This is a genomic window from Streptomyces sp. GESEQ-35, assembly GCF_017948485.1.
In the GTDB taxonomy this organism is placed as follows: Bacteria; Actinomycetota; Actinomycetes; order Streptomycetales; family Streptomycetaceae; genus Streptomyces.
This window is the reverse complement of record NZ_JAFFSX010000001.1, coordinates 510,489-568,159: the sequence shown is the minus strand read 5'-3', so window position 1 is coordinate 568,159 and position 57,671 is coordinate 510,489. Positions and strand designations below refer to the sequence as shown.

The following is a 57,671-nucleotide window of genomic DNA, read 5'->3' as shown; positions in this document are numbered from 1 at the left end:
TGAGTTCGCCGGGCCGGTGGCGTTCGTGGCGGCGGATGACCTGGCCGGTGGGCCGGTCCAGGAAGGCCGGGCGGTTCAGGCCGTGGCGAGTGAGTATGCGGTGCACAGTCGACGCGGGCAGACCGAGGATGGGCCCGAGGCGTGCGGGCCCGAGCTTGCGGCTCTGCCGCAGCCGGCAGACACGGGCTTCGGTTGCGGCAGTGGTTCGGTGTGGTGTCGTGCGTGGGCGGCTGGAGCGGTCGTGGAGTCCGCTTTCGCCCTCGGCCCGCCGGCGTCGGATCCACTTGTGGGCTGTGGGGCGGGAGATGCCCATCTCCGCAGCGACATGCCTGACTATGCCGCTGCGCGACTCGGGCACCGCCCGGTTACGTCATCCGGTGGAAGGTGCCGACGACCAGGGCCTGCGGGCCGTGGTCGCCAGATATGTGCTGCCTGATGCATCGTTAGATCGCGGTGAAACCGCCGTCAGCGGCGACCACGGCTCCCGTGACGAAACTGGAGCGGGGCGAGACGAGGAAGCACAGGACCTCGGCGATCTCCTCGGGCTGCGCCACACGTCCCAGTGGCTGCGCGGCGGCGAAGGACGCCAGGTAGGCGCGGCTGTCGGGGCGGATCGTGTCGAGGAAGTCCGTCTCGATGACGCCCGCGGCCACGAGGTTGGCGCGGATGCCCAGCGGGCCGCCCTCGACGGCGAGCACCTTGGTCAGTTGGGCCAGAGCGCCCTTCGACGCACTGTAGGCGACGCCTTCGGGCAGGGCGACGGTGGAGGCGTACGAGCCGGTGCTGACGATGGCGCCGCCGGCGCGGCTCTTCATGGCCCGGAATGCCTCGCGGGCGCAGAAGAAGGAGCCGCGGGCGTTGACCGCCATCACGGTGTCCCAGTCCTCGGCCGTGGTTTCGGTGACGGGCTTGTTCTGGGTGCGCCCGGCATTGTTCACGAGGATGTCCAGCCCGCCGAAGGCGTCCAGGGCCCTTGCCACCGCGCGGTGGGCGGTCTCCTCCTGGGTGATGTCACCGTTTGTCGCGACGACGCCGGGAAACTCCTCCGCCAGGTTCGTGACGTCGGGGCGGAGATCGAGGGCGACGACCCGGGCGCCGCGGGCGTGGAGGAGCGCCACGGCCTCCCGGCCCACCCCTCGCGCGGCTCCAGTGACGAGGGCGATCTTCCCAGCGAACTCGGTGGATTCGGATGTTGCGGCGGATGCGGTTGCAGGTGTCATGGTGCGGTCCCTGGAGGAGGTGACTGTGAGTGCAGGCGCCGGTGCAGGACACCTGAAGTGCTGTGCAGCGCCGGTGAACGGGCCAGCACGGCCGGGCTGTTCAGTGCGCGGTGAGCCCGCCGTCGACCACCAGCTCCGCGCCGGTGACGAACGAGGAGTCGTCGCAGGCCAGGAAAAGGATCGCGGGGGCGACCTCGTCGGCGCGGCCGGCTCGGCGCATGGGGGTGCGTTGGATGTCCGGCTGCTGGTCGCCCTGGTCGTCCAGGAGGTCCTGGATCATCGGCGTGGCGATCACCCCGGGATGCACCGAGTTGATCCGTACTCCCTGCCGGGCGTACTCGACCGCGGCGGTCTTGCTCAACAGGCGCACGGCACCCTTGGACGCCTGGTAGGCCGCAGCCGCACCGCTTCCCACCAGGCCGAGTACTGACGACGTATTGATCACCGACGCGTTGCCGCTCGCACGCAGGAGCGGCATCGCCGCCTTCATGCCGAGCCAGGTGCCTTTCTGGTTCACGTCGATGACGCGGTCCCACGCCTCTTCCCGCGTGTCCTCGATACCTGGCCAGTCCAGGATGCCGGCGACGTTCACGAGCACGTCCAGCGTTCCGAACCGGTCGCGTACGACGGTGATCACTTCGTCCCACTCCCGCGCGGAGGAGACATCGAGGCGGGCAGCGACGACCTCCGCACCGCGTGCCTCGATCCGCTGGGACAGCTCCCGCAGGGGGCCTTCGGCGACATCGGTGATCACCAGCCGGGCGCCTTCGCCGGCGAAGAGCTCGGCGGTGGCTGTGCCGAGGCCGCCAGTCGCGCCTGTGATCAGCGCGACCTTGCCGTCAAGTCGTTGTCCTGTCATGGATGTGGTCCTTGGTTCTCGTTGATGTTGACTGACTGTTGTGTCGGGACTTCCTGGCCTGCCGACGGCGGAGTCGCTCCCCGCTATCAGGGCCGTCACGGGCCCGGCCTTCTCTACGACTGCTTCTGCTCCCGGTAGAGCACGAGGTGCTCGTGACAGAGCACTCCGTCCCGGATGTCGCCCGTGGCGGACTCCTCTCCTCGCGATGTGGTCCTTCCCGCTCCACCGAGTCTGGGCAGGCCACCGGCCATCAACCAGGACGCGTGCTGCCTGGGCATGGCACACCCAGGCAGCACACCGAGCCCTCGCCTAGCCTGAACACATGGACGACAACCACCTGGGAGACTTCCTGCGCGCACGCCGCGCCGACCTGCGGCCGGAGGCCGTCGGCATGGCGAGTTACGGGCCCCGCAGAGTCGCCGGACTGCGCCGCGAGGAGGTCGCCGTCCTGGCCGGAGTCAACGCCGACTACTACACCCGCCTGGAACAAGGCCGCGAGCGCAACCCCTCACCCCAGGTGATCGACGCACTCAGCCGCGCACTGCACCTCGACACGGAGGCCCGCGTGCACTTGTACCGGCTGGCCGGGGCCACGCCGAACGACCGGCCCTCCGCCCATGCCACCGAGCAGGTGAGCCCGGCGCTGCGACAGCTGATGGACGGCTACCCGAACACTCCAGCGTTCGTCATGAACCGGACCCTGGACCTCCTCGCCGCCAACGCCCTGGCCGATGCCCTCTACGCCCCGTTCGATCCGGCGGACAACTTGGCCCGCATGACCTTCCTCGACCCCGCAGGCCGCACCTTCTACATGGACTGGGACCCGGCAGCACAGGCCACCGTCGCCAACCTCCGCGAGGCAACCGGATTCGACCCGGACAACCCACGGCTGCGCGAACTCGTCCGCACCCTCACCGAGGACCACGCGGACTTCAACCGTCTCTGGAACGCCCACACCGTGCGTGGCAAGACCCAGGACGCCAAACACTTCCTCCACCCGGACGTCGGCCCCCTCACCCTCACCTACCAGGCATTCGACGTACGCGACGCCCCCGGCCAGCAGCTCGTCATCTACCACGCCGAACCAGGCAGCCCCAGTGCCCAGTCCCTCAATCTGCTCGGTTCCATCCACGCCACCCGCCGTCGGCCCGCCCCTCGGTCCCACCGCTGATCAGCCGACGGAACATGGAGATCGGTCGGCAATAGCGCCCGGTCGATTTCGCCTCCGCCTGTTTCATAGGTGGTCACTCGTGAAACACCCCGCCGCCCGGCGGTCCACCTGCGCCGCCCCGGCGGGCTCGCCCTGCCGCACCGGTAAGAGCCTGCGGGACATCGCCGTGCCCATCGGCCACCCTGTTCGCCGCCGCTTCCAACGGCGGCCAAAATCAGGGAAGTTGAGAGGGGAGTCGCATCTGCGGACGCGGAGTCTTGTCGCTGGTCGGGGCGTCTGCTTGACTCCGCCCCCCCCAGAACGCCCGTTCGGCTACGGAGGACGTCATGGAGATGACCCGCAGACGCCTGTTGTCCGCTCTGTCGGCCGCCGGTCTTCTGGCGGTGATTCCCTCCCGGCCGGCCGGCGCCGCCGAGGTCGCCGCGGGCAGCGCACGGGTTCTGGCCAACACCGTGGCGGTCTTCGCCGGGACCGCCGAGTCCAATGCCCGGCCCGAGACGGCCGCGAAGGTGGCGGCCGTCCACAAGGCCGCGCGGGCGAACCTGGAGTCGATGGACGACGCCGACGCGGGCGAACTGTTCGCCGGTCTGGTGCTCGGCACCGACCCGGCCCAGCTCAACACCGCGTTCCGGCGGCTGTACGAGATCGCGCTCGCCACCCGTACACCCGGCGGTGCTCCCTCGGACCTGTACGACAACATCGCCGTGCAGCGTCGGGTGATCGACGGTCTCGTGTGGCTCCATGAGCGCTACTACGGCGACCAGTCCACGGGCTACTACGGCAATTGGTTCCACTGGGAGATAGGCCTTTCTCAGCACATCAGCAAAACGCTCGTGCTCCTCGCCGACCAGGTGCACGCCTACCGCCCGGACCTCCTGCGCACGTACGTCGCCACGATGGACGCCTATCTCCGCAACGGCATCGACGGGGACGTGAACCTCGACTCGCGCTTCCACACCGGCGCCAACCTCGCCGACATCACCACGAACCGGATCCTCCAGGGCGCGCTCCTCGGCGACGACGCCCGCATCCGCAAGGCCCTCACCGACCAGTTGACGGTCTTCGTCACAGTCGACCCGTACCACCTCAACCACGGTGTCACCGACGGCCACTACGCCGACGGATCCTTCATCCAGCACGCCTCCGTCGCCTACACCGGCTCGTACGGCAAAGGCCTGCTGACCCGTGTCGTCCAGGCCCTGAAGATCCTCGACGGCACAGGCTTCGCGCACGGCGAGGACCTGGTGCCGACCATTAAGGGCTGGGTGAGGAACGGCTTCGCCCCGCTCATCTTCGAGGGCTGGATGATGGAGATCGTCAAGGGGAGGGCGGTCTCGCGGACGGACACCGGGTACACCGACGTCGCGGTGGTCGTCGAGGCGGTCGTCGACCTGTCGTCGCTCGCGAACGGCGCCGATGCCAACGCCCTGAAGAGCTACGTCAAGTACATCCGGTCCACGTCGCGCGCAGCTCCCGACCCCTCCGGTTTCGTCTCCCCGATCAGCATCGTGCGGTACGCCGACATCATCGGCGACGCCACCGTCCCGCCCGCCGACCTCAACCCCGCCTCGCGCAGCCTTGCCTTCAACGCGATGGACAGGACCGTGCACCGCAGACCCGGATACGCCTTCGCGCTCGCCCGCAGTTCCGACCGGATCAGCAAGTACGAGTACATGAACGGCGAGAACCTCATGCCTTGGTTCCAGGGCGACGGGGCGTACTACCTCTACCTCTCCGGACAGGACCAGACCCAGGCATACGGCATCGACTACTTCACCACGGTCTCGCCGTACGGCCTCGCCGGAGTCACCACACCGGTCGAGCGGCGGCGCACGATCCCCGAGCTGTACGGGAAGCCGTACTACGACAACCCCGGTCACCCGCTGAACTTCACCTCGTCCTCCGAGTCGCAGAACATGTACGTCTACTTCCCGCGCGGCACCAACCGGCACTCCGGCGGCGCCGTCCTCGGGACGTACGGGGCGGCCGGGATGGTGCAGTCCGACGATGTCGCCCACCGTGACAAGGCGGCAGGTCTGCTGCCGGAGGACTTCGTCGTCTACCGCAATGCGAACGCGACGAAGTCGTGGTTCCTCCTGGACGAGGAGATCGTGGTACTCGCGGCGGGGGTCGGGGACGGCGCCGGTCGGGCCGTGACCACGACCATCGACGCCCGTACCGGCGCGCCGGACGACCAGGTGTCCCTCACGGGGATGCTCCGCGACGGCCGGCCCTGGACCGGCACGGGCACCGGTGACCTGCACTGGCTGCGCTACGTCAATGCCACGCAGCGGACCGCCGTCGGCTATGTCTTCCTCGACACTCCGCCGGTGGTGGTTGCCCTGGACAGGGTCACCCGCAGCCGTCGCGTGGTCCGCACCTCGAACCCGGACACCGCCGTGACCCGCAGCGTGTTCGGTGTGACGGTCGACCAGGTCCCAGGAGCGGAACCCGCCTGTCTGGCCTACGCGTTGGTGCCGAACGCGGGGGAGCCCCGGCTGCGCACATACCGGCACGGATCACTGAAGGTCCTGGCCAACACCGCACGCCTACAGGCCGTCAGCCACACCCGCCTCGGCCTGACAGCCGCCAACAGCTTCACGCCCGGCCACCACGAAACCGCCGGGGTATGCATCGACGGACCGGCGTCGGTGATCGTGCGGCGCGAGCGAGGCGGCGGACCGACCACCGTCGCTGTGTCCGACCCGACCATGGACCGGGACACGGTCGGTGTCCTTCTACGCGGCCGGCCGCTGCGGGAGGTCACGTCCGACGACGGGGTTCGCGTGAGCCAGGTCCGGGGCGGAACCAAGCTGGAGTTCGACACCCGGTTCGCGTACGGCCGGAGCTTCACAGTCGTATTGCGTGGCTAGGTGTGGTCTCAATGGAGGGGAGCCGAGGACCTGGCCAAAGGGGGGTAGGGCATGCGGCGCAGGAAGTCCACGGGCTTGGGGGAGCTGTCAGCGGCCGACGTATGGACGAGTCCGGAGGCGTGGGCTGCCAATGCCGTCGGTGAGGTGACCGCCGTGCAGTGGGCGTTGATCGCCGGACGGAAGGTGCGGCCGCCGTTTCTGGCGTGGGCCATCCTGCTGTTGTGGGGAGCCCTTGTGATCGGCTTCGGGGTGGTCGCGGGCACTGCCTCCGACCGGACCGGCGATCTGCCGGAAGGTCAGGTGCCGGCGATGCTCGCGGCGATGGGCCTGATGGTCGTGGTCACGGTCTGGTACCCGGTGCCGTTGGCATTGATGGCCGGATGGTCCCGCTGGCGCGCTCGCCGACTGCGCCGGGGCCGGATCGCCGCCCTGAGATCCTGCCGAATCGCCGACGCCCTGGGGGAGATCAGCGACGTGGCGCGGGTGGGCCAGTCATCCATCCACGTGCCGGAGGGCGCCCCGCAACTGCCGCCGCCGGGGGCGTACCGGCTGTACTGGCTGGAGCCGACGCGACGCGGCGGAACGCCGCTGCTGTTGTCGGCGGAGCCGGTCGACGTACAGGAAGCCGCCGGCAGCATGTACCCCACGTGCGCGCAACTGGCGTGGATGGGCCGGGTGTTGGCCGGTGAGCTGGGCGTGACCCCGCAGCAGCTGACCGCCAACCGGGCTGGACGCCTGACACGCCGGCAGCGCCGGGCGCTCATCCGCCGGGTGCGGCTGCGGCTGCTGCTCCCCGGCGTGCTCATCTACGCCGTGGTGTTCGCCGCCGTTGGCTTCCTCGCATTCTGGTGCGTGCTGTCCCTGGCGCGCACGGAGTGGAAGGCGGCGGTCGGCGCCCTGTTCGCGCTCGGTGTCCACGGCATCGCCTTCGCCCCACCGTTCCTCATCGGAGCGTGGGAGCTGACGGCCACCAGTGGTCTTCCTGCCGCGATCCGCGCTCTCCGTTCTCCGGCCCCGGTCGAACGGGTGGAGGGTGAGGTGGCCGTACGGCTGCACGACAGGAAATGCGAGATCTCCGCGGGACCGGTGCGGCTACCGGTGAGCCCCATGCTGGGGAGTTGTCTCCTGGCCCCCGGTCGGTATGCGCTGTACTACCTGCCGCGGCTGAACCTGCTGCTGTCGGCCGAACACACGAAGGTGGTCGGCGACACCGCGCCGGCATCACCGGCTGCCGACGCCAAGGAATGAGGCGTGGCGACTCCCGCGACCGGGGTGGCGTGTCTGCTGCGTGCGTCGGAAAACCAGATGCGTGCGCTCGCGACCGTCACCTACCGTGCCGGGCATGCGCGTGATGTTCACCAAGGGTCCCGGTACGAGTTACGACATCGCGGTGCACCGCGAGACCGGTGCCGCGCTGGCCCCGCGCAACGGCCCCGGCGGGCACCCGTATCTCCCGCACGACCTGGTGCACTTCCTCGTCGAGGCGGAGACGGGCATCAAGCTCGGGGTCTATGGACGGCTGGCCGCCGGTGACAACGGCATGTTCTGGCCCGCCGACCCCGCGGAGCGAGCCAGGGCCGCGCGGCGCCGCAAGACGAAGCCGGTGAAGCCGTCCCCTCAGGCGAAGGCCGACATGGCCAGGTCGGAGGAGCTCGCGGGTATCGCCGTACCCGTGTGGGAGGTGCGGCACGGGCACGCGCGGGAGCTGCCGGCGTATGTGACGGTCGGGGAGATCCCTCCAGAGGTAGAGCGGATCGTGTCCCGCTTCGACGACTACGCCGACCGCTGGCACACGCTGCCCGTCGGAGGTTCGCTGACCCTGGTGTGGTGACGCCGAGCAACACGCTGCGGGTGCTGCGCCACGCGATCACGAATGTCAGCGTGTCGTGCGTAGATTTTGGAGTTTTTCATATTAATGTCCGGTGACTGTACGGAGTCGATCACTCACGGATCGCACCCACCTCACCCCATCGGAGAAGACATGCACAAGCTTCGCAAGGCTGCCGTCCTCACCGTCGCCCTCGGCAGCGTCGGGCTCCTGAGTGCCGGCACCGCCAGCGCCAACGGCGACGGCGGCAAGAGCGTCATGCAGAGCTCCCACTGCAAGTCGCACGACCTGAACGTCGACGTCCTCGGCCAGGTCGGCGTCCTCAACGGCGTGCTGGGCAACGCGCTCAACGGCGAGGGCAACGCCGGTGGCCAGGACACCCACATCGGCTCGTCCATGGGCTGCGACAACAGCGCCTTCTAGGCCGTGTCGTAGGCCGAGGTTTCTCGCCACGTCTCATGCCGTGATGACCTCGGTACGGGGCGTGATCCTCCCGGATGGGCAGTGGGCAATCCGTCGGCGGGTGCGTACCGGTGCCCCATGGCGAGACCAACCGGTGGAGTACGGGCCGTGACACACGGTCTGTAGGTTGTTCCGCTGATGGCAGCGCATCGGTGCCTGGCGAGCCGCGCTGACCGGGCTGCCCGTCAATGTCGCCGGGTTGATCATGTGAGACACCTCGGAAACCAGTCAGGGGCCTGATCCGATTTCCCGGATCAGGTCCCTGATCTGGTGTTTCTCTCAGGGTGTTCACGGGCTGCCTGATCAGGCGGACGGAACTGAGGGCGCCGGCCGGAGTGAGAGCCGAGACCGCCCTCACCTTGCTCACGCCGTACGCCTGCCGCAAGCTGGTCGTATGGGTGCGGACGACGGCCCTACTCTGATCACTTCCGTCCAGCGGGCCTTGCGCCTGCTTGAGGCAGTGAGCGCGCACGAGAACGGCGCGCCCGCGAAGCAGCTGGCACGGGAGACGGGCCTGCCCCTGGCGACCTCCTATCACCTGCTGCGGACACTCGTTCACGACGGATACGTGCGGAAGCTGGGCGACGGCGGGTTCGTCCTCGGTGACAAGTTGCAGACGCTACAGACCACGGGCCGTGCGCAGGCGCTGCTCAGCCGCGTCCGTCCCACGCTCGCCGCGCTGCGGGACGAGCTCGCGACCGCTGCCTACCTCACCTTCTACGAGGAGGGCGAAATCCGAGTCGCGGAGATCGTCGATGGGCCCCGGGCGCCCCGCGTCGACCTGTGGGTGGGATTCGAGGATGCGGGGCATGCCACCGCGCTGGGCAAGTCCGTGCTGCGAGAACTGGACGAGGCCGCCCGCATGGATTACCTCTCCCGACACCACCTCGCCGACCTCACACCCCGAACGATCACCAGCCGGCCGGAACTGCTCCGGCGACTGGACTCCTCACCGGTGGCTCCAGCCGTCACCGACCTGGAGGAGTACGCCCTCGGCACGGTCTGCGTCGCCGTCCCGGTCTACAGCGGCGACACCCTCGGCTCGCTCGGAGTCTCGCTGCCGGCGGACCGGCTCTCCCGGTTGCCCGAGATTCGGGCACGTCTGATCCCGACCGCGAGTCGCGTCACCAGGGGCCTTTCGCTCACTATCTGAAAATCCTCTTCTTGTGGGCGCCCCCAGCGACCCCTTTATCTGGATGAAACAGGCATTTCAGGAATGTGCCCCGCGCACAGGTGAGGACTGCGGACAAACATGAGTCAGGCCCGAGACCATGGTGTCGACGACCACTGGCCGAAACGGCCGTTCCGAAACCGAGTGGCCTGCCGGCGCGCCGTCGCGCAATTGGCCGCTGGTACACCTGTCCTCCCCGTCCTGATCGTCTCCGCCATCGTGCTCGCCGATCTCGCCGCCGGAGCGGGGATGATCTGGCTGCCCCTGCTCGCTGCGGGCCCCGCCCTGGCCGCCACCACCAACGGGCCGCGCGGCGTGCTCTGTGTCGGATTCCTCGCGCTGGTGCTCGGCGCGACGCTGGGAACCCGGGACAGTGTTCCGGCCCGTGAACTGGCCGCCGTACTGACCGCCCTGGTTGCTGTCACCCTTGCGAGCGGCCTGGCCAGCGCGCTGCGCGGACGCCGTGAGCGGGTACTCGCGGCCGTCCGCTCGGTCGCGGAGACCGCCCAGCATGCGCTGCTGGCGCCCGTGCCGGCGACCGTCGGCCCCTTTCAGGTGGCCGTCCGCTACAGCGCCGCGGCGGCCGAGGCCCGTATCGGCGGGGATCTCTACGCACTGATACCCACACCGTACGGAGTGCGGCTGATCGTCGGCGATGTGCGCGGCAAGGGGCTGCCGGCCGTGGGGACCGTCGCGCTGGTGCTCGGTGTCTTCCGCGAGGCCGCCTACGACGAGCCCGATCTCCTCGCCGTGGTCGACAGGATCGAGCGGAGTCTGGCGCGCAACCTCGGTCATGACGACTTCGTCACCGCCGTGGTCGCCGGATTCCCGGAAGCAGGGCAGCTGGAGGTGGTGAACTGTGGACACACACCTCCGCTGCTGGTGAACGCCTCCGGGCGCGTCACGGAGGTCGAGCCCACGCATCCGGCCCCGCCCCTCGGGCTCCGCGCCCTCACGGGTGACACCCCCGGCCTCCAGGTGCTGCCCTTCGCCGACGGGGACCAGTTGCTGCTCTACACCGACGGGGTGACCGAGGCCCGCGACCGCGGCCGTGCGTTCTACCCGCTCGCCGAAGGACTGGAGCGCCACGTGTCGCACGAGCCGGCACAGACCCTGAGCGCGCTCCAGGACGAACTGCTGGCACATGTGGGCGGTCGACTGCACGACGACGCGGCGCTGCTCCTGATCCGCAAGCCGGCCCTGCTCGCAACAGGGATTCCCGAAGCGACCGTTCCCGAGCCGGCAGCCGTTGGTCCTTGACCCGCCCCGGCTGAGACTACCCACGTTGGTGATGGTCCCGGTGGGCAGTGCGGGGCGAGACTGATCAGGCTTCGGACGTGTGGCCATCGGCAGCCGGGCTCGTCTGCGCAGACGATCAACAGGGAAGAGGAGCTGGGGGGCGCCATGCGGCAGCTTGAGGTAGCACTGATCGGCGCAGGGCTGATAGCCCGGATGCACCTGGAGGCGTGGATCGACGCCGGAGCGTCCGTGCGCGTCCACTCCCAGGACGGCCGCGCGCAGGATTTGGCCGACGAGTTCGGGGCCAAGGCCGTCGACTCCCTGGCCGACGCGCTGGACGGCGCCGACGCCGTGGACATCTGCTCGCCTACGGGCACTCACCGCGACATCGCCCTGGCGGCCATCGCCGAGGGTGTGGCGGTGGTGTGCGAGAAGCCGTTGGCGGCCGACGTCGCGGAGGCCGAGGAGATCGTCGGCGCGGCGGAGCAGGCCGGCGTACCGGTCTATCCGGCGCACGACATCCGCTTCGCCCCCGCCTTCGCCCGGCTCCACGAGCTGGTGGCCGAGGGCCGCCTGGGCGCGGGCACGGTCGCCCGGTTCACCGTGGCCGGCTACCACCCGCGGCCCTGGACCGGCCACGCCTCCGCGGAGTCGGGCGGGATCCTGACCGATCAGATGCTGCACGGCGTGGACATCGCCTACTGGCTCTTCGGGGACGTCGTCCGGGTGCACGCCCACTACCAGGGTGAGATCGCCGCACCGGCCCCGGAGGGAACCGCCGCAGTCGGAACAGCCGTTCTCACGCACGCCACTGGCGCGCTCAGTCAGGTGGTGAGCCGGTGGACACCGACCCCGCAGCCGCCCATTCGCGTCGCCTTCCACGTCTCGGGCACGGGCGGGACGATCGCCCACGACTCCGAGTGGCCCCAGGAGATCAAGGTGTCCGGCGGCCCCGCCGGGACCCTCGGCTACTACGGGGAATCCCCGTTCTTCGCCGAAATCCGTGAATTCGCCACTGCGTTGAGGGGCGGACCCGAACCGCGTCTGGTGTCCCGCGACGCACTGGCCGCCGTCCGCATCACCCAAGCCGCGGCACAGTCCGCATGGACTTCACGAGCCGTCGAACTGCCCGTGAAGGGAGCCACCGCATGAAGGTCGCCGTGTTGTCGTTCGCCCACGAGCGCGCCGCGACATACGCCCAGCTGCTGTACGACATGCCGGACGTGGACCTGGTCATCGCGGACCCCGACGGCTCACCTGACGATCCGGCGCGGGGAAGGGGCACGGCCCGGCGGCTCGGCTCGGCCTACGCGGGAAGCTGGGACGAGGTGTTCGCACTGCGTCCCGACGCCGTGATCGTCACCAGCGAGGCCGACCGCCGCCGGGAGCTGGTCGAGCGGGCGGCCGAGGCCGGGGCGCATGTGCTGTGCGAGCATCCGCTCGCAGCCGACGAAGCGGACGCCGAGGCCATGGTGCGGGCATGTGAGAAGGCGGGCGTGCAGCTGAGCCTCGCCTCGCCGACCTGCTTCGGCCCGGCGTTCGCCGCCGTACGCCGGGAGATCGCAGACGGTGAGACCCTCGGACGCCTGACGACCATTCACGGGGCGTACAACAGGCCGCGTCCCGCACGGCCGACGGCGGAGAGCGGAGCGCTGGCCGCAGCCGCGCCCCTCCTGCTCGACATGGTGGACGCGGTGCTCGCCGGGAAGCCGGCTGAGCAGGTCTACGCGCAGGCGAACAGCGTCCTCAGCGAGGAGCCGGGCGTCGAGAGCGCGGCACTCGTCACCGTGCGCTACACGGACGGAACCGTCGTGTCGATCGACTGTAGTTGGGGCCCGGCGGACAGCTCACCGGCCGCGGCCGGACCGACCATGAACTTCATCGGAGACCGCGCGAGCGTGGAGTTCACCGCATCCCCGCGACTGCTCGGCGGATTCGACGGCGGCACGTCCCGTGAACGGTGGGAGACACGTGAGGACGATCCGTACGCGGTCATGCTCCGTGAGTTCATCGCCGCGGTCCGCCAGGGGAACGGAGCCGGCCCCGACGGGACGGCAGGAGTGCGTACGCTGCGGATCATGCAGGCGGCCCGTGCGTCGGTACGCACCGGTCGGCCCGTCGAGTTGGCGGTGCCGCAGACCGTACTGCCGTAGCGCACCTCTGCCTGGCCGGATCACACCGTAGGTCCCGGCGGGCTGAGGCACCCTGTTGATCCTTGCTCTGACTTGCTTCGCACTTGGGAGACGCACATGACCACCATTGGCATCGTTCTCGGCAGCACCCGTCCCGGCCGCGTCGGACCGCAGATCGCGGAATGGATCGAAAAGACGGCCCGTGCACGGGAGGACGCCGATTTCGAACTCGTCGACATCGCCGACTACAACCTTCCGTTGTTCGACGAGCCGCGCTCTCCGCGGATGGGCAGCTACGAGCACGACCACACCCGCGCCTGGGCCGCGAAGATCGACGAGCTCGACGGATTCGTCTTCGTCACGCCCGAGTACAACCGGTCGATCCCGGCCTCATTGAAGAACGCCATCGACTTCGTCTACAACGAGTGGAACAACAAGGCCGTCGGCCTCGTCGGATACGGCAGCAATGTCAGCGGCTCCCGCGCCGTCGACCACCTGCGGCACATCGTGGCGGGGGTCCAGCTGACGGCTGTGCACACCCAGGTCAACCTGTCGCTGAGGACCGACTTCGAGAAGTTCACGACCTTCGTGCCTGCCGCCGGCCACGAGGCGATGCTCCAGCAACTGCTCACCGAAGTGGTCACGTTGACCAACGCACTCGCACCGCAGCGCCAGGCCTGAAACACCTCGCACGACCCGCCTCGCCGGCGGCAGACGGTTCACGCTCGCAGTGAACCGTCTGCCGCCGGTTTTCTTTTCCCCGAAGTGATTTCCGAGCAGCTCTGGATCTGAATTCCAGCAGTCGGAGACGGGAATTCTCGGGCGCCTCGGGGTGTACGGGAAACCGTGCTCGAAATGCTCTTCAGGACCGCTCAAGGCCCTTGCTCACCTACCAGGTTGAGGGGTGACGGGCCCCGGCTGCTCACCTAATCTGACCTTGGCGACAAAAACGCGGGACGCTTATCTGGTAGGCATGAATAACCAGTGGGGGAAGGATTCCATGAGCGACGCAATCTCCTTCGAGGAGCCGTGGGCGCGTACGCACCAGTTCGACCCTCCTGCGATATTTGAATCGCTGCGCGAGGACCGGCCACTCGCGCGAATGGTGTACCCCGACGGACACGTCGGCTGGATCGTCTCCAGTTACGAGTTGGTGCGCAAGGTTCTCAGTGACCCGAGGTTCAGCCACAGCACGGAGATCGGTCACTTCCCGGTGACGCACCGCGGACAGGTGATGCCCAACCATCCGAAGATCCCCGGGATGTTCATCCACATGGACCCGCCCGACCACACCCGCTACCGGCGTCTCCTCACGGGTGAGTTCACCGCTCGCCGTGCGAACCGGCTCACCGCGCGGGCAGAGGCCGTGGCCGCCGAGCAGATCGGCGTCATGCGTGAACACGGCTCGCCCGCGGACGTGGTGGCGAACTTCGCCAAGCCGCTGTCCCTGCGCGTCCTGTCCGAGCTCGTCGGCCTGCCCTACGACGAAGTCGGCCGCTACGGCCATGCACCGACGCTCCTGCACGACTCGGACGGGGACCCGCAGGAGGTCGCAGCCGCCATGGGGCAGGCGGTCGCCTTCTTCGCCGAGGTCATCGAGCGCCGGCGGAAGGAGCCCGAGGACGACCTCATCAGCCGCCTCATCGCGGGCGGGGAGCTGACCACGGAAGAGCTGTGCAACATCGTCACGCTGCTCCTGTTCGCGGGCTACGAGACCACCGAAAGCGCCCTCGCCGTCGGGGTGTTCGCGCTCCTGCACCACACCGACCAGCTGGCGGCGCTGCGCGCGGACCCGTCGAAACTCGACGCCGCGATCGAGGAACTCCTTCGCTATCTCACTGTCAACCAGTACGACACGTACCGCACCGCCCTCGAAGACATCGAAATCAACGGTGAGACGGTCAAGAAGGGCGACAGCGTCACGGTTTCACTGCCCGCGGCCAACCGTGACCCGGAGAAATTCAAGTGCCCCGCCGAGCTGAACATCGACCGCGAGACCTCGGGGCATATGGCGTTCGGCTTCGGAGTTCACCAGTGCCTGGGCCAGAACCTGGCACGCGTCGAACTGCGCGCCGGATTCAACTCCCTCCTCCGTGCGTTTCCCGACCTCAGTCTTGCCGTTGATTTCGAGGACGTGCCGCTGCGGCTCAAGGGATCCGTCTTCGCGGTGAAGAGCCTGCCCGTCTCCTGGTGAACTCTCTTTTCTCCGAAAGGAATTGCGGGACAGTGCGCACCGACCTCATCAAGCCCCTTCCTGTCGCACTCCTGGAGAACGCGACCCGTTTCCCCGACAAGGTCGCCTTCGAGGACGACCGGCGAGCGGTCACCTACGGGGACCTGGAGGCACGGACGCGCAGACTGGCGGGACATCTGGCACACCTCGGCGTCGAGCGCGGCGACAGCGTGGCCATCTGCCTCGGCAACACGGTGTCCACCGTGGAGAGTTACCTGGCGATCGTGCGCGCCGGCGGCATCGGGGTGCCGCTCAACCCTGCCTCGGCGCCGGCCGAGCTGGAGTACCTCCTCGCCGACAGTGGCGCCGCGTTGGTCATCACCGACGCCGCCCGGGCGGAACGCCTCAGGGGCACGCCGGGTGTGGCGCCCGCGACCGTATTGCTCGTGACCGGCGCGGTTCCGGCAGGGGCGGGAGCCCACTCGTACGACCAACTCGCCGACAGCGAGCCGCCCGTGCCCGCCAGGGACGATCTCGCCCTGGACGATCTGGCCTGGATGTTCTACACGTCGGGGACGACCGGGCGGCCCAAGGGCGTCCTGTCGACGCAGCGCAACTGCCTCTGGTCCGTGGCCTCGTGCTACATCCCGATTCCCGGTCTCACCGATCAGGACCGGGTGCTGTGGCCGCTCCCGCTCTTCCACAGCCTCTCGCACATCGCGTGCGTGCTGTCCGTCACCGTCGCCGGCGCCACCGCCCGCCTCCTGGACGGCGCCTCCGCCGACGACGTCATGAGGGCGCTCCGCGAGAACGACTCGACCTTCCTGGCCGGCGTCCCCACCACCTACCACCACCTGGTGGCGGCCGCCCGGCACAGCGGCTTCTCGGCGCCGAGCCTGCGCATCGGCCTGGTCGGCGGCGCGGTCACCGGATCCGGCCTCGCCCGCGACGTCGAGGAGACCTTCGGGATCCCGCTCGTAGACGCCTACGGCTCCACCGAGACCTGCGGCGCCATCACCATCAACCCCCCGGAGGGTGCCCGGGTCGAGGGTTCCTGCGGCCTGCCCGTACCGGGTGTCGGAGTCCGCATCGTCGACCCCACCACCGGAACCGACGTCCCCACGGGAGAGGAAGGGGAGGTCTGGGTCAGCGGGCCGAACGTCATGGCCGGCTACCACAACAGCCCCGAGGCGACTGCCGAGGCGATACGGGACGGCTGGTTCCGCACCGGAGACCTGGCCCGGCGCGACGACGCCGGCTACTTCACCATCTGCGGCCGGATCAAGGAACTGGTCATCCGTGGCGGCGAGAACATCCATCCCGAAGAGATCGAGGCGGTTCTGCGCACCGTCGAGGGCGTCGCGGACGCGGCGGTCGCCGGCGCACCGCACGACACGCTCGGCGAAGTACCGGTCGCCTACGTGATCCCCGGCCCCACCGGTTTCGACCCCGCGACACTGGTCGACCGGTGCCGCGAGCGGCTCTCCGCCTACAAGGTGCCCGAACGGATCCACGAGGTCACGAGCATCCCCCGGACCGCGTCGGGCAAGACCCAGCGCCGCCTCCTGGCCGAGCAGCCGAGCCGACTGCGGTACGAGGCGACGGTCGTCGGGACACCGGCCCCGCAGAACGAGCCGGACGAGGCCGTCGCGGCGGCCCTGCGTGACCAGTTGGCCGCACTGGAGGAACGCGCTCAGCACGCACTCCTTGAGGACCTGGTCCGCACGCGGGCCGCCGAGGTACTGAACCAGGCCGGGCCCGAACTGGTCCCGGCCGACCGTGCGTTCCGCGACCTGGGCTTCACCTCGGTGGCCATCGTCGCCCTGCGCAACCGGCTCACGGAGCAGACCGGACTGCGGCTGCCCACCACGATCGCCTTCGACCACCCCACTCCGGCGGCCCTCGCGGCCTTCCTGCGGTCCGAGCTGCTCGGAGACCCGAGGACCGCACCGTCCGCCGAGCCGGTCACGGCCGCCGACCCGGACGAGCCGATCGCCATCGTCTCCATGGCGTGCCGGCTGCCGGGCGGGGTCTCCTCGCCCGAGGAGCTGTGGCGGCTGGTCACCGACGGCGTCGACGCTGTCTCGGACTTCCCTGACGACCGGGGCTGGGATCTGGAGGGCCTGTTCGACCCGGACCCGGGGCGCGCGGGGACCTCGTACACCAATCAGGGCGGTTTCCTGCGCGAGGCGGGCCTCTTCGATGCGGGGTTCTTCGGGATCTCGCCGCGTGAGGCGCTGGCGATGGACCCGCAGCAGCGGTTGCTCCTGGAGGCCTCCTGGGAGGCGGTCGAGCGGGCGGGCATCGACCCGGTCTCGCTGAAGGGCGCCGATGTCGGGGTGTTCTCCGGGCTGTTCGGTCAGGGGTACGGGACCGGCGCGGTCACACCGGAACTGGAGGGCTTCGCGAGCACGGGGCTGGCGTCGAGTGTGGCGTCGGGTCGGGTGTCGTACGTGTTCGGTTTCGAGGGCCCGGCGGTGTCGGTGGACACGGCGTGTTCGTCGTCGCTGGTGGCGATGCATCTGGCCGCGCAGGCGCTGCGGCAGGGCGAGTGCTCGATGGCGCTGGCCGGCGGCGTGGCGGTGATGGGGACACCCGACAACTTCGTGGAGTTCTCCCGGCAACGGGCCCTGTCTGCCGACGGCCGGTGCAAGGCGTTCTCGTCGACGGCTGACGGGACGGGCTGGTCCGAGGGCGTGGGCGTCGTGGTCCTGGAGCGTCTGTCGGTTGCGCAGGAGCGCGGCCACCGGGTGCTGGCGGTGCTGCGGGGCAGTGCGGTGAACCAGGATGGGGCGTCCAACGGGCTGACGGCTCCGAGCGGTCCGTCGCAGCAGCGGGTGATCCGCAAGGCGCTGGCCAACGCCGGGCTGTCGCCCGCCGACGTGGATGTGGTGGAGGCACACGGCACCGGCACCGAGCTGGGGGATCCGATCGAGGCGCAGGCGTTGCTGGCGGCGTATGGCCGGGATCGTGAACGGCCTTTGTGGTTGGGGTCGTTGAAGTCGAACATCGGGCACGCGCAGGCCGCTGCGGGTGTGGCTGGTGTGATCAAGATGGTGCAGGCGTTGCGGCATGAGGTGCTTCCGGCGACGTTGCATGTGGATGAGCCGACGGGTCAGGTGGACTGGTCTGCGGGTGCGGTGGAGTTGCTGACGGAGGCGCGGGAGTGGCCGCGCGGTGAGCGTCCGCGTCGGGCGGGGGTGTCTTCGTTCGGGGCGAGTGGGACGAATGCGCATCTGATTCTGGAGGAGGCGCCTGCCGAGGACGTTCAGCAGTCGCTGGTGTCCGGTGGTGTGGTGCCGTTGGTGGTGTCGGCGGGTGGTGCGGGTTCGTTGGCGGGGCAGGCCGGGCGGCTTGCGGCGTTCATCGAGGAAGCCGATGGTGTGCCGCTTGCCTGGGTGGCTGGGGCGTTGGTGTCGAGTCGGGCGCTGCTGAGTGAGCGTGCGGTGGTGGTGGCCGGCTCGGATGCGGAGGCGCTGGCCGGGTTGCAGGCGCTGGCGCGGGGTGAGAGTGCGCCAGGCGTAGTGGTCGGTGGCTCCGAGGCGCCGGGCAAGGTGGTGTGGGTGTTCCCGGGCCAGGGCTCTCAATGGGCTGGTATGGGCCGGGAGTTGTTGGATTCGTCGCCGGTGTTTGCGGAGCGGATCGCGGAGTGTGCGGCGGCGTTGGAGCCGTTCATCGACTGGTCGCTCGTTGATGTGCTGCGTGGCGAGGCCGAGCCGGAGCTGCTGGAGCGGGTCGATGTTCTACAGCCCGCCAGCTTTGCGGTGATGGTCGGTCTGGCGGCGGTCTGGTCCTCGGTCGGGGTTCGGCCCGATGCGGTGCTGGGGCACTCGCAGGGTGAGATCGCGGCCGCGTGCGTGTCCGGTGCGCTGTCACTTGAGGACGCGGCGCGGGTGGTGGCATTGCGCAGCCAGGCGATCGCCGGGCAACTGGCCGGACGTGGCGGCATGGCCTCGGTCGCGCTCAGCGAGGACGAAGCCATCGTGCGCCTGGAGCGCTGGGCCGACCGGATCGAGGTCGCGGCGGTCAACGGCCCCTCCTCAGTGGTGATCGCCGGTGACGCCCAGGCTCTGGACGAGGCGCTGGATGCCCTGTCCGGTCAGGGAGTTCGGGTGCGGCGCGTGGCGGTGGACTACGCCTCGCACACCCGGCACGTGGAGGACCTCCGCGACACCCTCGCCGAGACCCTCTCCGGCATCAACGCCCAGACGCCGGCGGTGCCCTTCTACTCGACCGTCACCGGCGAATGGATCCAGGACGGTGGCGTCCTCGATGGCGGCTACTGGTATCGCAACCTGCGCGGCCAGGTCGGCTTCGGCCCCGCTGTGGCCGAGTTGATCCGGCAGGGGCACGGGGTCTTCGTAGAGGTCAGTGCGCATCCGGTGCTGGTCCAGCCGATCACCGAGACCATCTACGACGCCGACAGCGCCACGGACACGGTCGTGACAGGTTCGCTACGGCGCCAGGAGGGCGGCCTGCACCGCCTGTTGACCTCGATGGCCGAGCTGTTCGTGCGCGGTGTGCCCGTGGACTGGGCCGGAGTGCTTCCCGCCGGAACCGACTCGGCAGGCGTCGACCTGCCGACGTACGCCTTCGACCACCAGCACTACTGGCTCCGGTCCACCGGGACCGCCACAGACGCGGCCTCCCTCGGACTCGCCGGAGCCGACCACCCGCTCCTCGGCGCGGTCGTCAGCATGCCGAACTCAGGCGGCCTCATGGCCACGTCGAAGTGGTCGCTCGGCACGCACCCCTGGCTCGCGGACCACCTCCTGTCGGATGTCGTCGTCGTGCCGAACGCCGCCCTGGTCGAGGTGTCCATCCGGCTCGGCGACCTGGTCTCCGCCCCCGTCCTCGACGAACTGACCGTCGAGACGCCCGTAGTGCTGCCGCAACATGGCAGCCGCGGTATCCAGGTCGTCGTCGGCGAGCCCGACGAGGCGCGGCGGCGGCCCGTGGAGATCTACTCCCGTGCCGCGGACGCCCCGTTGGACGCCGAGTGGACGCGGCACGCGCACGGCACGCTGACGCTCGCATCCGGCCGGGAGATACCCGCGGACATCGGACCGGTCACCGAAGTCACCCTGGACGGTGCCGCTCTGCGTGACGCGGACCGTTACGGGGTGCACCCGGCACTTCTCGACGCCGCCGTCCACACGGTCGTCCCGGGCGGCATGCTCCCGTCCGAGTGGACCGGGGTGTCCCTGCTCGCGTCGGGTGCCACCGCACTGCGTGTGCGCCAGGGCGAGGCATCGGCAGAGGGCATGCCTCTCCTGCTGACCGACCCGACGGGGCAGCCCGTCATGACCGTCGAGAGCGTTCGCGGGACAGCGTTCTCTCCCGAACAGGCGGGGATCGTCGGGGCCTTGCCGCACGATTCCCTGTTCCGTGTGGACTGGACGGAGCTGCCGCTGCCCGCCGCGGACGGCTCCCTCGGCATGGTGTCCGTCGCGAGCGGCGAGGATGTTGCCGCCGTGGCCGGGGCGGACGGGCCCGCCCCTGACGTCCTGCTGTACGACGCCCAGGCCGGCGATCCCCGCGCGGCGGTGGGCGGAGCCCTCGCCGTCCTGAAGGCGTGGCTGGCGGAACCCGCCCTTGAGGAGACCCGGCTGGCCGTGGTCACCGGGGACTGCGACGGGCTCGACGCGGCCGCGGTGTGGGGTCTGGTGCGCTCGGCGCAGGCGGAGCATCCGGGCCGGATCGTCCTCGTGGACCTCGACGACGACTCCCGGTCCGCGCTGCCGGCCGTGGTCCTGAGCGGCGAACCACAGCTGAGGGTGCGCGGCGGTGCCGCCGAGGTGCCTCGCCTCGTACGGGTCCCCGTCGCGCTTCCCGAAGCCGCGCCGCACACGCGCCCGCTCGACACCGACGGCACCGTACTGATCACCGGCGGCACCGGAACGCTCGGTGCGCTGACGGCACGGCACCTGGTCACCACGTACGGCATCCGCCACCTGGTCCTGGCCAGCCGAAGCGGCGACGCTCCGCAGCTGCACGACGAGCTGACCGCGCTCGGCGCGTCCGTCACCGTCGCTGCCTGCGACACCTCGGACCGGGCTCAAATCGAGGCTCTGCTGCGGGAGATACCGGCCGATCATCCGTTGACCGCCGTTGTGCACTCCGCGGGGGTACTGGACGACGGGGTGCTCACCGAGCTGACCCCGGAACGGGTTGACACCGTGCTGCGGCCCAAGGTGGACGCGGCGCTGCATCTGCACGAGCTCACCCGGGACCTGGACCTCGCCGCGTTCGTGCTGTTCTCCTCGGCGGCGGGAGTCCTCGGCAATCCCGGGCAGGCCAACTACGCCGCAGCCAACGCCTCTCTGGACGCCCTCGCACGACAGCGGCACCGGCTCGGCCTGCCGGCCGTGTCGCTCGCCTGGGGCTACTGGTCGACGGTCAGCGCCATGACCGAGCACCTGGGCGCCGCGGACCTGCGACGCAACCAGCGCATCGGCATGGGCGGCCTCACCGCCGCCGAGGGAATGGCCCTCCTGGACGCCGCCCTGACCACCGAAACGGGCACGGACGGCACGCTGGTGGCGGCGAAGTTCGACGTGCCGGCCCTGCGCGCGGCAGCAGCCGACGGCCCTCTGCCGGCACTGCTGCGGGGTCTCGCACCGGCGTCACGGCCGGTGGCCCGGACCGCCGCCCCGTCCGGGCCCGCTTCCCTGGCGGAGCGCCTCGCCGGTCTCGGCGACGCCGAGCAGACCGAGGCCCTGGTCGCCCTGGTGCTGCGCCACGCCGCCGAGGTCCTGGGACACAGCTCCGTGGACGCCGTCCGCGCCGACCGGACGTTCAAGGACGCCGGCTTCGACTCGCTGACCGCGGTGGAACTGCGCAACCGGCTTGTCGCCGCGACCGGGCTCACCCTCTCCCCGGCGATGATCTTCGACTATCCGAAGCCGACGCTGCTCGCCGAGCATCTGCGCACCAAGCTCCTCGGCACCACGGCGCAGCGTACGGCCGCGCCCGTCGCCCCCGCTTCCGGGACGAGTGACGAGCCGATCGCGATCGTGGCGATGGCGTGCCGCTTCCCCGCCGGGGTGCACAGCCCGGAGGACCTCTGGCGCGTGGTGGCCGACGGCGTCGACGCCGTCACCGAGTTCCCCGACGACCGCGGCTGGGACACCGACCGGCTCTTCGACCCGGACCCCGACCACGCAGGCACCACCTACGTGCGCCACGGCGCCTTCCTCGACGACGCCGCCGGATTCGACGCCGCCTTCTTCGGCATCTCACCGAACGAGGCGCTGGCGATGGACCCGCAGCAGCGACTGCTGCTCGAGACGTCCTGGGAGGCACTCGAACGGGCCGCGATCGACCCGACGACACTGGCCGGACAGGACGTCGGCGTGTTCGTCGGCGTCAACAGCCATGACTACAGCGTGCGCATGCACCAGGCGTCCGGCGTCGAGGGATTCCGCCTCACCGGCGGTTCGGGCAGCGTCACCTCCGGCCGTATCGCCTACCACCTCGGCTTCGAGGGCCCCGCCGTCACGGTCGACACGGCCTGCTCCTCCTCACTGGTGGCCCTGCACCTGGCTGCGCAGGCGCTCAACCGCGGCGAGTGCACCATGGCCCTGGCCGGCGGTGTGATGGTGATGGGCACCGTGGAGACGTTCGTCGAGTTCTCCCGGCAGCGCGGCCTTGCGCCCGACGGCCGGTGCAAGGCGTTCGCGGACGGCGCGGACGGCACCGGCTGGTCCGAAGGCGCGGGGCTGCTCCTGGTGGAGCGGCTCTCCGACGCCCGCCGCCACGGCCATCGTGTCCTGGCCGTGGTCCGCGGGTCGGCCGTGAACCAGGACGGTGCGTCGAACGGCCTGACCGCGCCGAACGGCCCCTCCCAGCAGCGGGTGATCCGCAAGGCCCTGGCCCACGCCGGTCTGCGGAGCTCGGACGTGGACGCCGTGGAGGCACACGGCACGGGCACGACGCTCGGCGACCCGATCGAAGCGGAGGCGCTGCTCGCGACGTACGGCCAGGACCGGCCGGCCGACCGGCCGCTGTGGCTCGGCTCGGTGAAGTCGAACCTCGGGCACACCCAGGCCGCGGCAGGTGTCGCCGGTGTGATCAAGATGGTCATGGCGATGCGGCACGGCGTACTGCCCCAAACGCTGCACGTGGACCGGCCGTCGACCAACGTCGACTGGTCGGCGGGCGCCGTGGAGCTGCTGACCGAGGCCCGCGACTGGGCGCGGGGCGGCCACCCGCGCCGCGCCGGAGTGTCCTCCTTCGGCATCGGCGGCACCAACGCGCACGTCATCCTCGAAGAAGCCCCCGACCAGCCGGCGCCCACCCCGCCGGACACCCCCGCACCCGCACCCGTACCCGTGCTCGTGCCTGTGCCGGTGTCCGCGCGGACACCCGCCGGACTGCGCGGCCAGGCCGACCGGCTCGCCCGCTTCCTCGACGAGCGGCCCGACGTACCTCTCTTCGCCATCGCGCACGCGCTCGCCACCGAGCGTGCCCAACTCGACCACCGCGCCGTCGTCCTGGCATCCGACCGGCAACAGCTCTGCGCTGACCTCACCGCCTTCGGGCGGGGGACAGGGAGCCCCGCGGCCGTCACCGGCACCCCTGCCGCGGGCAAACTGGCCGTCCTCTTCACCGGTCAGGGCAGTCAGTGGGCCGGTATGGGCCGCGAACTCGCCGATACGTTCCCGGTCTTCCGGGACGCCTTCGCCGCCGCGTGCGCCGCCGTGGACGGACACCTCCGCGGGTACGCGACACACCCGCTGCGCGATGTCGTCCTCGCCGCACCCGGATCGCCGGACAGCGAACTGCTCGACCGCACCATGTACACCCAGGGCGCCCTGTTCGCCCTGGAGACCGCGCTGTTCCGGCTCTTCGAGTCCTGGGGGATAGGACCGGACCTCCTCGTCGGGCACTCGATCGGAGAGATCACCGCCGCGCACGTGGCCGGACTGTGGGATCTGGACGCCGCCGCCCGGGTCGTCGCCGCCCGCGGACGCCTCATGCAGGGCCTCCCGGCCGGCGGCGCCATGGCCGCCGTAGAGGCGACTGAGGACGAGGTCATCCCGCTGCTGCGCGGAGAGGCCGTCATCGCCGCCGTCAACGGACCCACCTCCGTCGTCATCTCCGGCGACGAGGAATCCGTCGAGGCGGTCCTTTCCGAACTGACCGGGCGGAAGACCAAGCGGCTGACCGTCAGCCACGCCTTCCACTCACCCCTGATGGAGCCGATGCTCGACGAGTACCGGCAGGTGCTGGAGTCCGTCGAGTACGCCGCACCCGACATCCCGATCGTCTCCACTCTGAACGGCGAGCTCGCCCGGGACGGACAGCTCTCCACCCCCGCCTACTGGGTCGACCAGGCACGCAACGCGGTGCGGTTCAGTGACGCCCTCACCACGCTCGGCGAACAAGGTGCCACCACCTTCCTCGAACTGGGCCCCGGAGGCGCCCTCGCGGCGATGGTGCTCGGCGTCCGGGAGCACGGCAGTATCGCCACCCTCCGCAAGGACGGCACCGAACCCGCCGGCGTTCTGACGGCGCTCGCGGAACTGCACGTACGCGGAGTGGCCATGGACTGGTCGGCCCTCCTCGAAAGGCCGACCACCGCGACGGGCACCGAACTGCCCACCTACGCGTTCCAGCATCAGCGGTTCTGGGTCGAGACCGACGCCGCCGCAGCGGGCGGCGCGGAGGCCCTCGGTACGGTCGGCGCCGATCACCCGCTGCTCGGTGCGGTCGTCGAGGTCCCCGGCGACGGAGGCGTCGTCCTCACCGGACGCCTGACGCCGCGCAGCCGCGGCCTGTTCAGCGCCACGGGTCGGGTACCGGCGGCCGCCCTCCTGGAGATGCTCGTCAGGGCGGGCGACGAGGTCGGCTGCGGAGGCATCGAACAGACCGTCGTCGAGGCGCCGTTGACGGTGCCGGAGCACGGCCGCACCCAGATCCGGGTCGCGGTCGACGCACCAGGCCCCGACGGGCGCCGACGCGCCACCGTCCACGGCCGCACCCTCGACGAGGAGCACGCGCCCTGGACGTGCCACGCCCGCGCCGTTCTCGTCCCCGGAACGCCGCAACCCGCCTTCGACCTGCGGACCTGGCCGCTGCCCGCGGACAGTGCCGCACCCCTGCCCGGCGCGCAGCGCGTGTGGCAGCAGGACGGACAGACCTTCGCGGAGATCGGGCTGCCGGACGAACTGGCCGACGAAGCAGCCGAGTTCACCCTGCACCCCGTGCTCCTCGACACCGCACTGCGTGTCCTGGACACCGGAGCCGAGCCGCGTGACCTGTCCGAGTGCGCCGCCCTGGCGGTGTACGCGCAGGGTGCCGCGGCGCTGCGAGTGCGGGTCACCCCCGCGGAGGGCGGGCGCCACCTCGTCGAGCTGGCCGATCCGACCGGCGAACCCGTCGCTCTACTTGGCCCGTTGAGCCTGGACACCGTTCACGGACAGGGCGCTGCCGAGCCCGTGCAGCCTTCCGTGCCGGCGCCGGTCGCCGTGTCCGCCCGCCGCGTGGTGGCGCGGAACGCGGGGGCTGGCGGAGCCTTCGCCGGACGGCTGGCCGGGCTCCCGGCCGAGGAACAGCACCGTGTGCTGATGGACCTGGTCAAGGAGAGCACCGCGGTCGTGCTCGGCCACCGGGAGCCGGACACCTTCGACTTCGACCCGGATCAGTCCTTCAAGAGCCTCGGCTTCGACTCGCTCGGCGCGGTCAAGCTCCGCAACCGGCTGCACGACTTCACCGGAGCCGACCTGCCCGCCACGCTCGTCTTCGACTATCCCACTCCCAAGGTGCTGGTCGGCCATCTGCGGGCCGAGCTGCTCGGTGAGCACACAGAGGTGCCCGCCCTCGCGGCGGCCACGGCCTCCGACGAGCCGATCGCCATCGTCGCGATGAGCACGCGGCTGCCGGGCGGAGCGGACAGCCCCGAGGAGCTGTGGAAGCTCGTGGTGGAGCGGCGGGACGCGGTGTCCGGCTTCCCGCTCGACCGTGACTGGGACCTCGACGGCCTCTACCACCCGGACCCGGACCACGCCGGTACGAGCTACACCCGCTCGGGCGGATTCCTGCACGAGGCCGCGCAGTTCGACGCGGGTCTCTTCGGGATCTCGCCGCGTGAGGCGCTGGCGATGGACCCGCAGCAGCGCCTTCTCCTGGAGACCTCCTGGGAGGCACTGGAACGGGCCGGCATCGACCCACTGTCCACCCGGGGCCGCGACATCGGCGTCTTCACCGGGATCGTTCACCACGACTATGTGACCCGGCTCCACCGGGTGCCCGAAGACGTCCAGGGCTATCTCATGACCGGCACCGCATCGAGTGTGGCGTCGGGCCGGGTGTCGTACGTCTTCGGCTTCGAGGGCCCGGCGGTCACCGTGGACACGGCATGCTCCTCCTCCCTCGTGGCGATGCATCTGGCCGCGCAGGCGCTGCGGCAGGGCGAGTGCTCGATGGCGCTCGCCGGCGGCGCGACGGTCATGGCAAGCCCGGACGCCTTCCTGGAGTTCTCGCGCCAGCGGGGCCTGTCCGCCGACGGCCGGTGCAAGGCGTTCTCGTCGACGGCTGACGGGACGGGCTGGTCCGAGGGCGTTGGTGTGGTCGTCCTGGAGCGTCTGTCGGTGGCGCAGGAGCGTGGGCACAAGGTGCTGGCGGTGCTGCGGGGCAGTGCGGTGAATCAGGACGGCGCGTCCAATGGGCTCACGGCGCCCAATGGTCCTTCGCAGCAGCGGGTGATCCGCAAGGCCTTGGCCAACGCGGGGATTTCGCCGGCGGATGTGGATGTGGTGGAGGCCCATGGGACGGGGACGTCCCTGGGGGATCCGATCGAGGCGCAGGCGTTGCTGGCGGCGTATGGCCGGGATCGTGAACGGCCTTTGTGGTTGGGGTCGTTGAAGTCGAACATCGGGCACACGCAGGCTGCTGCGGGTGTGGCTGGTGTGATCAAGATGGTGCAGGCGCTGCGGCATGAGTTGCTTCCGGCGACGTTGCATGTGGATGAGCCGACGGGTCAGGTGGACTGGTCTGCGGGTGCGGTGGAGTTGCTGACGGAGGCGAGGGAGTGGCCGCGTAGTGGTCGTCCGCGTCGGGCTGGGGTGTCTTCGTTCGGGGCGAGTGGGACGAATGCGCATCTGATTCTGGAGGAGGCTCCTGCCGGGGAGGCACGGCAGTCGCTGGTGTCCGGTGGTGTGGTGCCGTTGGTGGTGTCGGCGCGTGGTGCGGGTTCGTTGGCGGGGCAGGCCGGTCGGTTGGCGGCGTTCGTCGGGGATGCCGATGGTGTGCCGCTTGCCTGGGTGGCTGGGGCGTTGGTGTCGAGTCGGGCGTTGCTGAGTGAGCGTGCGGTGGTGGTGGCTGCCTCGGATGCGGAGGCGCTGGCCGGGTTGCAGGCGCTGGCGCGGGGTGAGAGTGCGCCAGGCGTAGTGGTCGGTGGCTCCGAGGCGCCGGGCAAGGTGGTGTGGGTGTTCCCGGGCCAGGGCTCTCAATGGGCTGGTATGGGCCGGGAGTTGTTGGATTCGTCGCCGGTGTTTGCGGAGCGGATCGCGGAGTGTGCGGCGGCGTTGGAGCCGTTCATCGACTGGTCGCTCGTTGATGTGCTGCGTGGTGACGCGGAGTTGGAGCGGGTGGATGTCGTTCAGCCCGCCAGTTTCGCGGTGATGGTCGGTCTGGCGGCGGTCTGGTCTTCCGTCGGGGTTCGGCCCGATGCGGTGCTGGGTCACTCGCAGGGTGAGATCGCGGCCGCGTGCGTGTCCGGTGCGCTGTCACTTGAGGACGCGGCGCGGGTGGTGGCATTGCGCAGCCAGGCGATCGCCGGGCAACTGGCCGGACGTGGCGGCATGGCCTCGGTCGCGCTCAGCGAGGACGAAGCCATCGTGCGCCTGGAGCGCTGGGCGGACCGGATCGAGGTCGCGGCGGTCAACGGCCCCTCCTCAGTGGTGATCGCCGGTGACGCCCAGGCCCTGGACGAGGCGCTGGATGCCCTGTCCGGTCAGGGAGTTCGGGTGCGGCGCGTGGCCGTGGACTACGCCTCGCACACCCGGCACGTGGAGGACCTCCGCGACACCCTCGCCGAGACCCTCTCCGGCATCAACGCCCAGACGCCGGCCGTGCCCTTCTACTCCACCGTCACCGGCCAATGGATCCAGGACGCCGGAGTCCTCGACGGTGGCTACTGGTATCGCAACCTGCGCGGCCAGGTGGGATTCGGCCCGGCGGTAGCCGACCTCCTGGGTCGGGGGCACGGCGTCTTCGTCGAGATCAGTGCGCACCCGGTGCTGGTCCAGCCGATCACCGAGACCATCTACGACGCCGACAGCGCCACGGACACGGTCGTGACAGGTTCGCTACGGCGCCAGGAGGGCGGCCTGCACCGTCTGTTGACCTCGATGGCCGAGCTGTTCGTGCGCGGTGTGCCCGTGGACTGGGCCGGAGTGCTTCCCGCCGGAACCGACTCGGCAGGCGTCGACCTGCCGACGTACGCCTTCGACCACCAGCACTACTGGCTCCAGGAGGCGGAAGCGGCGGGCGATACCGACCATGTCGCCGAAGGTGCGGACTCCGACTTCTGGCAGGCGGTCGAGCACGCCGATCTGGACTCCCTCAGCGGGCTCCTGGAGACGGCGTCGGCCGACGAGCGCAGCGCGCTGAGCACGGTCGTGCCCGTCCTCGCGCAGTGGCGCGGCAAGCGGCGTGAGCAGTCGAGCGCGGAGAAGCTGCGCTATCACGTCACCTGGCAGCCGATGGAACGCGAAGCCACCGGTGTGCCGAGTGGACGCTGGCTGGTCGTCGTACCGTCCGAGCGTCCGGACGACACCGGGATCGACGCTCTCCTGGAGGAGTTGACCGGACTGGGGTTCGGCATGGTCCTGCTGGAGGCCGGTGAGTCCGACCGGACACGGGAACGGCTCGTCGAGCGGCTGACCGGTGTGCTGACCGAACACGATGTGACCGGAGTGCTGTCCCTGCTCGCCCTGGACCAGCAGACGGCGAGCGGCCCGCAGGACCCCCTCTCCGTCGCCGCGTCGACGCTCGCGCTGATCCAGGCCCTGGCGGACAGCAATGTCACCCAGCCCCTGTGGTGCCTGACCAGGGGCGCGGTGAACATCGGCATCCACGACACCCTCACCTCGCCGGCCCAGGCGGCGCTGTGGGGGCTCGGGCGGGCCGCCGCGCTCGAACGCCTCGACAGGTGGGGCGGGTTGGTCGACCTGCCCGCCAAGACGGATGCGCGTACGGCCCGGTATCTGCTCGGAGTGCTCAACGGCGCGGCCGGTGAGGACCAGCTCGCGGTCCGGCGGTCGGGTGTGTACGGCCGTCGCCTGGTCCGCAAACCCGTGCCGGAGGCAACGGCCGGCCACGGCCGCAGGCAGGTCCGGGGCACCGTCCTGGTGACCGGCGGCGCCGAAGGACTCGGCAAGCACGCCGCGGTCCGGCTCGCGCTCTCCGGCGCCGAACGGCTCGTCGTCACCACCACCGCGCACGCACCCGACCAGGCCGTGCCGGATCTGCGTGCCGAACTGGCCGGCCTCGGCGTCGGTACGACGGTGGAGTCCTGCGCGGACGCGGACCGGGACGCGATCACGCGCCTGGTGTCCGCGACGGACCAACCGCTGACCGCCGTGGTGCACGCCGCCGACATCACACAGACCAGCTCCATCGACGACACCGGTGTGGCCGATCTCGCCGAGGTGTTCGCGGCCAAGGTGGACACCGCCGTATGGCTGGACGAGCAGTTCGAGGACACGCCGCTCGACGCGTTCGTGGTGTTCTCCTCGATCGCCGGCGTGTGGGGCGGCGGCGGACAGGGACCGTCCGCAGCGGCCAACGCCGTCCTGGACGCGCTGGTCGAGTGGCGCCGCGCCCGGGGGCTGAAGGCGACCTCGATCGCCTGGGGTGCGCTCGACCAGATCGGGGTGGGCACGGACGAGGCGGCCCTCGCCCAACTGCGCCGCCGCGGCGTCCTTCCCATGGCCCCGCAGCTGGCGGTGACAGCGATGGAGCAGGCGGTGCAGGGCAACGAGAAGTTCGTGACCGTGGCCGACATGGACTGGGGTGCCTTCATTCCCGCGTTCACCTCGGTCCGCACCAGCCCCCTGTTCGCCGATCTGCCCGAGGCGAAGGCGGTGCTTCAGGCGGCGCAGCGCGACAGCGACAACAGCGACGCCGCCGCATCCCTCGCGGACTCCCTGCGGGCGGTCTCGGACACCGAGCAGAACCGCATCCTGCTCCGCCTGGTGCGCGGCCACGCCTCGACCGTTCTCGGCCACGGCGGTGCAGAGGGCATCGGCCCCCGCCAGGCGTTCCAGGACGTCGGCTTCGACTCGCTGGCCGCCGTGAACCTGCGCAACACCCTGGGCACGGCCACCGGACTGCGACTGCCCGCGACGCTGATCTTCGACTACCCCACCCCCGAAGCACTGGTCGGCTATCTGCGCTCCGAGCTGCTGAGGGAGGCCGACGACGGCCTGGACGTGCGTGAGGACGACCTCAGGCAGGTCCTGGCATCCGTGCCGCTCGCCCGGTTCAAGGAGGCCGGCGTCCTGGAGACCCTCCTCGGCCTCGCCGACGACAACGACGACAACGGCGACAACGGCGACGACCCGGACGCCGACGCGTCGGACGCCGCCGACGCCGAGGAACTGATCGACGCAATGGACGTTGCGGATCTGGTGCAACGGGCTTTGGGCAAGACGAGCTGACCACCGATGGTGAACGAATCGTGGAGGAATGCCATGTCCGCGCCGGACAAGCAGGTCGTCGAGGCACTGCGGGCCTCGCTGAAGGAGAACGCCCGGCTTCAGCAGGAGAACAGCGAACTCGCGGCCGCGGCCACGGAGCCCATCGCGATCGTCTCCCTGGCCTGCCGGTACGCCGGCGGGATCCGCAGCCCCGAGGAGCTGTGGCGGGTGGTGTCCGAGGGCGCCGACGTCTACACCTCCTTCCCCGACGACCGGGGCTGGGACCTTGAGGGCCTGTACCACCCGGACCCCGACAACCCCGGCACGACGTATGTGCGCGAAGGCGCCTTCCTGCACGAGGCGGGCCAGTTCGACGCCGCGTTCTTCGGTATCTCGCCACGCGAGGCACTGGCCATGGACCCCCAGCAGCGGCAGCTGCTCGAAGTGTCCTGGGAGGCCTTCGAACGGGCCGGCATCGACCCCCACTCGGTGCGGGGCAGCGACGTCGGGGTGTTCGCCGGCATGGTGCACCAGGACTACGCCCCCGACCTGAGCGGCTACGAGGACTTCCTCAGCTTGGAACGTGCCCTCGGCACCGCGGGCGGCGTCGCCTCCGGGCGCGTCGCCTACGCCCTCGGACTCGAAGGTCCCGCGGTCACCGTCGACACCATGTGCTCCTCCTCGCTGGTGGCGCTGCATCTCGCCGCGCAGGCACTGCGCCGCGGCGAGTGCTCAATGGCGCTCGTGGGCGGCTCCACGGTGATGGCGACGCCCGGCGGGTTCGTCGGCTTCGCCCGGCAGCGGGCCCTCGCCTTCGACGGGCGCTGCAAGTCGTACGCCGCCGGGGCCGACGGCTCCAGCTGGGCCGAGGGCGTGGGCGTGCTGCTCCTGGAGCGGCTGTCGGTGGCGCAGGAGCGCGGCCACCAGATCCTCGCGCTGGTACGCGGCAGCGCCATCAACCAGGACGGCGCGTCCAACGGCCTGACCGCACCGAACGGCCCGGCGCAGCAGCGGGTGATCCGCAAGGCCCTGGCCAGTGCCGGGCTCTCCCCGTCCGACGTGGACACGGTGGAGGGTCACGGCACGGGCACGGTCCTCGGCGACCCGATCGAGGCGCAGGCGCTGCTCGCGACGTACGGACAGGGCCGGGACCCGGAGAAGCCGCTGTGGCTCGGCTCGGTCAAGTCCGTCATCGGGCACACCCAGGCCGCGTCCGGCGTGGCCGGTGTCATCAAGACGGTGCAGGCACTGCGGCACGGGGTGCTCCCGGCGACCCTGCACGTGGACGCGCCGACCCCCCAGGTGGACTGGTCGGCGGGCACGGTGCAGTTGCTGACTCGGACGCGGGAGTGGCCGAGCGACGGCCGTCCGCGCCGGGCCGGAGTGTCCTCGTTCGGGGCCAGCGGAACGAACGCGCATCTGATCCTGGAGGAGGCGCCCGCCCAGGAGGCACAGCAGCCGCTGGTGTCCGGTGGTGTGGTGCCGTTGGCGGTCTCGGCGGAAACCGCCGCTTCCCTGGCGGCCCAGGCGGAACGCCTGGCGTCGTTCGTGGAGTCCGGTGCCGGCGGGGCATCGCTGACGGACGTCGCCGGCGCGCTGGTGACGGGCCGTGCGGTGCTGGGCGAGCGCGCGGTGGTCGTGGCCGACTCGGACGAGGAGGCACTGGCCGGGCTGCACGCGCTCGCGCAGGGCGAGAGCGCGGCCGGTGTCGTCTCCGGTTCGGGGGCGCCGGGCAAGGTGGTGTGGGTGTTCCCGGGCCAGGGATCCCAATGGGTGGGCATGGGCCGGGAGTTGCTCGACGAGTCCCCGGTGTTCGCGGAGCGGATCGCGGAGTGCGCGGCCGCGCTGGAGCGGTGGGTGGACTGGTCGCTCATCGACGTGCTGCGGGGTGCGGCCGAGCCGGAGCTGCTGGAACGGGTCGATGTCGTGCAGCCGGCGAGCTTCGCGGTGATGGTCGGCCTGGCCGCGGTCTGGGCGTCCGTAGGAGTCGAGCCCGATGCGGTGGTCGGCCACTCGCAGGGTGAGATAGCGGCCGCGTGTGTGTCCGGTGCGCTGTCACTTGAGGACGCGGCGCGGGTGGTGGCATTGCGCAGCCAGGCGATCGCCGGGCAGCTGGCCGGACGTGGCGGCATGGCCTCCGTCGCCCTGAGCGAGGACGAGACGGTCGCGCGGCTGGAGCGCTGGGCGGACCGGGTCGAGGTCGCGGCGGTCAACGGCCCGTCCTCGGTGGTGATCGCCGGCGACGCCCAGGCCCTGGACGAGGCACTGGACACCCTGGAAGACCAAGGCGTACGGGTGCGGCGCATCGCCGTGGACTACGCCTCGCACACCCGGCACGTGGAGCAGATCCGCGACACCCTCGCCGACGCACTGGCCGGGATCAGCGCCCAGGCGCCGGCGATTCCCTTCTACTCGACCGTCACGAGCGGCTGGGTCGAGGACGCCGGCGTCCTGGACGGCGGCTACTGGTACCGCAACCTGCGCGGCCAGGTGAAGTTCGGGCCTGCCGTGGTCGACCTCCTCGGCCAGGGCCACGGCGCCTTCGTGGAGGTCAGTGCGCACCCGGTGCTGGTCCAGCCGATCACCGGGATCGTCGACGACGCCGAGGGCGACACGGACACGGTGGTGACCGGTTCGCTGCGGCGCCAGGAGGGCGGTCCGCGGCGGCTGCTGGCCTCGATGGCCGAACTGTTCGTGCGCGGCGTGCCCGTGGACTGGGCAGGGATGCTGCCCGCCGGGGCCACGTCGGCACACGTGGAGCTGCCGACGTACGCCTTCGACCAGCAGCACTACTGGATTCGGATGGGCGGCTCGGCCACGGACTCGGCGTCGCTGGGACTGGCCGGGGCCGATCACCCGCTGCTCGGCGCCGTGGTGCGGCTGCCGCAGTCCGACGGGCTGGTCTTCACCTCACGCCTGTCCCTTCAGACGCACCCCTGGCTCGCCGGGCACGCGATCGGCGGTGTCGTCATCGTCCCCGGCACGGCGTACGTCGATCTCGCCGTGCGGGCCGGCGACGAGTTCGGCTACGGCGTCCTGGAAGAGCTCGTGATCGAGGCGCCGTTGGTGCTGCCCGAGCGCGGCGGAGTACGCGTCCAGGTCGCGGTGAGCGGACCCGGCGCGACCGGCTCGCGCACCGTGGACGTGTACTCCCTGCGGGAGGACGCCGCCGGCGAGGGCGGCACGGACGGGTGGACACGGCACGCCACCGGACTCCTGGCGGCCGCGGCGCCGGCCCAGACAGCCGATTTCGACTTCGCCGCGTGGCCGCCGCCGGGTGCCCAGCCGGTCGACGTCGAGAACTTCTACAGCGGCCTGGTCGAGCGCGGCTACGCCTACGGTCCCGCCTTCCAGGGCGTGCGGGCGGTGTGGCGGCGCGGCGAGGAGGTCTTCGCCGAGGTCGCCCTGCCCGAGGAACAGCGCGAAGAAGCAGGCAAGTACGGCATCCACCCGGCGCTCCTCGACGCCGCCCTCCACACCAACGCCTTCGCCAACCCGGACGACGACCGCAAGGTGCTGCCGTTCGCGTGGAACGGACTCGTGCTGCATGCCGCGGGCGCCTCGGCGCTGCGGGTGCGGGTCGCACCGTGCGGCCCGGACGCGCTGTCGTTCCACGCCGCCGACGAGACCGGCGGCCTGGTGGTGACGATGGACTCGCTGGTGTCCCTGCCGGTCTCCGCCGACCAGCTGGACGCCGCGGCGGAGGACGGGAGCCGCGACGCGCTGTTCGGCGTGGAGTGGACCGAACTGCCTTCGGTTCAAGGGGCGGAGCCCTCGTGGGTGCCGGTCGCCACGGCGGACGAGGTGGCGGCCCTGGAAGCTCCGGAGGTGGCACTTCTGGAGGCCGCGGGGGACGACGTACTTGCCCTGACCTCCCGGGTGTTGAGCGTCGTACAGGCGTGGCTGGCCACGGACGGGCTTGGGGAGTCCCGCCTCGTCGTGGCGACCCGGGGTGCGGTGCCCGCCGGTGACGGCGTGGTCACGGACCCCGCCGGTGCGGCGGTGTGGGGTCTGGTGCGTGCCGCGCAGGCCGAGAACCCGGACCGGATCATCCTCCTCGACACCGACGGCGAACCGGCAGCCGTACTCGGCGCGGTCCTCGCCGGCGACGAACCGCAGATCGCCGTACGCGGAACCACCCTCTCCGCGCCCCGGCTCGCCCGCGTCACCGGCCAAGTCCCCGATGAGCCCGGAGTGTTCCAGCCGGAGGGCACGGTTCTCGTCACCGGCGGTACCGGGTCCCTGGGCAGCCTCATGGCCCGGCATCTCGTCGCGCGATACGGCGTACGCCACCTTGTCCTGGCCGGCCGCCGAGGCTCGGACGCCGAAGGCGTACCGGAGCTGGTCGCCGAGCTCACCGAACAGGGCGCGGCCGTCTCGGTGGTCGCCTGCGACGTCTCCGAGCGGAGCCAGGCCGAGGCTCTGCTGGCATCCGTACCGGAGGCACACCCCCTGACCGGCGTGGTGCACCTGGCCGGTGTGCTGGACGACGGAGTGATCGCCACGCTCACCCCGGAGCGCCTCGCCGCGGTGTTCGCGCCCAAGGTGGACGCGGTACGCCACCTCGACGAGCTGACCCGGAACCTGAACCTCGACGCGTTCGTCGTGTTCTCGTCCGCCGCCGCCCTCATGGGATCGGCGGGCCAGGGCAACTACGCGGCCGCGAACGCCTTTCTCGACGGGCTGATGGCGGGGCGTCGCGCGGCGGGACTGCCCGGTCTGTCCTTGGCCTGGGGCCTGTGGGAGCAGAGCACCGGGCTGACCGCACACCTCAGCGCCGTCGACCAGGCCCGGATGAGCCGCGGCGGTGTCCTCGCGCTGACGCCAGCAGAAGGCCTGCACATCTTCGACATCGGCCTGCACATGGGCCAGGCACTCCTCGTGCCGATCAAGCTGGACCTGCGGACGCTGCGCACCCAGGCCGAGACCGGCGGGGGAGTGCCGCATCTGCTGCGCGGCCTGGTACGCGCCGGCCGGCGCACGGCGCGGGCGGCCGCCGGGGACAGCAGCGCACTGGTCCGCCGGCTCGCCGGACTGTCCCAGGGCGAGCAGGAGAGCGTCCTGCTGTCCGTCGTCCAGGCCGAGGCGGGCGCCGTACTCGGCTTCAGCGGCCCCGAGTTGGCGCAGGGCACACGGGGATTCAGCGACATCGGCTTCGACTCGTTGACCGCCGTCGAGCTGCGCAACCGGCTGAGTGCGTCGACCGGCGTGAAACTCCCCGCCACGCTGATCTTCGACTACCCGACCCCGGCGGCCCTGGCCCGCTATCTGCGCGAGGAACTCGGGGACAAGGCGACGGTCGACACCCCCGCGGCCACGGCCGCCCTCGCGGATCCCGACGAACCCATCGCGATCGTGGGCATGTCGTGCCGCCTGCCCGGCGGGGTGACCGACCCCGAGGAGCTGTGGCGTCTGGTGCGGGAAGGCCGCGAGGGCATGTCCACCTTCCCCGACGACCGAGGCTGGGATCTGGACAGTCTGTTCGACGCCGACCCCGACAAGGCGGGCACGTCGTACACCGCCAAGGGCGGCTTCCTGGAAGGAGCCGGCCTCTTCGACGCCGGGTTCTTCGGGATCTCGCCGCGCGAGGCGCTGGCGATGGACCCGCAACAGCGGCTCCTCCTCGAAGCGGCCTGGGAGGCCCTGGAGCAGGCGGGCATCGACCCGACCGCGGCCCGGGGCGACAACATCGGTGTCTTCTCCGGTGTCTCCATCCACGACTACGTCGAGTCCCTGACCAGCCTGCCCGCGGAACTCGAAGGCTTCGCCACGACCGCCACCGCCGGAAGCGTGGCCTCGGGCCGGGTGTCGTACGTCTTCGGCTTCGAGGGCCCGGCGGTCACGGTGGACACCGCCTGCTCCTCCTCCCTGGTGGCGATGCACCTCGCGGCGCAGGCGCTGCGGCAGGGCGAGTGCTCGATGGCCCTCGCCGGCGGCGTCGCCGTGATGGGATCGCCGATCGGCGTCCTCGGCATGTCGCGGCAGCGGGGCCTGGCCGCCGACGGCAGCTGCAAGGCGTACGCGGACGACGCCGACGGCACCGTGCTGTCCGAAGGCGTCGGCCTGGTGGTCCTCGAACGCCTTTCGGTGGCTCGGGAGCGTGGACACAGGGTGCTGGCGGTGCTGCGGGGCAGTGCGGTGAACCAGGACGGCGCGTCCAACGGTCTGACGGCTCCGAACGGTCCGTCGCAGCAGCGGGTGATCCGTAAGGCGCTGGCCAACGCCGGGATTTCCCCGGCGGACGTGGACATCGTGGAGGGGCACGGCACCGGTACGGTCCTCGGTGACCCGATCGAGGCGCAGGCGCTGTTGGCCACGTACGGCCGGGAACGCGAACAGCCTTTGTGGCTGGGATCGTTGAAGTCGAACATCGGCCACACGCAGGCCGCCGCCGGCGTCGCCGGCGTGATCAAGATGGTGCAGGCGCTGCGGCACGGAGTGATGCCCCCGACGCTGCACGCGCAGCAGCCCACGACCAAGGTGGACTGGTCGGACGGTGCCATCGAGCTGCTGACGGAGGCGCGGGAGTGGTCGCCGGGCGGCCGTCCGCGCCGGGCAGGCGTGTCCTCGTTCGGGATCAGTGGGACCAATGCCCATCTGATCCTGGAGGAGGCGCCTGCTCAGGAGGCGGAGAAGCCGCCGGTGTCCGGTGGTGTGGTGCCGTTGGTGGTGTCGGCGCGGAGCGAGGGTTCGCTGGCGGGACAGGCCGGGCGGCTGGCGGCGTTCGTCGATGGCGGCGCGTCGCTGGAAGGTGTGGCCGGGGCGTTGGTGTCCAGCCGGGCGCTGCTGAGTGAGCGTGCGGTGGTCGTGGCCGGCTCGGATGCGGAGGCGCTGGCCGGGCTGGGGGCGCTGGCTCGGGGTGAGAGCGCCCCCGGGGTGGCGGTCGGCAGTGTCGGCTCGGGGGCGCCGGGCAAGGCGGTGTGGGTGTTCCCGGGCCAGGGTTCCCAATGGGTGGGTATGGGCCGGGAGTTGCTCGACGAGTCGCCGGTGTTCGCGGAGCGGATCGCGGAGTGTGCGGCGGCGTTGGAGCCGTTCGTCGACTGGTCTTTGGTCGATGTGCTGCGTGGTGACGCGGAGTTGGAGCGGGTGGATGTCGTTCAGCCCGCCAGTTTCGCGGTGATGGTGGGTCTGGCGGCGGTGTGGTCTTCGGTGGGTGTGCTGCCGGATGCGGTGCTGGGTCACTCGCAGGGTGAGATCGCGGCCGCGTGCGTGTCCGGTGCGCTGTCGTTGCAGGACGCGGCACGCGTGGTGGCGTTGCGGAGCCAGGCGATTGCTTCGCAGCTGGCGGGGCGGGGCGGCATGGCGTCCGTGGCGCTGAGTGAAGGTGAGGCGGTCGCGCGGCTGGTGCCGTGGGCGGATCGGGTCGAGGTGGCGGCGGTCAACGGACCGTCCTCGGTGGTGATCGCCGGTGACGCCCAGGCCCTCGATGAAGCGCTCGAAGCACTCTCGAACGACGGTGTCCGGGTGCGTCGGGTGGCGGTGGACTACGCCTCCCACACCCGGCACGTGGAGGACATCCGCGACAGCCTCGCCGACACCCTCTCCGGCATCAACGCCCAGGCACCGATGCTCCCCTTCTACTCGACCGTCACCGGCAGTTGGGTGCAGGACGCCGGAGTTCTGGACGGCGGCTACTGGTACCGCAACCTGCGTGGCCAGGTCGGCTTCGGCCCGGCCGTGGCCGAGTTGATCCGCCAGGGTCACGGAGTCTTCATCGAGGTCAGCGCCCACCCGGTGCTGGTCCAGCCGATCGCCGAGATCGTCGACGACGCCACGGATGTGGTGGTGTCCGGTTCCCTGCGTCGTGAAGAGGGCGGTCTGCGGCGGCTGTTGGGGTCGATGGCCGAGCTGTTCGTCCGAGGCGTGCCTGTTGACTGGACGGGTGTGCTGCCATCTGGCGGGACCGTGGACCTGCCGACGTACGCCTTCGACCACCGGCACTACTGGCTGGAGACGGCGCAGGCCGCCACCGACGCGGAGTCGCTGGGACAGGCCGCGGCCGATCACCCGCTGCTCGGCGCGGTCGTGCACCTGCCGCAGTCCGACGGGCTGGTGTTCACCTCACGTCTGTCGCTGAAGTCGCACCCCTGGCTCGCCGATCACACGGTCGGCGGTTCGGTGCTCGTCCCCGGAGCCGGGCTGGTCGAACTGGCCGTCCGTGCCGGTGACGAGGCCGGCTGCGGCGTCCTGGAAGGGCTCGTGATCGAGACGCCGCTGATCGTGCCCGAGCAGGGTGGCGTACGGGTCCAGGTCGCCGTGGGTGCGCCGGGCGAGCACGGTTCGCGCACCGTGGAGATCTACTCCCGGCGCGAGGACGAAGCATGGACGCGCCACGCGACCGGGCTCCTGTCGGCCACGTCCGCACCCCCTGCGGCCGAGTTCGACTTCGCCGCCTGGCCGCCGCCCGGCGCGGAATCCGTTGAGGTCGGCGACATCTACTCCGGTCTGGTCGCGCGGGGCTATGAGTACGGCCCGGCGTTCCAGGGCGTGCGCGCGGTGTGGCGGCGCGGAGAGGAACTCTTCGCCGAGGTCGCCCTGCCCGTGGAACAGCGCAAGGACGCGGCGAAGTTCGGTATCCACCCCGCGCTGCTCGACGCCGCCCTGCACGCCCACACATTCAGTGACGCGACGGCGGAGAGCGACCTGGTGCGCCAACCGCTCGACTGGAACGGCCTGGTGCTGCACGCCGCGGGTGCCTCGGTGCTGCTGGTACGCCTGCTGCCCAGTGGGTCCGACGCCATGTCGCTTCAGGCGGCGGACGAGGCCGGCGGCCTGGTGTTGTCGGCCGACTCGCTGGTGATGCGGGCGCTGTCCGCCGAGCAGCTGGCGAGGTCCGGTGGCACGACGGCTACCGAATCGCTGTTCCAGGTGGACTGGACCGAACTGCCCCTGGCCCAGGACTTCGCGCCTGCGCCGTCGTGGGCGCCGGTCGCCGGCGCGGACGAGGTCGAGGCCCTGGCCGCGCGGGCCGAGGTTCCCACGGTGGCACTGCTGGAAGCCGTCGGGGACGACGTACTCGCCCTGACTTCCCGGGTGTTGGGCGTGGTGCAGGCGTGGCTGACCACAGCCGGGCTCGAGGAGTCGCGCCTCGTCGTGGTGACCCGGGGTGCGGTGCCCGCCGGCGACGGCGCGGTGACCGACCCGGCCGGTGCGGCGGTGTGGGGTCTGGTGCGTGCCGCGCAGGCCGAGAACCCGGACCGGATCGTCCTCCTGGACACCGACCCGGCGTCTGGCGACGGACCGGCAGCCGCCCTGAGCGCCGTGCTGGCCTGCGGCGAGCCGCAGGTGGCGGTCCGTGGCACGGCACTGTCGGCACCTCGGCTCGCCCGCGCCGACGGCCAGATCCTGGACGCGACGGCGGTGTTCGGCCCGGAGGGGACGGTTCTGATCACGGGCGGCACCGGATCGCTGGGCGCGCTGGCGGCCAGGCATCTGGTCACCCGATACGGCGTACGACACCTCCTGCTGGCCAGCCGTCGCGGCCCGGACGCCGAGGGCGCTCAGGAGCTGGTCGCCGAGCTCACCGAGCAGGGCGCGGCCGTGTCGGTCGTGGCCTGCGACGTGTCCGACCGCGACCAGGCGCAGGCCCTGCTGGCCTCCGTTCCCGACGGACACCCCCTGCGCGCCGTGGTGCACACGGCCGGTGTCCTGGACGCCGGAGTGGTGGGAACACTCACTCCCGAGCGCTTGGCGAGGGTGTTCGCGCCGAAGGTGGATGCGGTACGCCACCTCGACGCGCTCACGCGTGGCCTGGAGCTGGACGCGTTCGTCGTCTACTCCTCCGTGTCGGCCGTCTTCATGGGTGCGGGCAGCGGCAGTTACGCGGCGGCCAACGCCTATCTCGACGGCCTGATGGCAAGCCGCCGGGCGGCCGGCCTGCCCGGGCTCTCACTGGCCTGGGGTCTGTGGGATCAGACCGACGGCATGGCGGCCAACACCGACGACCTCACCCGGTCCCGGATGAGCCGGCGCGGCGGCCTCCAGGCGATGCCCCTCGCAGAGGGCATGGAACTGTTCGACGCCGCCGTGGGGTCCGCGCGGTCGCTCCTGGTGCCCGCCAAGCTGGATCTGCGCGGAGTGCGGGCCGAAGCGGCGGCGGGCGGCGCCGTGCCGCACATGCTGCGCGGCCTGGTCCGCTCGGGCCGGCAGTCGGCACGGACGGGATCCGCCACGGACGGCGAGCTGCTGCGCCGACTTGCCGGGCTCCCCGCCGCCGAGCAGGAGAAGGTCCTCGTCGACCTGGTGCGCACCCAGGCCGCCGTCGTGCTCGGGCACGCCGGACCCGACGGGGTCCGGGCGGACACGGCGTTCAAGGACACCGGATTCGACTCGCTCACGTCCGTGGAACTGCGCAACCGACTGCGCGCGGCAACGGGGCTGAAACTTCCCGCCACCCTGGTCTTCGACTACCCGAACCCGCAGGCCCTTGCCCGCCACCTGCACACCGAACTGGTGCCGGACGGCGGCGCGACCGGCCCGGACGTGGACGAAGAGCGGCTGCGGCACGCACTCGTATCGCTCCCGCTGGCCCGGTTCCGGGCAGCCGGACTGATGGATGCCCTGGTCCAGCTGGTCGCCCTCGGCGACGGCGCACCGGAGAACGGCGCGATGGACGACGCCGATGAGGAGAGGGCGATCGCCGAGCTGAACGTCGACGACCTCGTGCAACTGGCGCTCGGCGACAACTGACTCTGCGAAACCGCTGAAGGATTGGGGAATCAAGTGAGTGCGTCGTATGAAAAGGTCGTCGAGGCGCTACGGAAGTCGCTCGAAGAGGTCGGCTCGCTGAAGAAGCGGAACCGCCAGCTCGTCGACGCCTCCCGAGAGCCGATCGCGATCGTGGGTATGGCGTGCCGGCTGCCCGGTGGGGTGGCGGGTCCCGAGGACCTGTGGCGACTGGTGCGCGACGGCCGCGACGCCGTCTCGGACTTCCCCGAGGACCGGGGCTGGGACCTGGAGGGCCTGTTCGACCCGGACCCCGACCGTGCGGGCACGACGTACACCAGCAAGGGCGGCTTCCTGCACGAGGCGGGCCTCTTCGACGCGGACTTCTTCGGTATCTCACCGCGTGAGGCGCTGGCGATGGACCCGCAGCAGCGGCTGCTCCTGGAGACCTCCTGGGAGGCCATGGAGAGCGCCGGCATCGACCCGGTCTCGCTGAAGGGCGCCGATGTCGGCGTGTTCTCCGGGGTGTTCGGCCAGGGCTATGTAGCGCCCGGCGCCAGCGTGGTCACACCCGAGCTGGAGGGCTTCGCGGGCACGGGCGGATCGACCAGTGTGGCCTCGGGCCGGGTGTCGTATGTGCTCGGCTTCGAGGGCCCGGCCGTCACGATCGACTCGGCCTGCTCGTCGTCGCTGGTGTCGATGCACCTCGCCGCGCAGGCGCTGCGGCAGGGCGAGTGCTCCATGGCGCTCGCCGGCGGCGCCACGGTCATGGCCAACCCCGGCGCGTTCGTGGAGTTCTCGCGCCAGCGCGGGCTGGCCGCCGACGGCCGCTGCAAGGCGTTCGCGGACGGCGCCGACGGCACGGGCTGGGCCGAGGGCGTCGGCGTGGTCGTCCTGGAGCGCCTGTCGGTGGCGCGGGAGCGCGGGCACAGGGTGCTGGCGGTGCTGCGGGGCAGTGCGGTGAACCAGGACGGCGCGTCCAACGGCCTGACGGCTCCGAACGGTCCCTCGCAGCAGCGGGTGATCCGTGGGGCCCTTGCCAACGCCGGCATTTCCCCGGCCGACGTGGATGTGGTCGAGGGCCACGGGACCGGTACGGTCCTCGGTGACCCGATCGAGGCACAGGCGCTGCTGGCCACATACGGCCGGGGACGCGATCCTCAACAGCCGCTGTGGCTCGGTTCGTTGAAGTCGAACATCGGACACACCCAGGCCGCCGCGGGCGTCGCCGGTGTGATCAAGATGGTCCAGGCGCTGCGGCACGAGACTCTTCCCCCGACCTTGCACGTCGATGCACCGACGACGCAGGTGGACTGGTCCGCGGGCGCGGTGGAGCTCCTGACGGAGGCGCGGGAGTGGCCGAGCAACGGGCACCCGCGTCGAGCGGCCGTGTCCGCGTTCGGGGTCAGTGGGACGAACGCCCATCTGATCCTGGAGGAGGCTCCCGCCGAGGAGGCACGGCATTCGCTGGTGTCCGGTGGTGTGGTGCCGTTGGTGGTGTCGGCGCGGAGCGAGGGTTCGTTGGCGGGGCAGGCCGGTCGGCTGGCGGCGTGCATAGAGGATGCCGATGAGGTGTCGCCGGCGGGTGTCGCCGGCGCGCTGGTCTCTGGCCGGGCGCTGCTGAGTGAGCGTGCGGTGGTCGTGGCCGAGTCGGGTGCGGAGGCGTTGGCTGGGCTGGGGGCGTTGGCTCGGGGTGAGAGTGCGCCGGGTGTGGTGTCCGGGAGTGCCGGTTCGCCGGGCAAGGCGGTGTGGGTGTTCCCGGGCCAGGGTTCCCAATGGGCCGGTATGGGCCGGGAGTTGATCGACGAGTCGCCGGTCTTCGCGGAGCGGATCGCCGAGTGTGCGGCGGCGCTGGAGCCGTTCATCGACTGGTCTTTGGCCGACGTGCTGCGCGGCGACGCCGACCCCGAACTGCTGGAGCGGGTGGACGTACTGCAACCTGCCAGTTTCGCAGTGATGGTCGGACTGGCCGCTGTCTGGTCCTCGGTCGGGGTTCGGCCCGACGCGGTGCTGGGGCACTCGCAGGGTGAGATCGCGGCCGCGTGTGTCTCCGGTGCGCTGTCTCTGGAGGACGCGGCACGTGTGGTGGCGTTGCGGAGCCAGGCGATTGCCGGGCAGTTGGCCGGGCGCGGTGGCATGGCCTCGGTCGCGCTGAGTGAGAGTGAGGCGGTCGCACGGCTGGTGCCGTGGGCGGATCGGGTCGAGGTGGCGGCCGTGAACGGACCGTCCTCGGTGGTGGTGGCCGGTGACGCCGAGGCCCTGGACGAGGCGCTGGAGGCGTTGTCCGGTCAGGGAGTTCGGGTGCGGCGGGTGGCGGTGGACTACGCCTCCCACACCCGGCACGTGGAGGACATCCGCGAGACGCTTGCCGACACCCTCTCCGGTGTCGGCGCCCAGGCCCCGTCGATTCCCTTCTACTCGACCGTCACCGGCGAATGGGTGCAGGACGCCGGAGTCCTGGACGGCGGCTACTGGTACCGCAACCTGCGCGGCCAGGTCGGTTTCGGCCCGGCGGTGGCCGAGTTGATCCGGCAGGGTCACGGGGTCTTCGTGGAGGTCAGTGCGCACCCGGTGCTGGTCCAGCCGATCGCCGAGATCGTGGACGACGCCACGGATGTCGTGGTGTCCGGTTCCCTGCGCCGTGAAGAGGGCGGTCTGCGGCGGCTGTTGGCCTCCATGGCCGAGCTGTTCGTCCGAGGCGTGCCCGTGGACTGGACCGGCGTGCTGCCGGCCGGAACGACTTCGGCCGGCGTCGACCTGCCGACGTACGCCTTCGACCACCAGCACTACTGGCTCCAGGAGACCGGTTCGGCGACGGACGCGACGTCGCTGGGACAGGCTGCGGCCGACCACCCGCTCCTCGGCGCGGTCGTGCAGTTGCCGCAGACCGACGGCTTGGTGTTCACCTCACGCCTCTCGCTGAAGTCCCACCCCTGGCTGGCCGATCACGCCGTCGGTGGTGTCGTCATCCTCCCAGGCAGCGGGCTGGTGGAGCTGGCCGTGCGGGCCGGTGACGAGGCCGGTTGCGGGGTGCTGGAAGAGCTGGTGATCGAGGCGCCGCTGGTCGTGCCCGAGCAGGGTGGCGTACGGGTCCAGGTCGCCGTCGGCGCACCGGACGGGAATGGCTCGCGCGCCGTCGAGGTCTACTCGCAGCGCGAGGACGCTCCCGGTGACGGGGAGACGTGGACGCGGCACGCCACCGGCACGCTGTCGGTCGCGCCGTCGGCACAGGGTACCGATGTCGAATTCGCCGCCTGGCCGCCGCCCGGCGCCGAGCCCGTCGAGGTCGGCGACTTCTACAGCGACCTCGTCGAGCGCGGCTACGGCTACGGCCCGGCGTTCCAGGGTGTGCGCGCCGTGTGGCGGCGCGGGGAGGAGGTCTTCGCCGAGGTCGCCCTGCCCGAGGAGCAGCGCAAGGAGGCCGGCAGGTTCGGTATCCACCCCGCGCTGCTCGACGCGGCTCTCCAGGCCGCCACGATCGGTGCCGCGGACGGGGACGACTCCGGGGAGGCGGTGCTGGCGTTCGCGTGGAACGGACTGGCGCTGCACGCCGCGGGCGCCTCGGCGCTACGGGTACGGATCGCACCGAACGGTCCGGACGCGCTGTCGGTCCAGGCGGCCGACGCGGCCGGTGGCCCGGTGCTGACACTGGACTCGCTGGTGTCCCGGGCGGTGTCCGCCGAGCAGTTGGAGAGGCCGGCCGACACGGTGGTCGCCAACGCGCTGTTCCAGCTGGAGTGGAGCGAACTGCCGGATCAGGGGGCGGAGTTCGCGCCGCCATGGGTTCCGGTGACCACCCCCGACGACGTGGCGGCCCTGTCCGCGAGCGTCGGCGTACCGGCGGTGGTGGTCCTGGAGGCCGTCGGCGGCGACGGCGAGGACGCCGTACTCGCCCTGTCCTCCCATGTGTTGGGTGTGCTCCAGGCCTGGCTGACCGCGGACGGCCTCGAAGAGTCGCAGCTCGTGATCGCGACCCGGGGTGCGGTGGCCGCCGGTGCGGGGGCCGTGACGGACCCGGCCGGAGCGGCGGTGTGGGGTCTGGTGCGCGCCGCCCAGACCGAGAACCCGGACCGGCTCGTTCTCCTGGACATCGACCCCGCCGCCGAGGGCGGTGTGGACTCGCTCCTGGACTCCGTGCTGGGGCCGGTGGTGGCCAGCGAGGAGCCCCAGATCGCCGTCCGCGGCATGGTCCTCTCGGTCCCGCGGCTCGCCCGTACCACCGGTCAAGTCGCGGAGACACCCGCGGTGTTCGGGCCGGAGGGGACCGTTCTGGTCTCGGGCGCGGGATCGTTGGGCTGCCTGGCGGCCGGGCATCTGGTCTCCCGTCATGGCGTACGACACCTCGTGCTCGCCAGCCGTCGCGGCCCGGACGCCGAGGGCGTGCGGGAACTTGTCGCCGAACTCACCGAGCAGGGCGCGACGGTCTCGGCCGTGGCCTGTGACATGTCGAACCGCGAGCAGGTCGAGGCGCTGCTGGCCTCGCTGCCCGACGAGCACCCCCTGCGCGGTGTGGTGCACACGGCCGGCGTCTTCGACGACGGTCTGATCGGGGCGCTGACCCCGGAGCGGCTCGCAGGCGTCTTCGCGCCGAAGGTGGACGCCGTACGACACCTCGACGAGCTCACCCGCTGCCTGGAGCTGGACGCGTTCGTCGTGTACTCGTCCGTGGCGGGCCTGTCCGGAGGCGCCGCGCAGGGCAACTACTCGGCGGCCAACGCCTTCCTGGACGGCATGATGAGCAGCCGCCGGGCCGCGGGCCTGCCCGGTCTGTCCCTCGCCTGGGGCCTGTGGGAACAGTCCCTCGGCATGGCCGGCCAGCTCAGCGCCGTCGACCAGGCGAGGGCCGGCCGCCACGGTGTGCTGGAGATATCGGCGGCCGAGGGCATGGAGCTGTTCGACGCCGCGACGGCATCCGCACAGGCCCTGCTGGTGCCGGTCAAGCTGGACCTGCGGGGGATACGGGCCGACGCGTCGGCCGGCGGGGCGGTCCCGCTTCTGCTGCGCGGTCTGGTGCGGACCGGACGGCAGCAGGCCCACGCGGCGAGCACCGTTGGCGAAGGCAGGCAGCTGTCCGACCGGCTGGCCGGACTCGCGGCCGCCGAGCAGGAGGCGCTGCTTCTCGACCTGGTGCGAACCCAGGCCGCGGTCGTGCTCGGGCACAGCGGGCCGGAACGTGTCCGGCCGGACACCGCGTTCAACGAGGCCGGATTCGACTCGCTCACCTCGGTGGAACTGCGCAACCGGCTGCGCGAGGCGACCGGTCTGAAGCTTCCCCCCACGCTGGTCTTCGACTACCCCACCCCGCTGGTCCTCGCCCGCTATCTGCGCGAGGAGTTCGGTGACGTGGCGGCACCGGAGCCGGAGGCACCGGCTACCGTCACGACCGACACGAACGAGCCGCTCGCCATCGTCGGGATGGCGTGCCGGTACCCGGGCGGGGTCTCCTCGCCCGAGGAGCTGTGGAAGCTGGTCGCCGACGGCGTCGACGCCGTCTCGGACTTCCCCGAGGACCGGGGCTGGGACCTGGAGGGCCTGTTCGACGCCGACCCCGACCACGCGGGCACGTCGTACACCAGCCAGGGCGGCTTCCTGCAACGGGCGGGGCTCTTCGACGCGGGGTTCTTCGGTATCTCGCCGCGTGAGGCGCTGGCGATGGACCCGCAGCAGCGGCTGCTCCTGGAGACCTCCTGGGAGGCACTGGAGGGCGGGGGTATCGATCCGACCGTGCTGAAGGGCACCGACGTCGGCGTGTTCACCGGCGTCTCCGGTCAGGGCTACGGCGGCAGCGACGTCACACCGGAAATGGAGAGCTTCGCGGGCACGGGGCTGGCGTCGAGTGTGGCGTCGGGCCGGGTGTCGTACGTCTTCGGCTTCGAGGGTCCTGCGGTGTCGGTGGACACGGCGTGCTCGTCGTCGCTGGTGGCGATGCACCTCGCGGCGCAGGCACTGCGGCAGGGCGAGTGCTCGATGGCCCTGGCCGGCGGCGCGATGGTGATGGCAACACCCGCCACCTTCATGGCGTTCTCCCGCCAGCGCGGCCTGGCCGGGGACGGCCGCTGCAAGGCGTTCGGGGACGGCGCCGACGGAATGGGCCTGTCCGAAGGCGTGGGTGTCGTGGTCCTGGAGCGCCTGTCGGTGGCGCGGGAGCGCGGGCACAAGGTGCTGGCGGTACTGCGCGGCAGCGCACTGAACCAGGACGGCGCGTCCAACGGCCTCACCGCGCCCAACGGCCCCGCGCAGCAGCGGGTGATCCGGCGGGCTCTGGCCAGTGCGGGGCTGAGCCCGGCGGACGTGGATGTGGTGGAGGGGCACGGAACCGGTACGGCGCTGGGCGATCCGATCGAGGCGCAGGCGCTGCTGGCCACGTACGGCCGGGACCGGGACCCGGAAAAGCCGCTGTGGCTGGGGTCGTTGAAGTCGAACATCGGCCATGCACAGGCCGCCGCGGGTGTCGCCAGTGTCATCAAGATGGTGCAGGCTCTGCGCCACGGCGTGATGCCCCCGACGCTGCACGTGCAGCAGCCCACGTCCCAGGTGGACTGGTCCGCGGGCGCGGTGGAGCTGCTGGCCGAGGCGCGCGAGTGGCCGCGCAATGGCGCTCCGCGCCGGGCCGGGGTCTCGTCGTTCGGCGTCAGCGGGACGAACGCCCATCTGATCCTGGAGGAGGCGCCCGAAGAGCAACAGACGCCTGCCGAGGAGGCACAGCAGCCGCTGGTGTCCGCGGATGTGGTGCCGTTGGTGGTGTCGGCGCGGAGCGAGGGTTCGTTGGCGGGGCAGGCCGGTCGGCTGGCGGCGTTCATCGAGGATGCCGATGGGGTGTCGCCGGCGGGTGTCGCCGGGGCGCTGGTCTCCGGCCGGCCGTTGCTGAGTGAGCGTGCGGTGGTCGTGGCCGAGTCGAGCGATGAGGCGTTGGCCGGGCTGGGGGCGTTGGCTCGGGGTGAGAGTGCGCCGGGTGTGGTGTCCGGGAGTGCCGGTTCGCCGGGCAAGGTGGTGTGGGTGTTCCCGGGCCAGGGCTCGCAATGGGCCGGTATGGGCCGGGAGTTGCTCGACGAGTCGCCGGTGTTCGCGGAGCGGATCGCTGAGTGTGCGGCGGCGTTGGAGCCGTTCGTCGACTGGTCTTTGGTCGATGTGCTGCGTGGTGATGCTGAGTTGGAGCGGGTGGATGTCGTTCAGCCCGCCAGTTTCGCGGTGATGGTGGGTCTGGCGGCGGTGTGGTCGTCGGTGGGTGTGCTGCCGGACGCGGTGTTGGGTCACTCGCAGGGTGAGATCGCGGCCGCGTGTGTGTCCGGTGCGCTGTCCTTGGAGGACGCGGCACGTGTGGTGGCCCTGCGGAGCCAGGCGATTGCTTCGCAGCTGGCGGGGCGGGGCGGCATGGCCTCGGTCGCGCTGAGCGAGAGCGAAGCGGTCGCGCGGCTGGTGCCGTGGGCGGATCGGGTCGAGGTGGCGGCCGTGAACGGCCCGTCCTCGGTGGTGGTCGCCGGTGACGCCGAGGCCCTGGACGAGGTGCTCGCCGCCCTCTCGACTGATGGTGTCCGGGTGCGTCGGGTGGCGGTGGACTACGCCTCGCACACCCGGCACGTGGAGGACATCCGCGACACCCTCGCCGACACCCTCTCCGGCATCAACGCCCAGGCGCCGATGCTCCCCTTCTACTCGACCGTCACCGGCGAATGGGTGCAGGAAGCCGGTGTTCTGGACGGCGGCTACTGGTATCGCAACCTGCGCGGAAAGGTGGGTTTCGGCCCGGCGGTGGCCGAGTTGATCCGCCAGGGTCACGGAGTCTTCATCGAGGTCAGCGCTCACCCGGTGCTGATCCAGCCGATCACCGAGATCGTCGACGAGAGCGACACCGGGGCTGTGGTCACCGGCTCGCTGCGCCGTGAAGAAGGCGGCCTGCGCCGACTCCTCGCCTCCATGGCCGAGCTGTTCGTCCGCGGCGTGCCCGTGGACTGGACCGGCGTACTCCCGGCCGGAGCTGCCCGGTCGGCGGGTGTGGACCTGCCGACGTACGCCTTCGACCACCAGCACTACTGGCTCCGGACGGCACAGGCCGCCACTGACGCGGCGTCGCTGGGACAGTCGGCGGCCGATCACCCGCTCCTTGGCGCGGTGGTGCGGTTGCCGCAGTCCGACGGGCTGGTGTTCACCTCACGCCTCTCGCTCAAGTCGCACCCCTGGCTGGGTGATCACGTGGTGGGCGGACTTGTACTCGTCCCCGCCACGGGACTGGTGGAGCTGGCCGTGCGGGCCGGCGACGAGGCCGGCTGCGGAGTGCTGGAAGAGCTCGTGACCGAAGCGCCGCTGATCGTGCCCGAGCAGGGTGGCGTACGGGTCCAGGTCGCCGTGGGTGCGCCGGGCGAGAGCGGCTCGCGCACCATGGAGATCTACTCCCAGCGGGAAGACGCTTCCGGTGACGGGGCAGCGTGGACGCGGCACGCCACCGGAATGCTGGCGCCCGCCACCTCGGCCCGGGGAACGGACTTCGACTTCGCCGCCTGGCCGCCGTCCGGTGCCCAGCAAGTGGATCTGGACACCGGCGACCTGTACGAGGGTCTGCTCGAGCGCGGCTACGCGTACGGTCCCGTGTTCCAGGGTGTGCGCGCGGTGTGGCGGCGCGGCGAGGAACTCTTCGCCGAGGTCGCCCTGCCCGAGGAGGAGCGCAAGCAGGCCGGCGCCTTCGGCCTGCACCCCGCGCTCCTCGACGCCGCCCTACAGGCCGGGACGTTCGCCGTCGCGGCGGACACCGCGGAGGAGGAAACCGGGCAGCCGGTGATGCCGTTCTCGTGGAACGGACTGGTGCTGCATGCCGCGGGTGCCTCGGCACTGCGGGTGCGGGTCGCGCCGAACGGCTCGGACGCGCTGTCGGTCGAAGCGGCCGACGCGACCGGCAGCCCGGTCCTGACGATGGACGCGCTGGTCATGCGGGCGGTGAACATCGAGCAGCTGGGTGCCGCGGCGGCGGACGAGAGCCGCGACTCGCTGTTCGCGGTGGAGTGGACCGAACTGCCCCCGGCGCAGCCGGAGCCCGCGCCCCCGTGGGTGCCGGTGGTCTCGGCCGATGACATGGTCACCCTGGCCACGAGCGGCAGCGTGCCGGCCGTGGCGGTGCTGGAGGCCGTCGGTGGCGACGGCGAGGACGCGGTACTCGCCCTGGCCTCCCGGGCGCTGGGCGTGGCGCAGGTGTGGCTGGCCGCGCCCGGTCTTGAGGAATCGCGCCTTGTGGTGCTGACCCGGGGCGCGGTCCCCGCCGGTGACGGCAGGGTGACCGACCCGGCCGGAGCGGCGGTGTGGGGGCTGGTCCGCGCCGCGCAGTCCGAGAACCCGGACCGGATCGTCCTCCTCGACACGGACCCCGACGCCGAGGGCGGCGTGGAGCCGGTGCTGGATGCCGTCCTTGCCGCAGTGGTGGCGGGCGGCGAACCGCAGATCGCGGTGCGCGACACGAGCCTCTTCGTGCCCCGGCTCGCCCGCGCCACCGGCCAAGTCGCCGACGTGCCCGTGGTGTTCGGGCCGGAGGGCACCGTCCTGGTCTCGGGCGGCGGGTCGCTGGGCGCGCTGGCGGCCCGGCATCTGGTCGCCCGCAACGGCGTACGACACCTTGTCCTCGCCAGCCGTCGCGGGCCGGACGCCGAGGGTGCGCAGGAGCTGGTCGCCGAGCTCACCGAGCAGGGCGTGGCGATCTCCGTCGTGGCCTGTGACGTGTCCGACCGCGCGCAGGTCGAGGCGCTGCTGGCGTCGATGCCCGACGAGCAGCCCCTGCGCGGTGTGGTGCACACGGCCGGTGTGTTCGATCCCGGCGTGATCGGGGCCCTGACCCAGGAGCGGCTGGCGGGCGTGTTCGCGCCGAAGGTGGATGCCGTACGACACCTCGACGCGCTCACCCGCGGCCTGGACCTGGACGCGTTCGTCGTCTACTCCTCCGCGTCGTCCGTCTTCATGGGCGCCGGCAGCGGCGGTTACGCGGCGGCGAACGCCTTCCTGGACGGGCTGATGGACAACCGCCGAGCGGCGGGCCTGCCGGGGCTGTCGCTCTCCTGGGGTCCGTGGGAGCAGCTCACCGGCATGGCCGGCAACATCGACGACCTCACCAGGAACCGGATGAGTCGGCGTGAAGGGCGTGGGGGAGTGCTGGCGCTCCCGCCCGCCGAGGGCATGGAGCTGTTCGACGCCGCGCTCGGCTCCCAGCACTCGCTCCTCGTGCCGGTCAAGCTGGACCTGCGGGCAGTGCGTGCCGACGCGGCGGCGGGCGGCGGAGTGCCACATCTGCTGCGCGGCCTGGTCCGCGCGGGCCGGCAACTGGCGCAGACGGCCGGCAGCGGTGGCGAGCAGCGACAGCTCTCCGACCGCCTGACCGGACTCACCGCGGCGAAGCAGGAAGCTCTGCTCCTCGACGTGGTGCGTGCTCAGGCCGCGGTCGTGCTCGGGCACAGCGGGCCGGAGAGCGTCCGGCCGGACACCGCGTTCAACGAGGCCGGATTCGACTCGCTCACCTCGGTGGAACTGCGCAACCGGCTGCGCGAGGCGAGCGGCCTGAAGCTCCCCGCCACGCTGGTGTTCGACTACCCGACCCCGGCGGCGCTCGCGGGCTATCTGCGCGACGAACTCGCCGTCGACGAGGCGTCCCCTGCCGATGCGGTGCTGGCCGGTCTCGCCGGTCTGGAGGCGGTCATCGAGTCCGCGGCACCCGACGAGGAGGCCCGCGAGCGGATCACCGTACGCCTGCGCGCGTTGCTGAAGGCGGCCGAGACGGCGGGCGATCCCGGCCCGTCAGACGCGGACACGTCCCACGAGGATCTCGAAACCGCCAGCGACGAGGAGCTGTTCGCGCTCTTCGAACGGCTCGACTGAGTCGCACCCATACGGGTCGGGCCTCTGGGCCCGGCCCGTGCAGACGGAGCGGAACCCCACCCACGGCAATCGCACACATCCACTTCTAGGGGCTGAATCAAGTGGCTGACGAGGCACAACTCCGCGACTACCTCAAGAGGGCCATCGCCGACGCCCGCAATGCCCGCAACCGGCTGCGCGAGGTCCAGGACCTGGCGCGCGAGCCGATCGCCGTCGTCTCGATGGCGTGCCGATACCCGGGTGGAGTGTCCTCGCCCGGGGAGCTGTGGAAGCTGGTCGCCGAAGGCGGCGACGCCGTCTCGGACTTCCCCGAGGACCGGGGCTGGGATCTGGAGGGTCTGTTCGACGCCGATCCCGACCAGGCGGGCACGTCGTATGTCACCCAGGGCGGCTTCCTTCAGGGGGCGGGCCTCTTCGATGCGGGGTTCTTCGGTATCTCGCCGCGTGAGGCGCTGGCGATGGACCCGCAGCAGCGGCTGCTCCTGGAGACCTCCTGGGAGGTCGTCGAGCGGGCGGGCATCGACCCGGCCTCGCTGAAGGGCACCGACGTCGGTGTGTTCACCGGTCTGTCCGGCCAGGGCTACGGTGCCGGTGCCGGTGTGGTGACCCCGGAGACGGAGGGCTTCGCGGGCACGGGGGCGTCGTCGAGCGTGGCCTCGGGCCGGGTGTCGTACGTCCTCGGTCTCGAAGGCCCGGCGGTGTCCCTCGACACGGCCTGCTCCTCGTCCCTCGTCGCCATTCATCTGGCCGCGCAGGCGCTGCGGCAGGGCGAGTGCTCGATGGCGCTCGCCGGCGGCGCGATGGTGATGTCGACGCCGGGCAACTTCGTGGCGTTCTCCCGCCAGCGCGGCCTGGCCGCCGACGGCCGCTGCAAGGCGTTCGCGGACGGTGCCGACGGAATGGGCCTGGCCGAGGGTGTGGGTGTCGTCCTCCTCGAGCGACTGTCGGTGGCGCGGGAGCGCGGACACAAGGTCCTGGCGGTGATACGCGGCAGCGCGGTGAACCAGGACGGCGCGTCCAACGGGCTGACGGCTCCGAGCGGTCCTTCGCAGCAGCGGGTGATCCGCAAGGCGTTGGCCAACGCGGGGATTTCGCCGGCGGATGTGGATGTGGTGGAGGCCCATGGGACCGGAACGGCGCTGGGCGATCCGATCGAGGCGCAGGCGCTGCTGGCGACGTACGGCCGGGACCGCGAACAGCCTTTGTGGCTGGGGTCGTTGAAGTCGAACATCGGGCACACCCAGGCCGCCGCGGGCGTGGGCGGTGTGATCAAGATGGCGCAGGCACTGCGGCACGGCCTGATGCCCTCGACACTGCACGTGCAGAAGCCCACGACCGAGGTGGACTGGTCCGCGGGTGGGGTGGAGCTGCTGACCGAGGCCAGGGAGTGGCCGGGGCATGGCCGTCCGCGCCGGGCCGGGGTGTCCTCGTTCGGCGTCAGTGGGACGAATGCGCATGTGATCCTGGAGGAGGCGCCCGAGGAGCCTGTCTCGGACGATGCGGTGCCCGGCGGTGTGGTGCCGCTGGTGGTGTCGGCGGGGAACGCCGCTTCCTTGGCGGGGCAGGCCGGGCGGCTCGCGGAGTTCGTCGAAGGCGCCGGCGGGGTGTCGCCGGCGGGCGTGGCCGGGGCACTGGTGTCCGGCCGGGCGCTGCTGAGTGAGCGCGCGGTGATCGTGGCCGATTCGAACGAGGAGGCGCTCGCCGGGTTGCAGGCGCTGGCGCGCGGTGGGAGCGGCGCCAACCTGGTGTCCGGCAGCGGCTCGGATGCGCCGGGCAGCGTGGTGTGGGTGTTCCCGGGCCAGGGTTCCCAATGGGCCGGTATGGGCCGGGAGTTGTTGGATTCGTCGCCGGTGTTTGCGGAGCGGATCGCGGAGTGTGCGGCGGCGTTGGAGCCGTTCATCGACTGGTCGCTCATCGAGGTGCTGCGGGGCGAGGCAGGCCCGGAGCTGCTGGAGCGGGTCGATGTGGTGCAGCCCGCCAGCTTTGCGGTGATGGTGGGCCTGGCCGCCGTCTGGGCGTCCGTTGGTGTCGAGCCCGACGCGGTGCTGGGGCACTCGCAGGGCGAGATAGCGGCCGCGTGCGTGTCCGGTGCGCTGTCGCTCGAAGATGCGGCACGTGTGGTGGCGTTGCGCAGCCAGGCGATCGCCGGGCAGCTGGCCGGACGTGGCGGTATGGCCTCGGTCGCCCTGACCGAGAGCGAGGCGGTCGCGCGGCTGGTGCCGTGGGCGGACCGGGTCGAGGTCGCGGCGGTGAACGGCCCGTCCTCGGTGGTGATCGCCGGTGACGCCGAGGCCCTGGACGAGGTGCTCGCCGCACTCTCGTCTGATGGTGTCCGGGTGCGGCGGGTGGCGGTGGACTACGCCTCCCACACCCGGCACGTGGAGGACATCCGCGACACCCTCGCCGACACCCTCTCCGGCATCGACGCCCAGGCCCCGACGCTCCCCTTCTACTCGACCGTCACCGGCGAATGGGTGCAGGACGCCGGAGTTCTGGACGGCGGCTACTGGTATCGCAACCTGCGCGGTCAGGTCGGGTTCGGGCCGGCGGTCGCCGAGTTGATCCGCCAGGGCCACGGCGTCTTCATCGAGGTCAGTGCCCACCCGGTGCTGGTCCAGCCGATCACGGAGATCGTCGACGACAGCGACAGCGGTGCCGGCGCGGTGGTGACCGGTTCGCTGCGCCGAGAGGAAGGCGGCCTGCGCCGACTCCTGTCCTCGATGGCCGAGTTGTTCGTCCGCGGCGTCACCCTGGACTGGGCCGGGGTGCTGCCCGCCGGGGCCACGAAGGCATGCGTGGACCTGCCGACGTACGCCTTCGACCACCAGCACTACTGGCTCCAGGCCACTGAGACCGGCGGCGATGCGACCTCCCTCGGGCTCGCCGGGGCCGATCACCCGCTACTCGGCGCGATGGTTCAACTTCCCTACTCCGACGGGCTGTTGTTCACCTCGCGCCTGTCGCTGAAGTCGCACCCCTGGCTCGCCGATCACGCGATCGGCGGCATGGCCCTCCTCCCCGGCACGGGACTCGTCGAGCTGGCCGTCCGGGCCGGTGACGAGGCCGGGTGCGGCGTGTTGGAAGAGCTGGTGATCGAGGCGCCGCTGATCGTGCCTGAGCACGGCGGGGTGCGGATGCAGGTCGCGGTGGGTGCACCGGGCGAGAACGGCTCGCGCACGGTGGAGGTCTACTCCCAGCGCGAGGACGCTCCCGGTGACGGGGCAGCGTGGACGCGGCACGCCACCGGCACGCTGTCGGCCTCGGCCCCGACCCGGGGGACGGACTTCGACTTCGCCGCGTGGCCGCCACCGGGTGCGCAGCAGGTCGAGGTGGACGCCGCCGGCTTCTACGACGAACTGCGCGAGCGCGGTGTCGGCTACGGGCCCGCTTTCCAGGGCGTGCGCGCGGTGTGGCGGCGCGGCGAGGAACTGTTCGCCGAGGTCGCGCTGCCCGAGGAACAGCGGGGGGACGCCGACAGGTTCGGGATCCACCCCGCTCTGCTGGACGCGGCCCTCCAGACCGGGACGTTCCGGGCCGTGGCCGGTACGCAGGGGGAGGAGGGGGCAGGGCAGCCGCTGCTGGCGTTCTCGTGGAACGGACTGGTGCTGCATGCCTCCGGTGCTTCGGCGCTACGGGTGCGGGTCGCGCCGAGCGGCCAGGACGCGCTGTCGGTGGAGGCGGCGGACGAGACCGGCGCCCTGGTCGTGACGATGGACTCGCTGGTGTCCCGGGCCGTGTCCGCCGAGCAGCTTCGGACGGCGGCGGACTCGGCGGCCGCCGACTCGCTGTTCCGGGTGGACTGGACCGAACTGCCCCCGGTTCAGGGGGCGGAGTCCGCACCGTCGTGGGTAGCGGTGGCCACCGCGGAGGAGGTGACGGCCCTGGCCGGGGGCGCCGAAGCTCCGGCAGCGGCGCTCCTGGAAGCGATCGGCGGTCGGGGCGAGGACGCCGTACTGGCCCTGACCTCCCGGGTGTTGGGCGTGGTGCAGCAGTGGCTGACAGCGGACGGCCTCGAGGAGTCGCGGCTGGTCGTGGCGACCCGGGGCGCGGTCGCCGCCGGCCGCGACGGCACGGTGTCGGACCCGGCCGCGGCGGCGGTGTGGGGTCTGGTGCGTGCCGCGCAGGCGGAGAACCCGGACCGGATCGTCCTCCTCGACACCGACCCGGCCTCCGGTGATGGACCGGGTGCCGTCCTGGGTGCGGCGCTGGCCACCGGCGAACCGCAGATCGCGGTGCGCGGGACGGCCCTCTCCGTACCCCGTCTCGCCCGCGCCGCCGACGGTCAACTCCCGGACGTGCCCGCGGTGTTCGGACCGGAGGGCACCGTCCTGGTCTCGGGCGGCGGATCGTTGGGCGAACTCATCGCCCGGCACCTCGTCGTCCGGCACGGCGTACGCCACCTCATGCTGGCCAGCCGTCGCGGCCCGGACGCCGAGGGCGTGCAGGAACTGGCCGCCGAACTCACCGAGCAGGGCGCGGCCGTGTCGGTGGTGGCCTGTGACGTCTCCGACCGAGAACAGGTCGAGGCCCTGCTCGCCTCGGTGCCGGACGAGCACCCCCTGCGCGGACTGGTGCACACGGCCGGTGTGTTCGAGGCCGGGCTGGTCCAGACCCTGACCCCGGAGCGCCTGGCGAGGGTGTTCGCGCCGAAGGTGGATGCCGTACGACACCTCGACGACCTCACGCGCGGCCTGGACCTGGACGCGTTCATCGTCTACTCCTCCGCCTCGTCCGTCTTCCTCGGCGCCGGCAGCAGCGGATACGGGGCGGCCAACGCCTTCCTGGACGGCCTGATGGGCCACCGCCGCGCGGCGGGCCTGCCCGGCCTCTCGCTGTCCTGGGGCACGTGGGCGTACGCCACCAACATGACCACCCACCTGGGCGCCGACGACCAGGCGAGCATGAGCAGGCGTACGAGCCGTGACGGCGTCGTGGCGCTCATGCCCGCCGAAGGCATGGAGCTCTTCGACGCCGCGATCGGATCCGGAGAGTCGCTGCTCGTGCCGGTCAAGCTGGACCTGCGAGGTGTGCGGGCCGGTGCGGCGGCCGGTGGCACGGTGCCGCACCTGCTGCGCGGTCTCGTGCCGGCGGGACGGCAGCAGGCTCGGGCGGCCGCCGGAAAGGACAGCGACCTGCTCAGCCGGCTGTCCGGGCTCGCCGAGCCGGAGCAGGAAGCCCTGCTCCTCGACCTGGTGCGCGCTCAGGCCGCGGTCGTGCTCGGGCACAGCGGGCCGGAGAGCGTCCGGCCGGAGAGCGCGTTCAAGGACGTCGGGTTCGACTCGCTCACCTCGGTGGAACTGCGCAACCGGCTGCGCGAGACGACCGGTCTGAAACTCCCCGCCACGCTGGTCTTCGACCAGCCGACCCCGCTCGTACTCACCCG

16 protein-coding genes and 2 pseudogenes (2 of these 18 cut by a window edge) are annotated in these 57,671 nt (G+C 71.4%); 15 read left to right on the top strand and 3 right to left on the bottom strand.

Going from position 1 to position 57,671, the window contains the following annotated elements; genetic code table 11:
• The 3 genes and pseudogenes from KCH87_RS02495 to KCH87_RS02485 all read right to left on the bottom strand — a co-directional run.
• Positions 1-358 (bottom strand): annotated as a pseudogene (locus KCH87_RS02495) (IS481 family transposase) (it extends 564 nt beyond the left edge of the window).
• A gap of 85 nt (positions 359-443) precedes the next feature.
• Positions 444-1,220, bottom strand: a complete 777-nt coding sequence (locus KCH87_RS02490) for an SDR family NAD(P)-dependent oxidoreductase (RefSeq protein WP_210583659.1) — start codon at positions 1,218-1,220, stop codon at positions 444-446.
• Positions 1,221-1,320: 100 nt separating this feature from the next.
• Positions 1,321-2,079: an SDR family NAD(P)-dependent oxidoreductase gene (locus KCH87_RS02485; RefSeq protein WP_210583657.1), complete on the bottom strand. Its 759-nt coding sequence runs from the start codon at positions 2,077-2,079 to the stop codon at positions 1,321-1,323.
• 322 nt (positions 2,080-2,401) lie between these two features.
• On the opposite strand from KCH87_RS02485, the gene KCH87_RS02480 reads away from it, so the two are divergent.
• The 15 genes and pseudogenes from KCH87_RS02480 to KCH87_RS02380 all read left to right on the top strand — a co-directional run.
• Positions 2,402-3,250 (top strand): helix-turn-helix transcriptional regulator, encoded by an 849-nt coding sequence (locus tag KCH87_RS02480; RefSeq protein WP_210583655.1) that lies wholly within the window; start codon positions 2,402-2,404, stop codon positions 3,248-3,250.
• 326 nt (positions 3,251-3,576) lie between these two features.
• Positions 3,577-6,123 (top strand): polysaccharide lyase family 8 super-sandwich domain-containing protein, encoded by a 2,547-nt coding sequence (locus tag KCH87_RS02475; RefSeq protein WP_210583653.1) that lies wholly within the window; start codon positions 3,577-3,579, stop codon positions 6,121-6,123.
• Positions 6,124-6,174: 51 nt separating this feature from the next.
• On the top strand, positions 6,175-7,371 hold the full coding sequence (locus tag KCH87_RS02470) for a hypothetical protein (RefSeq protein WP_210583651.1): 1,197 nt from the start codon (positions 6,175-6,177) through the stop codon (positions 7,369-7,371).
• A gap of 94 nt (positions 7,372-7,465) precedes the next feature.
• Entirely contained in the window at positions 7,466-7,954 is a 489-nt protein-coding gene (locus KCH87_RS02465) for a hypothetical protein (RefSeq protein WP_210583649.1), read from the top strand.
• 150 nt (positions 7,955-8,104) lie between these two features.
• Positions 8,105-8,374 carry a hypothetical protein gene (locus KCH87_RS02460; RefSeq protein WP_210583648.1) on the top strand — a complete coding sequence of 90 codons (270 nt, stop codon included), beginning with the start codon at positions 8,105-8,107 and terminating at the stop codon, positions 8,372-8,374.
• Positions 8,375-8,807: 433 nt separating this feature from the next.
• Positions 8,808-9,566, top strand: coding sequence for an IclR family transcriptional regulator (locus KCH87_RS02455; protein ID WP_210583646.1), 759 nt, complete (start codon positions 8,808-8,810; stop codon positions 9,564-9,566).
• A 99-nt stretch (positions 9,567-9,665) separates the two neighbouring features.
• Entirely contained in the window at positions 9,666-10,844 is a 1,179-nt protein-coding gene (locus tag KCH87_RS02450; RefSeq protein WP_210583644.1) for a PP2C family protein-serine/threonine phosphatase, read from the top strand.
• Positions 10,845-10,988: 144 nt separating this feature from the next.
• The gene (locus tag KCH87_RS02445) at positions 10,989-11,975 is read left to right on the top strand and encodes a Gfo/Idh/MocA family protein (RefSeq protein ID WP_210583642.1); all 987 of its coding nucleotides are present in this window, start codon (positions 10,989-10,991) and stop codon (positions 11,973-11,975) included.
• Positions 11,972-12,976 (top strand): Gfo/Idh/MocA family protein, encoded by a 1,005-nt coding sequence (locus tag KCH87_RS02440; RefSeq protein ID WP_210583640.1) that lies wholly within the window; start codon positions 11,972-11,974, stop codon positions 12,974-12,976. Before KCH87_RS02445 ends, KCH87_RS02440 begins: the two co-directional genes overlap by 4 nt.
• 96 nt (positions 12,977-13,072) lie before the next feature.
• Entirely contained in the window at positions 13,073-13,636 is a 564-nt protein-coding gene (locus tag KCH87_RS02435) for an NADPH-dependent FMN reductase (protein WP_210583639.1), read from the top strand.
• Positions 13,637-13,955: 319 nt separating this feature from the next.
• Positions 13,956-15,149 (top strand): cytochrome P450, encoded by a 1,194-nt coding sequence (locus tag KCH87_RS02430; protein WP_210583638.1) that lies wholly within the window; start codon positions 13,956-13,958, stop codon positions 15,147-15,149.
• Between the two features lie 32 nt (positions 15,150-15,181).
• Positions 15,182-30,796, top strand: a complete 15,615-nt coding sequence (locus tag KCH87_RS48785) for a type I polyketide synthase (protein WP_308298729.1) — start codon at positions 15,182-15,184, stop codon at positions 30,794-30,796.
• A 33-nt stretch (positions 30,797-30,829) separates the two neighbouring features.
• The gene (locus tag KCH87_RS02390; RefSeq protein ID WP_210583637.1) at positions 30,830-41,464 is read left to right on the top strand and encodes a type I polyketide synthase; all 10,635 of its coding nucleotides are present in this window, start codon (positions 30,830-30,832) and stop codon (positions 41,462-41,464) included.
• 33 nt (positions 41,465-41,497) lie between these two features.
• Positions 41,498-52,288, top strand: a complete 10,791-nt coding sequence (locus tag KCH87_RS02385; RefSeq protein WP_210583636.1) for a type I polyketide synthase — start codon at positions 41,498-41,500, stop codon at positions 52,286-52,288.
• A 137-nt stretch (positions 52,289-52,425) separates the two neighbouring features.
• A pseudogene (locus KCH87_RS02380) lies at positions 52,426-57,671 on the top strand (SDR family NAD(P)-dependent oxidoreductase) (its annotated part continues 262 nt past the right edge of the window); the annotation flags it as partial.

What these genes read in the sequence shown, in the direction of transcription:
- KCH87_RS02390 (WP_210583637.1), top strand. Translation starts at nt 30,830, where the DNA reads ATGTCCGCGCCGGACAAGCAGGTCGTCGAGGCACTGCGGGCCTCGCTG.
- KCH87_RS02450 (WP_210583644.1), top strand. Translation starts at nt 9,666, where the DNA reads ATGAGTCAGGCCCGAGACCATGGTGTCGACGACCACTGGCCGAAACGG.
- KCH87_RS02470 (WP_210583651.1), top strand. Translation starts at nt 6,175, where the DNA reads ATGCGGCGCAGGAAGTCCACGGGCTTGGGGGAGCTGTCAGCGGCCGAC.
- KCH87_RS02435 (WP_210583639.1), top strand. Translation starts at nt 13,073, where the DNA reads ATGACCACCATTGGCATCGTTCTCGGCAGCACCCGTCCCGGCCGCGTC.
- KCH87_RS02440 (WP_210583640.1), top strand. Translation starts at nt 11,972, where the DNA reads ATGAAGGTCGCCGTGTTGTCGTTCGCCCACGAGCGCGCCGCGACATAC.
- KCH87_RS02485 (WP_210583657.1), bottom strand. Translation starts at nt 2,079, where the DNA reads ATGACAGGACAACGACTTGACGGCAAGGTCGCGCTGATCACAGGCGCG.
- KCH87_RS02430 (WP_210583638.1), top strand. Translation starts at nt 13,956, where the DNA reads ATGAGCGACGCAATCTCCTTCGAGGAGCCGTGGGCGCGTACGCACCAG.
- KCH87_RS02460 (WP_210583648.1), top strand. Translation starts at nt 8,105, where the DNA reads ATGCACAAGCTTCGCAAGGCTGCCGTCCTCACCGTCGCCCTCGGCAGC.
- KCH87_RS02465 (WP_210583649.1), top strand. Translation starts at nt 7,466, where the DNA reads ATGCGCGTGATGTTCACCAAGGGTCCCGGTACGAGTTACGACATCGCG.
- KCH87_RS02445 (WP_210583642.1), top strand. Translation starts at nt 10,989, where the DNA reads ATGCGGCAGCTTGAGGTAGCACTGATCGGCGCAGGGCTGATAGCCCGG.
- KCH87_RS02455 (WP_210583646.1), top strand. Translation starts at nt 8,808, where the DNA reads ATGGGTGCGGACGACGGCCCTACTCTGATCACTTCCGTCCAGCGGGCC.
- KCH87_RS02490 (WP_210583659.1), bottom strand. Translation starts at nt 1,220, where the DNA reads ATGACACCTGCAACCGCATCCGCCGCAACATCCGAATCCACCGAGTTC.
- KCH87_RS02475 (WP_210583653.1), top strand. Translation starts at nt 3,577, where the DNA reads ATGGAGATGACCCGCAGACGCCTGTTGTCCGCTCTGTCGGCCGCCGGT.
- KCH87_RS02480 (WP_210583655.1), top strand. Translation starts at nt 2,402, where the DNA reads ATGGACGACAACCACCTGGGAGACTTCCTGCGCGCACGCCGCGCCGAC.